Raw genomic sequence first — 56,416 nt, forward strand, 5'->3', positions numbered from 1 at the left:
GTATAGTATCTATACAAAATGGAGGAATAAAATGGAACCAGGCAATGAAACGATTATTACAAAATCAATTTGTCCTGCAAGAAAAGCTCTAAATGTTTTGAAAGGAAAATTTACCCTCGAAATTTTGTCTGAAATCATTGATGGCAATTTACATTACGGTTCGCTTTTGAGAAGCATTGATGGCATGAATCCACGCATATTGGCGCAACGTTTGCATGAGTTTGAGAAGATTGGTGTATTATCAAGAAAAGTTATACCAACTAATCCCCCTCAGGTAGAATACCGTATGACAGAAAAGGGAACGTCTTTACGAAAAATAGCTAAAGAAATGAAAAGCTGGGGTGAAAAGTTTGAAGAATAAGTAAATATGGTTGTGTTGCAAAGTTTGCAACACAACCGCTGAGACTAGTAACGAAAAAGCCAAACAATTGTTGAATTGGTATCCACGTTCAGCAGCAGAATCAATCATTGCGACTGCACAAGCAATGATTGATTTGGGAATTGTTCAGATACCTGAGTAACGGATTATAGAACATCGTAAACTGGTTTATTTATTAGAGTGTTATTTGATCGACATCTCTTAAGCCTTTTGGATATTTTAATCTAGCTCTTCAATACTTTTGATTGTGCGAAGCGATTATAAATGTTGTTACCAATTAGCGCAAGAATAGTGATTGAAACGCCAGCTAATTCAAAAGCAGATATTTTATAGCCGTTTACAATGCTAATGACAAATGAAGTAATGGGCACTAAGTTCATAAACAAAATACCATTAATGGGCCCAACAATACGATTACCAAGATTCCAAGCAAATACAGCAATGACACCAGCAAATGAAATCATGTAAATTAACGCGCCGCTCACGCCGGATATTTGTTCAAAACTTGGCACGGATAACCAGCCCATCAATGTAGCGACAAACAGAATAACAATGACTGAGAGAACGCCATAAATACTAGTTAATGTTGAATAGCGTAGAATAGACCACTGCTTAAAGTCCCCACCACCGGTCGTATAAATTACCCAGCATAGTGCACCAACTAAAATGAGTACAAGTGCAAATATCGTATTATCACCTTTATATAGAACGGATAGATCACCCTTAGTAACGACCATAAATACGCCAACGGCGGCAATAATCATCGAAATTAAAGATACAATTGTAGGTTTAACACCACGATAAACCCAGCCTACTAATACGCCAAGCAATGGTTGGGTTGCCATCATCACGGAAGCAATAATAGAACCAGAAGGGCCCGCAGTTTTTTGTCCAAGGAATACTAAAAAACTAAATCCAGCAAAAGCAGATGTTCCAAATAGCCATAGTTTTAAAAAATGCCCGTCAGATTTAAAAGCTGATTTACCTTCGACAAATAGCAGAATAATAGTAAAGATAATGGCAACAATGCCATAACGAAATAGTGTAATATAAAATGGATCCATAATTTTTAGTGCGGGAACCATTACAGGGAACATACCACCCCAAGAAAATACAGCAATTAAACATAGGATAATTCCTAATAAATATTTTTTAGTCATCTCAATTCCTCTTTCTAAAACTTATGATATTTAATTCTTCCAGATAAATTAATTTACCCGCTCTGGCTTGTTTAAAATATATCATCTATATTGCTATACTGGAATTAACAGTATAAACTAGGGGGGTATAGAAATATGTTATAGGGTCATGAATTTATATGTTTAGAGGGGATAGGGCATGATTGGAAATGAAAATATAAGCTTTGACATGTTGAACGTATTTATTAAAGTCAGTGAAACAAAGAGCATCAACCAAAGTAGTAAGGTGCTGCTTCTATCGCAACCGGCCATTAGTAAAAAAATTCATCAATTAGAAAATTACGTGGGAGCACAACTGTTTAATCGTAGTGCCAAAGGGGTAGATTTAACATATGACGGTCATATGTTTTATGTTTTTGCTACACGAATGCTAAACGAATTAACGAGAACAATCGATGAAATTAATCATAAAAATTTTTCATTTAGTAATCTAACCATAGGTGTTCTCGACAGTATCTCTTCTTTTATTTTTCCAAATTTTTTTATAAATAAAGTTTACGAATTACAAAAGTTAGAGGTAACGAACAAAGGCATTGACTTAATTATGCCTTTTAACGAAGGAAGATTGGATGCCATTATTATTGATTCTGCGTTTGGTGATGACATTGTAGGACCTTATGTGCAAAAAAAACTATTTGAAGAGCCTTACTATATTGTTTATTCACAATCAAATACTAAAATGTCACCCTTGATTAAAAGTGCGACTGTTAGAGCAATAGATCTTCAAAAATTTAATTTGATATTATTACCTACTCATTGCCCCATTCACCAACAAGTGGTTAAAACTTTTAATCGTTTAAACGTTGCCCTCCCTGAAATATTTGAGAATAACTATAGTGAACTAACTATTTCCTTAGTTAGAAATTCTGATTTTATTGCGGTACTTCCTGAATCTATAGCTGTTAATAAAGTGGCACAAGATACTAATGGTTTAGGGATGAACAAATTAGAGATAGCATTTAACCGCTCGGTATCTGTCTTCGGAAGATCTGCCGATATAGTTGAAGAAATTGAAAAAGAATTGGCTTGAAAAAACAGTTAAATCTCATATGTGAATGTCAGGTGGAGTTAGCTTCGGTATTGCTAGGAAGTAGCCAAAAAGTCTGTATTTACACCTGCTTTTAAACAACAAAAAGTAGATTATAATGAATCCAAAAATGATATACTATATAATGCTTATTAAAATAGTGGGGGAATAGTTATGATCATAACAGGGAAAAAAGTAATAGGGTTTAGTAGTGTGATAATAGTCATATCAATGACTATTATCACACTACTGATGTATATTGGATTATTGCATAGATTTGACAATTATTTATTGGTTTATTTAGTGACGTTAGTTGGTTGTAGTGCGTGGTTCTTGGATTAATCGATCCAAAAAATATTGTTTCAAAAAAATTCAATTAAGTTGATATAGTGTAGGTTAATCTAATTTAAAAGTATATCAGGAAGTATCACATTTGAACGATTTTATTAGTAAAATGATAGGTCATGGGTCATGATACTAATAAAGAATTGGCTAAGCTATATGGCGATTTATCATTACTATTTATGGCACTTCTGTTAACAATTTGGTAATTAAACGATAGAGCAATTCTTATTGTGATACTAGCAATTACGTCAATATTTAGTGTTTTGGTGATCAGCAACTCAAGTAAAAAGCACGTGTACACAGTAGTTTATAGTCAAATCAAAAGGCCGCTCTGGGAAGGAGACGGTCTTTTGATTTGAGAGAGAATACTGTATTGTGAAAAAATTTAGGGCGAGCAAGGAACAGTCAAGTTATTGATTATGTCATCATAATAAGCCTATTAGATTAATTAATAGCAAACTGTTAAAAATGCTTTTTCTATATAACAAATGCAGATAGGAAATAGTCACCGCCGTGCCGTTCCTATTTTATCCACATAAAATCTGTGTTATAGTTGATTTTTAATCATGTACTGACTTGTCAAAATATTTTGACAACGATAAAAGCTGCTAATATCAATATCTTTGACAGACAAATTAATTGAATAACTTTAAAGTAGATATAACAGAGGGGGAAGAAATTGAATGGAATTAGGTAAACAAATAAAGAATTATCGCACGACTTTTAATTATTCTCAAGAACAATTGGCAGAAAAAACTTTTGTTTCGAGACAAACAATTTCAAATTGGGAAACAAATAAAAGTTATCCAGATATTCAAAGTCTGTTGTTACTTAGTTCGGTATTCGGTACTTCCTTAGATGAATTAGTCAAGGGAGATTTACAAGTTATGAAAAATGAGTTACAGAACAACAAAAGTAATCGGAGAATGACGGTATATTCCTGGATTATGGTTATTTCTTTTCTAGTGACAGCAGTATCAATGGGGCCAATACTTTTAGCGGATAAGATAATTTTATTATTCATACCATTCTTATTACTTGTCCCAGCATGTTATTTTGGCATCAAAGTAGAATCATTAAAAAAATCAGCAGATATAAAAACATATTCAGAAATATTAGCCTTTAGTCAAGGCAAGTCAGTGGATGAATTAAGAAGATATAGAAATAAAGTATCTAATTTTTTTGAGAAATTTGCTATTGTATTTCTATTTATAATTGTGTTTGTTAGTATTTGCTCAGTTTCTACATGGGTGGCGCGTATATTGATGTCATAATTTTGATCTGCTGTTTTACGTATTGACCACAAATGTATTAGAAATAAAAGGAGATAACCATGAGTGTTACCGGTATGATAGCCGACTTAATTGAAGAGGCACGTCAAGATAATGAAGATTATGCTGACGCTATGAAAGTTATTAATTCTCAAAATCGTGAGTATGTTTCAGCAGAAGAAATCAGAGCAAAATTAGGTCTATGAAATCTAGTTGGGCATTTGATAGTAACGTAGGGAAAAAGTTAGTAAGTTAAATAAACTAATTCAGCGGCGAATATCTAATTGGTTAGGTTACATATTAGTGGTATAGAAAACCCTAAAATGCTTGGTAAAGCATTTTAGGGTGAATTGAAAACATTGTGGCATTATCGAGTAGGTAAATATCGAGTAGGTAAATATCGAGTTGCAGCTGATATTGTTGATGATGAATTTGTAGTAGTTGTTTTAAAAACAAGTAAACGTGACGATGTTTACCGAAATAAATGATTAAAGATGATAAACTAAATATTTTAATTTTGGTCGGTCGTTAATTATTGCTCAGATACTAAAAAATGGACTGTTTTTATTCAATCCGCAAAATAAAGTATAGGAGTGTGTTTTTAAAATCAACTGATTTTCATATGCCATAAAGATTTTATTGCAGAAGCAATAGTTAATATACCTACCAGTAGACCAATGACATTTATCCAAAAATCCACCTCATTTGATGATACTTGAAGTAGGGACAATAGCGCAGGGATAAATAACCATAGACCGATTAAAAATGTTACAACAATACCAATCACATGCCATATTTTATTAGAATTATTTTTTCTATCATTATCCATAACTTTGTGTTACTCCACTTAAGGCATTAGAGGCGTGAGGGTGCTTAAGATTCCAGTTTGTTTTTCTACCCAGTGTGTAACCAAAAGAGTGCCACATATTTCCTAACAAAGCACCACCAGAAATATTTTGCGATGCCACATTTGACATTATTTTGTATTTGTACATAATAATTCTCCTAATAGTCAGTTAAAATTAGCCTTAATCACATTGTAAGCGTTAACAATGCATAATTCAAGTATTATTAACGCTTACAATGTGATGTCAATGCTTGGCGTATGAATAGTACCTATTTGAAATTAAGTAATAGTCCGTAGGTCTAGTTCTATTAAGCCTCTGTGTTAGATTTACGCACTTATAATACTTTAACATACCAAATCAACGCCACGATGGACATTGCATTAGTGACTATAACACTTCAAAGGGCATTATTAGTTAATAAAAGATCAACTTATTTACACACTGAATGAGAAGTCAGCCCACTCGTTTTGTCTTTGAAGGCCTTTTTCAGCACCATAATATAGTTCATTCCTATGCTAAGTTAGAGCATCCATATGACAACGTAAAAATTGAAAGTGTCCATTCACTATTCAAGCACAAAATGATCTATCAATTCTGATTTTCGTCGATTGCCCACCTGATTTTGGATGTAGCCAAATATATTAATTGGTTCAACAACGAAAGGATCAGTATTGTTAATTGAAAAATGAAAGTAGCTTAACCAATTCAGCCCTAGATACAAGATAGTCCTAACTATTGACTTACGAGCACATTCAATTCATACTATTATGATGTTACTGCTGGACTTAAACCTCTACTAGAATGGCGTGAAGTTCCGGCACAATCAGCTTTTGATGCAACCTTCAGAAACTTGATTAATGCAGGTGTATCTAGATCAGATGCTACTAATGTTGCTGAGGCAATTAAAATAGCTATTAACTTATTCGTTTGAGGTATATAAATGTTTGGAGATGTTAGATTACAAGGTAAAATATTAATGGAAATGGCAACATTTTTAGGGGATTCGTATGTAAAACCAGTATCAATAGCGCTTGTCATACAAGACCTTGGGGGCACTGAGGAAACTTTTTCTAATGTACTGGCAAAAACAAGTCAGTTGGTGAATATGAATGATATTAGCCAGTATACTCTAGCTGATTTTAAAGCATTTTATCAGAAGTTAGAGCCAGAAGTATTTGATGGCGTTAATGATGTTATTATTGTTAAGATATTGAACGGGTTATCAATCATGTATATTGATGATTTATACCCAATTGCAAAGAATATCACACTGACATATCAACTTGATAACAAGATACCTGGCATTTAATTCATAAAAGATTGTAATGCCTCTACTTAATTGTAGGGGCTTTTTTAATGCATTTTAATACCTTAGTGGTTATTATAAAGTGTGACTTAGAGAGCGTTATATAGCCCTATATGGGCATACAGAGGGCAAAGAAAAATAATTATACTTTACACATGCTATTATAGTGTGCTCTAACAATATAATGTAGATAAGTAGATTTTGATAAATGATATCAAAATTTAAAAATACTTGGTATCACAGCAATAAGAGTACAATATAGTTGTGCAATTAGTACGTAGAATCCTGAAAGGAAAAGTAGCATAATGGTTAACTGGGGAATGTATAATTTTAAAGGGAAAATAGAGAATGCATACCAAGAGTTGCTGGGTATGGGAAAAACACTCAAATCACTTGATGAACCAAAAAAAATTGCGCAAAAAATGTCTAATTTAGAGCAGGATTTGAAACAATCGCAACAGGTTAATCCTGCTGATATAGATAGAATATCTTTTGATAATTACCAAAAGCTTGTTACCAGAATAGGGTGGCTGAATACCCAACCTAAGAAGTTTGAGGATGAGCAAGAGTTAAGTTTGCTTGTTAATGCTTTTGATAAATGGATTGATAATGCCTATGATATACTAAAAGTAACCCGAAGCAATAAGAAGATATAGTATTTTACGCTGTGAATGGGGTTTAATATGAAAAAATTGTACACTTGCATTAATTGTGGTTCAGATTATCCAAAGAGTCAGATGGAAGCAGAGACACTTGATGACCAGGAGGGGTATTTATGTACTTTTTGCGCGGATCAACTAGCTGAGGATGGAAGAGATGCAGTAGATCCAGACCATAACTTTGAGTCATACGAAGACTGGGACGAAAATGGTAGATAAGGCTCTTACTTAGCTGTAAGGCTTATGGTGGGTGCTTATTTAATTTTCGGAGACGGCAAGGAAAAGTAGTATACTGGACCTGAAAAGAGGAATAATAACATGGACAATGATAAGAAAGATATTCAAACAGTAATTACCTATGAATTGGAGGCAAATTATCCGGTAGAAATAACCCTTGTTGATGGAAGAAAAATAATAGCTATTAATCCTGACGCAGGTGAATTAGCAGACAAAGGGGTTAAAGAAATAGCTATAGATGAGGTAGCTGATTACCTTACAATATATACATCTAACTTTGCATTTCTTTATATTAACAAAGACGCTATTGTTTCAGTTTCAGAAATAAGGTAAATAGTATGGAACACCTGATAATAGGTGCTTTTTAAGTCCAATATTACCCAGTTATATTACAGTAATATTACAAGTATATTACAATTGTGGGTACACTACCCCCTTTGAAAGTGCTAATTTAGGCGGAATATGCTTAAACCATTGGTATGACTACGTTTAGGGTACTTTTGGGTAGAAAATAGGAGTTCGACCAAGAGGCATACATATATAGAGCCTTTAATAATTCCTACTAAGGACCTAAGAAAGAAAAAGTGTTTAGTAGTAGGTAGCAGGAAGAGCGTAAGCGATTGACTGTTAGCAGATGTCTTGAATCTATCCAAGTTAGGTGAATTGGCGTAGTCAAGAGGGCTAACAGCCCTATAGGTGTTAAGAAAAAGGGACCTGATTATTACCTAAGTATCAATTAATAAGACCTACTAAAGGTCATTAAAGATGAAGTGAACCCAATGACTTGGACAGAATAAAAAATCTGTTCAGAAAGTTATTGGGTTCACTTCACTTCCAAGGGGGGCTTTTTACTAGCTACGACAATAGATTATATATTTGCCACAGTTATTGCTAAAATGGTGGTGAAGGAATTCTACCAATTAAAAAATTAAACGCACAAAAACTAAAAAGCACATGAAAATTTGATTGTGCTAAAAAAATTCACAAACGGTAAAACTAATGACATCAAGGTCTTACGAGTTATACCTATTAATATCATGTTCTTTTTATTAAACAGTTTATTTGTAAAATCTACTGAGTTAAATTCATATATAACCGTGTTTTTTTTAGCGCTCACTAAATTTCATAATGAGTTCTTGCAAATTTATAAAATATAGTTTGAACATTAAAAAACACGACAAAGCAATAATTCGTTGGTTGTCGTGTTTTTTGATTAAGTTAAATATCTTTATGTTTATTTAGCATGTATAATATTTTTTCTAAATAAATTCAGTGATAATAAGGCTGATTATGTTAAAATAATCCTTCTTACGATTTATTAAAAATCGTCGTATGGGTTGTATTGATGAGGGGTAGGATTGCAATCACCATTATGGCAATTTATCCAGGACCAAACCTGGCCCCAGTTACCGCCAATAGGAACCGATTCCCCAGCGATAACTTTTTGAAGCTGCTCTGCACTTAGCTCTCTAAACATAGGCATGATTAATACACTTCTTAAATATTTATTTTGTTCATATATTACGATTACTTAAAGTTAAAAAATTAGTAGTTGACTCAAGAATTTTAAGACATTTGCATATTATTTCAAATTAGCGGGGGCATTACTTTAAATCCAGCCTTGTTAATTAACTGAGATAGTTCAAAATATAGCTGCATATTTTCTTTGGAAATCGAGAAGCCATGTTCGTACAGATACATAGTAAAGTCATTCTGTAACTTCGGAAATATGAAATTGTGCGAGGTCTTGTCTGCAACTAGATCCAACTCATACTTTGTTAAAAGGTCTTTTAATTCCTTCTCATTGACAGATAAATTAGCAATCATTTTTTTAATGAGAGACACAGCCTTTAGGTTATATTCTTCATATTTTTCAGTCATGATTCGAACACCCTTTCTCGTATATTAATTTTTCTTTAACTTTAAGTAAAACCTTTGAACACCTTTAGAATAATACTTTCACTATCTTTATGCAATAAAAGTTAACGAATTGTATACATTTTTCATAAGTCTTCAAGAATTTTATATCCGGCTGTCTTTTATCATTCTCATAATGAAATAACGTAGCTGTTGTCACATTGAGCTGAATTGCAAGATCTTTTTCAGTCAAACCAACATTTTCCCGCATAGATTTCAAAGTATTTCCTAAAGTACCACCTGTAATTTGCTGTAGTTGTCTTTCAGAAAAAATAATTTTGCTAGCAATATCAATCAAACCTATCTCCTAACTTCATACTTTATAGTGACTTAATTATTCTTGATGATTTTATGATATAGAGATAAAAACCTGAGAGGGTGAACAATCTTTTGTTTAGCGTAGTTTGCGATCCTTTTAAAATTGTTTACTCTATAACATAAGATATGTATTTGTTACTAACATTTCCACTAGTTAGACTGCCTATAATAATTGTTTGTAATGTTTGTCGAAGCGTATTTCTAATCGATTGTGCAACCATTTTTTTGGAGTTGACATTGTTACTATAATATATTTATGCGATAAAATGTGTGAGTTTATACTGAGTAATGGGTTCAATGTTCCCCCACATATTTAATGTTGATCATAGTAATAATGTTAGTTCTTTATCTTTTTTCACAATAACAATATCGCTAAACATTATATTTAGCAATAGATATTTAAAAATAAGGTAGATTGCAAGAATTAACCGAACACTGCGAACTGCTGAAAAACCTTTCGTGGTGATTACCAGTTGCGTGTTTTCATTGGTCTTGCATTGATCCAATGATTGATTTGATCTAATTCTTTGTTGCTTACGGTTTCAATTTTGCGTTCTTTTGGTATAAAACGCCGTACGTATCGATTTAATATCTCATTACTACCACGTTCTTCTGGTGAGTATGGGTGTGCAAAGTAGACCGGAATGCCTAGTTTTTGCTCGATGTCGTCATATTTTGCAAATTCTCGTCCACGATCAACAGTGATTGACTTGGCATTCTTATTCTTGATCCCTTTAAAGAAACGAATTAAGACTGGTGTCACTGCCTGACTATTGCGACCACTAACGTGCCTCACAATATGTTGCCGGCTTAGTCTTTCAGTAATTGTACGAACACTTCACCACGTTTCTTACCCGATTGCATGGTATCCACTTCAAAGTGACCAAAGTTTTGTCGTGTTTGCACGCTTTTAGGTCTCGTTTCAATCGAACGACCATGAACAAATACTTGACGTCTGCCATCAGCTTGACGTTTTTTCAATGCCAACGCATGAGCAATCTCATCTTTATAGGGCGTAACTTGATGAATTTCAATCGAAACGGTTGAAGGAGAGCGATTAATAAAACGCGCTGCGGCTTTTTTATTCAAGTGTTCGGTTTAATTTTACAATCTACCTTTTATAAAAACGACTTTCAAACTAAAAGATTTTATCAACTATTGAAACAATCGTCGTATCAAAGAAAAACTCAATGATTTGTCTCCCGTCAGGCATCGGAAACTTACCACTGAGTATGTTTGTCAATTAATGCTATCTTATCCAACTTCGTTGGTTCACTTTAGCCAACACTTAAGCTTCATCATACCAAGAACAATAAACCATTTCATCAGCCGACTTGTCCATGGCCCCAAACTAACCACTTAAATAAACTTGATACAAACTGGCATATCTAAATTATTTTTAGTTTTTATATACTCTAACTTTCCATCCAACACTTTAAACATTGAAATGGAGTTTGATTTTTGATTTGCGGAAAATAGATAGTCACCACTCTTGTCGCATGAAATATCCCGCGGGAACAAGCCAAAAGAACTAATATTCTGTATCATATTTAATTTTAAATTAGAGGCTATAAATTCTAATTTAAATACAGATATTGAATTATGGCCTCTATTTGAAACATATAGAAATTTTTGATCGAAGGACAATTTTATGCCACCGCATCCATTTTCTCCCATCCATTGGTCAGGAATTGTAGACACCAATTGTTCTAGAACTAAAGAGCCTTCAACATAGCTTAAAACAGCAACTTCACTTGACAGCTCTCCTAGCACAATAATATGATGATTATCATTAGTAACGCATAGGTGCCTCGGTCCAAAACCATTGGGGAATTTGAATACATTGACACGATTTAATAGTTTACCCGACTCCGATATATCAAAAATGATAGCCTCGTCCGTTCCTAAATCCAATACTATCAACCGTTTATCTGGCATTATACCAGCAAAGTGAATGTGTGAAGTGTTTTGCTGTGGCAGTGTGCCTGTTCCGGAATTAATAAATGTGTCAGATAATTCTAAATGATTATCTGATGACAACTTATAAATATTTAAGCTCCCGCCATTATAGTTACTAGCTAATAGCAACGCGCCTTGAATATTAATGTGAACTGGTGCAGGGGAGAACGATAGATGCTTCGTAATATTATGAAGTGTCTTATTTTCTAAATCAAATACCCCAACTCCTCCCATGCTTTTTTCTGCAATTGCTGTGTAAACAGTCCCAGTACTTGATATATCAAAATATGTTGCTGAATCCACATCTGTTAGGAGAAACGGTTCAGATAAATGGCCTGAATCCGTGTCAAACTTCAACATATAGATGCCTCGTTGGTAACTACCAAAAATTATATTTTCTTTCATAAGTTTATATCCTCGATTATCACTTAAACATATATAGAGCTAATATCACATTTAACGCTGCTGACAGCCATCCATATGGCACACCTGTTATTAAAAACTTTTTAACAGGAATTTTTGAGTCCTCAACTAACCATAAATTCCACGACTGCGTAATACACGTAGATATCGCGATTGAAACAGAGGGAATTAACATTAAAGCAAAAGCAAAATATTGATTAAAAATCCCAGTACCTGCTAACACTGCAACTGTTGCTGAACCAGATCCCCACACCATGAGAGGGCCTCTAAATAAAGCTAATGGGGCTAATATTATAATAGCTATAGCTAACACAGTAGGACTATTGGGAACAATAGAATTTAATACACCGCTGAATTTAGCAGCATTTTTAACGGCAGTTGCACTGAACATTGTTAAAAACAATAGCATTATTATTAGTCCTGAAATATCAGTGATGGCAATTTTTATTGAACTATTAATAATGTTCAATGCCTGGTTATATGTTTTCAAATTCCCTGTAATTAACAAAACGATAGCTATAGCAAGCATCAATGCAGGAATTGGTTCCCATCCAAATACCAAATTCATGAAAACAGGAAAGACAGGCATAACGTATGAAATTTTTGGTGCGTTGAATTTATTTTGTGATTGAGACGCATCTTGTGCCACTTCATTTTTGTGAATTGTTCGTGAATGCAATAAAATAAACAACGTTACGACAGCGAGTTGAATAAACATAGCTGAAAAACCAAACGCCAAATACTTTGCACCATAAACAACCTTTGGAAAAAATATCTGCAGTTGTTTAATGATTACGATATTAACATACATAGCTGACCCAATAGATAGTGAAAAAGCAACTATAGCAATGTGTTTTGGTAACCCTAAAGAGGTTAATACCGGTATTAAAATGACAGCAAGCGCTATTACAGCACCTACACCATATGAACTAGTAAAAATAAGTGAGGTCACTAAACAAATTAAAATGGATGCGATGACTGGGTGTTTGTAACTCACCTTTACGGTTTCATAACTAATCGATCCTGCAATTCCTGTGTCAACTAAAATACGGCCAAACCAGGACCCAAAAATAATGACCATAATTGTTGAGCCATAATCAAGGGCTGGCTTTGAAAAGACCTCAACTATTGCCGTTTTTAAAGGAATGCCACCAATTATAGTCCAGAGGATGGCCATAACCAAAAACCCCAGCATAATATTGCCACCCTTCATCACGAAGAACACGAAACCTAGAAACGTTAAAATCAATAATATTCCAATAATTGTATTAATCATTTTTATTCCTTTCTGTGGACGCGGTTAACCGAACCAAATAAAACTATATTACAATATTCACAAATAGTCAATACATTATTTAATAAACATTGTAACCGCTTACTCTTGTTTTTTTATTTAAGTAGTATTATACTTTATTTGTTGCATATGGTTAACCGCTACCACAAAATTACTAAGTGAAAGTAGGAATAAAAGATGAATAGAAAAAACATTGTTTTAAATACTTTGCTATTAAAGGATGAATTTGAAAAGGGGAGATCGCAGTCCCAACTTGTTAATGATTTAATTAATCAGCTATCAGTTTCTAACATTGAAATTCGAAGAGAATTTAATGCAGATACTTTCTCAGAATTAGTAGCAATTCGAAAAATTCATTTAGAACAAAACACAGAATTTTTTTATTCTGTACCAGATAATTTATTATTGAACCAACATATTAATCCAAAATTGTTTCAATATGTTGGTGAATCACAGTTCATGGGTGTTAAACATCTCAAAATGACATTGGGTGACTGGCACAATAGTATGTTCAAAGAATTGTCCTATCTGTCTAAAATATTGCCTGCCAATATAGAATTAAATATTGAAAATGATCAAACGCGTGCTAATAGTGATATTGAATTATTAAATGATTTTTTTGAAACAGCAAATCAAAATAATATCAACATCGGTTTTGTCAATGACATTGGAAACTGGATTTTTACAGATCAAGATGTTTATACCTGCTCAACTTCTCTAAGCAGGTACACTAGATTTGTTCACCTGAAAAATTATAAAAAAATTCAAGATTCAGTCAATACCACACCGTTTTACGATGGTGAAATTAATTGGGAAAAAATCATTAAACTGTTTTCTAATGATTTGCCTATCGCATTGGAATATCCGTCTAGTATGGAGAATATTCTAAATGACATCAATGCTTTCAAAACGTCAAAAGTATAAAACTACGAGGAATATACAATGGAAAAAGAAGAACAGTATTTTAGTCAAAAAGTATTTGATTTAACAGAAAAAGTAGCCATCGTAACCGGAGGTGCGAGTGGTCTTGGATCTTACTACACCAAAGCGCTACTGTCTTCTGGAGCAAGCGTATTAGTGGTCTCATATGACGATAAAGGCGTGAGAGAAATGGCATCATTTGCTTCTGAATTTACTGGTAAAATCGAATTTTTACAATTAGATATTACAAAAAAAGACGCCGCTATAACTGTGGCAAACGAAGTTATCAAACGGTTTGGTAAAGTCGATATTTTAATTAACAATGCTGGCATACAAATCAGAAATGATTGGCAAGTATTTAAGGATGCGGACTGGGAAAAGGTTATTAATTTAAATTTAAACGCGGTTTATTATTTGTCACACGAAATTGCTAAAGTTATGAGTAAAGAGAACGGCGGTAAAATTATAAACATCGGTTCCATGCAATCTTTCCGTGCTGGTAAGTATATTTTCCCATATACAGCCAGTAAGCACGGCGTTATTGGTTTAACGAAATCGTACGCTGATGCGCTCGCACCTCTTAATATTCAGGTAAATGCTATTGCTCCCGGATATATTGACACACCAATGACAAAATCGCTACAAGAAGATAAAGAAAGAAATACTGAAATTCTTTCTCATATTCCTGCAGGACATTGGGCTGATCCATCAGAACTCATGGGTGCTATTATTTTCTTGTCAAGTAGTGCTTCAAACTATATTACTGGGATTACGCTGCCAGTAGATGGTGGTTATTTACTTCGTTAAAGGTGAAAGGAAAAATTTTATGAATAAAACAGTCGCTATACCAAAAGGACTAGCAGAAATTGGTAAAAAATATTTGAAAGACAACGATATTAATATTGTTGAGTTAGCATCATTTTCTGATGATGAAATTTTGAAAAAGGCAAAAGATGTGGACGGTATCATATTAATGACAGATCCATTTAATAATGCTATTGTCCAACATTTGCCAAATTTAAAAATTGTTGCGCGACATGGAGTGGGCTACGATAACGTTGATTATTCTTTTCTGGAGACCAAAGGAATTTGGGTCACAATAACGCCAAACGCTAATGCAGACACTGTTGCTGAAGTAACAATAGCCGAAATTTTTGACATGTCGAAAAATATCACAGCTATTGCCGAAAAAATGAGGCTGGGTGATTTTAACTATAAAAATAATCATTTAGGCTTCGATTTAGCTGGAAAAACGCTTGGCGTTGCAGGATATGGCCGCATTGGTAAAAAAGTGGCACAAAAAGCTGATGCTTTAGGTATGAAGGTTATTATTTACGATCCATTTGTTACCCAGACAACCGTTGGCACGTTAGTTAGTAAAGACGAACTTTTATCCGATGCAGATATTATCACATTGCATATGGCAGTTACTGATGATACAAATAACTTTATTGATAGTGTTGCTTTAAAAAGCATGAAAACATCCAGCTACCTTGTCAATCTTGGTCGTGGTGCATTAGTAGATCAAGAAGCACTAATTAATTCACTAAAAAATCATGAGATTAGTGGTGCTGCTTTAGATGTTTTTGATCAAGAACCATTACCTTTAACTAATGATTTGTACACACTAGATAATGTGTTGTTAACACCACACATAGCTTCTAATACAGTTAATGCTATGAATAGAATGGCACTTGATTCAGCAAAAGAAGTCGTCAAAGTTCTTTCTAACGAAAATCCCACTTGGCCAGTTAATCGAATCAATTAAAATTTTATGGCATCATCCATGTAAAAGGTCAGCAGCGTTAATAACGTTACTGGTCTTTTTTAGTCAAATAATTAGGATGAAACATTTATGTGATAAAATGAATATAGAAGAATGTTCAATAATATATAATCAATTATAGGTATATTTAAGTGAAAAATAATAAAACCATGCGTGATGTTGCTGATCTTGCTCAGGTGTCAAAAACAACTGTATCCAGATATATAAATGGTCATACAGAAAGAATGTCTGCTAAGACACAGCAAAAAATAGAAGAGACTATTTTGGCGATCGGATACCGTGTTAATTCTCATGCACAATCTCTTGCACAAAAAAGAACTTTTTTAATTGGCATGGTTGTAGCAGATATGACCAATATGTTTTCTTCTTTATTATTTAATGGCGCTGATGAAATAGCGCATAATAAAAACTATCAGATTATCTTAATGACCTCAAGTAATTCTATTAATAGGGAAGAACAACAAATTAATAAATTACTAGATATGCGAGTTGATGGTATTATTTTACAACCAATTAACAAGGACGCCACGCAATATAATTATCTAAAATCTAATGGTACTCACACGATCATTGTTGATAGAAGCATTAAGCCCTCAATTTGGCCAGAAGTTCTAACTGACAACTATAAGTACTCCCATATTATGACGGAATACATTTATCGAAAAGGATATAAAAAAATACTGGTCATAAGTGAGCAAGTGGACGATAATAACTCCCGAATAACTAGAATTAAGGCTGCACAGGATGTGGCATTAAAACAAAATATAGATTTTGATATTATTGAAATGCATCATGATATGAAAGATTCAGATATTTACGACCTATTAATGGAGAAAACAAATCTTCTTCAGGACAAAGTTGCCATATATGTCATAAAGGGTGATTTACTATTGAAAATTGTAAAAATATTAATCTCCTTTGACATATCTTTCCCAGAACAGCTTGGCATAGCAGCTTTTGATGATTGGGTTATTTCGGAATTAATTAACCCACCAATCACAACTATACGACAAGATGCAACCACAATGGGAAAAGTTGCCGTGTCTAATTTAATTGAAATGATAGAACATGACATTTACCCGCAACAACAAACAAATATATCTAGTGAATTAATCATTAAACGATCACTGTAGAGATTTCTTGTTCATTACAAATTGTTTTTCTCAAAATCAATATTTTAGAGCAAATTACTTTTAAATCATTTGTTCTTTTTAATGCCATGATATTACTTGGGTTGGTATAATGTCACTTAATGAAGTAAAAAATGACAGTTTATGATTATGCGCGATTTTTGTCATCAGGATAATCGTTGAATGGCTAAAGAAAAACATTAAAAAAATAGGGTGCTGACATCATTTTGAGTAAAAACTATTCAGCCAAATGATACATTGAAAATTAAGGGGAAATATGTTTAAAACAGATAAACGAAAATATTTACTAAACTTTTTAGAAGAACATCCAAATTTAAATAGTGAGGAAAAAAAGATAATATCAGATACTGTTAATAAAATGAACGAACCAAATTCGTTATGGTACAAGGAGGTAAAAACAATTACAAACGCTCTCCAAAAGTTGTCAATGTATGATAAATTATCAGATGATGGGAAAATACTATTAAAGCAGTTAAACCGTAGTGATTGGTTCTACGGTTTGTATGACAATATCAGGTTTTTTGGATAAGCATATACTCTGGTTGCCCTAATAGTAGGTTAACTTGACACGCAGAAAACATAAGGATGTAAAAAGTTATCCACAAGCCTAACAAATTAAAGGATACATTTTTTAACATCAATTGAATTGTTGTCTGATATATTCTATCCTGAATATGAATCCTTATTGAACAGATGATAGTACGATAATCGTGATTGATACAAAGGATGTGATTCTGAATTATGTTCTGGTTTAGAATCTGAGGTTTCGGAAGACAGTGTTAAAAAGATGCAAAGTATTAAGTTGCCTGACAATATACCATCGTTATCATTTATCTCTACTTTGAATGTTAATGATTATTTAAATTTTGGAAATCCATATTTTAATATGAGTAAAAATTCTGTGGCAGTTAAAATGAATGGGCATCATTTTTTACATTGGATTCATCCGCAGATTATGAGTTCGATAATGATCAATTTTATTCGTTCGACACGCATTTCTAGTGAATAATAATCTACAAAAAGCGACATAACTTTTAAGCTATGTCGCTTTTTGTAGTGTTTTTAAGATACATTTTTTATCTTATCGCTATCAGGAGAAGTTAAAAATCCTAATATAATTAATTCTATAAAAGTTATTGTAATGCCAAGTAAAGGGTAAAAATAAATGCCAGTAACAATTATTCCAACAAATAACGGAAAAAATAAAGAGTTAAGAAATCGAAAAGTTAACATTTTTTCAATTTTTTGACTTACTGTCGTATTAAGATGATCTGATGTCTTTCTAAGTGCATTTGACAGCCAACGATATGTTAGGCTCCAAAAGGTAAATATAAACAGATAAAAATATTCAGGATTAGCATTTTGTGGGAATTTTCCTACCCAGCCAGTAGCAACTGGTAATAGTGACATACTAAAGAGCCATAAATTATTAACCCAATATACTTTTTTGGTTATTCTACTAGCGAGTGTGAACATGTAATGATGATTATACCAAGCTACTCCTATAAAAACAAAACTAACGATATATGCTAAAAAATAAGGTAATTGTTTTGTTATTCCCTCCCATTGTGCAGTTTCAGGGGTCTTAAATTCTAGAACCATAATAGTCAATATTATTGCTATCACGGCATCCGTATAAGCTTCAACGCGTCCCTTGTTCATCTTTTATATCTTCCTTTAGTTATTTTTCATTAGTCAAAACTTTAATTTTTTTATTAATTTGTTCAATATAACTTTGTTGTTCTAAGATTGTTAAGTTTATTTTTTTTACCTGATTTTTTAACAATTCGATTCGTTGTTCTAATGTTTTTGCGCCTTGATATGTTGAATCAACAAAATATTTGATTTGTTCCAAGGACATACCAGTGTTTTTTAAACATTTAATCATATCAAGCCACTGTAAATCTTCTCTTGTAAAGTGACGTGTGCCATTTTGGTCGCGCATAACTTTTGGCAATAGCCCCTTCTCATCATAATATCTTAATGTGTACGTACTAATCTTTTTTAAATTGGCAACCTGTCCAATAGTAAATGTCACTACTTCATCTGGATGTGTCATTTTTAATTTTCTTTCGTTATTTTGACGTTTAATTGGCCATTGCGAGCATCATGAACCACTTTAATATTGTTGTTTTCTGCAGTAACAACAGTGCCGTTTTTTATGGCACTTTTATAGGCGTTATAGAATTTAACAGACGAACAATTTAAACTTTTCTCTAACGCTATAAAAATTTCGTCATACAATGGTGTATTTAATAGTTTAGATTTAATAGTAATAGTTTCAATATTGTTGGTAGTCACTTCTACCTCAACTGTAATAGGATCGGTTTGAATAACTAAAAATTTCCCATTTTTAGAAAGAGAATCAACCATTTGTAATTGTGTTGAAACCTCTTGGTTAAAAGAATTTTTCAAAGTTTGGTAGTTCACTAATGTCTTCGTCATTATATGTCCTCTTTTCAAGTTTATCCATAGTATACACGTTAGAGTTAACTCTAGGTCAAATAAACTTTTGTTCGTCTACTGAAAATCTGAATTATTTTATTTCTAGGGCATAATCCGAGACAATTAAGTCCAGGCGTTTTTTTATGACAGTTAAAAAGTACTCATTTGAATTTAAACGGTAGGATTATCTAAAAATGAATTGGTATTTAAAGTAAAATTTTGAACATATTCATTTCCATTATTAAATTCAAAATTGTATAGTTCAGATCCTTCGGATTGACTTTATTAACAACAATATGAAAATAATTATTGGTTAAACAAATTCATTATTGATACAATTCTGACCATGCTTTCATTGATTTTAGGATAGGTGCAAGAGTTAAACCTTTATTGGTTAAATCGTAAGTTACGGTTGGTGGATTTGTATTGAATACGGTACGATTTAGAATGCCTTTACTTTCTAAAAATTTAAGTCTAACGGCTAAAGTTCTTGTACTAATACCAGGTAATTGTTTTTTAATACTACCATAATGATTATTTTTGTTATAAATTTCCCATAAAATATATGATGTCCATTTGCCACTAAGTATATCAACTACGGGTTGAATAGGGCATTCGTTAAGAATATGATTATCCATTTTGACCTCATTGGTTTATTTTTGGAAAGTAAGTTTAAAAAAACACCCTACTTTCTTTTTTAAAGCTATACATATATTATACCTATATACGCAAAGAAAAATGTATGAACATATTATACATGTAGATAAAGATGGGGGGACATATTAATGAATACCGGAGAAAATACAATGCTTAGTTTGAAACATATTAGTAAGACCTATAGAAATGGGTCAGAAATAACACACGCGCTAAATGATGTCAGTTTTGACATTGAAGCAAACCAATTAACTGTTATATTAGGTCCTAGTGGCTCTGGAAAGAGTACAGCTTTAAATATTTTAGGTGGCATGGATCGACCTACCACAGGCACTGTTTCCTACAATAATTATGATATTAATACTGAATCAGATGCGCAACTCACACAATACCGAAAAGATATTGTTGGATTTGTGTTTCAATTCTACAACCTAATCTCTAATTTAACCGTATTTGAAAACGTTGCAATTTCAGCTCAACTTAAAGACAAAAAATACCAAGATGTAAGTGAATACTACCTAAAAAAAGTAGATCTATTAAAGAGAAAAAATAATTTTCCGGATCAATTATCTGGTGGGGAAATGCAACGTGTTTCAATTGCACGAGCGCTAGCAAAACAGCCTAAAATTTTACTTTGCGATGAACCGACAGGAGCACTAGACACTGAAACCTCCCAAAAAGTATTTAAGATTTTAAAAGACAGCACAAGTAAAGACACCGCGGTAGTCATTGTGACTCATAATCCCTTAGTAGCAAAGATTGCTGATTGCGTGATTAAAATTAAAGATGGACAAGTTGAAAAGATTACTAACAATATAAATCCATTAGAAGTTGAAGAGGTGGATTGGGGATGAGATTTTTAACTAAAAAATTAATTAGAACTGTTTTTAAAAACTGGACACAATTTTTTTCTGTCTTTTTGATGGCTTTTCTAAGTATACTTTTCTATGCTGGATTAGAGGGTACTTGGAATGGTATGCAGCAAAATATTAATAGCTACACGATAAAAACTAATTTGGCTGATACTACTTTACAAACAAGTAGTTTAACTAGCAATGAAGTAACTAAAATTAAAAATCTAAATAATATTTCTCAGTCTTCAGTTCAGACTAATATTAGTACAACTACAAATTTACAAAGTCATAAGCGATACTTATCATTGTATACACCTGGTAATCAGAATGTTTCTCAAATACACCAATTAAATGGTCAAAAAATCAATTCAAACTCAAATGGTTTATATTTGAATGAAAAATTTGCAAAAAAGAATAATTTAAACAAAGGATCTTTTATTAGTATTAATTATAATGATCGTTTAGTTAAGTTAAAAATTGTTGGCTTAATCAATTCGCCCGATAAAATGTACTACACTGGTTCAAATGATTTTATTTCACCCCAAGAACAAAATTATGGTTATGGTTTTATCAGTGAAAACACATTAACAACACAATTCCACTTGCCATTACTAAACAATGTAATCAATCTTAAAAACAGAAATAATATTCAATTAGAAAACCAAATCAGAAAAATTGTTGGTAATAAGTATATAACATTACAAACAAGACAATCAGATGTAGGAATTTCAACAGCCGTTGATCGAGTCGGACAAATCCATAATCTTTCTGTTTTGTTCTCAGTTATTTTCATTTTATTAGCTGTATTGGCAATGTATACAACAATTCGCAAGATTATTGACCAACAACAACATGACATGTCCACGTTACAATCACTAGGATATTCTAATGTTATACTATCAGTTTACTATTCAATGTATGGATTATTTGTTGGTATCATTGGGGCTATAGCAGGCATATTAAGTGCGCCATTATTGTCTAATTTTGTCATGCAGTCACAAAAACCTATGTTCTCATTACCCGATTGGAAAATTGCTTATACAATGACACCAATTTACGTGGCCTTAGGTGTCATTCTGATTTGTATTGTGTCGGCGCTGTTAGCGGCACAAGTCAATAAAGGGCTCATGCCGGCACAAGCCTTTAGTAAAGGTAGTACTGCTAAAATAGGAAAACGCGTCTGGATGGAAAATTTGCCACATGTTTGGCATAAAATTCCCTTTGGTAACCGCTGGTCTATTAGAGATAATCTAGGTAATAAAGTACAAATGATAATGGGGTTAATTGGGGTTATTGGTGGACTAGCCTTGGTAATGACAGGATTTGGTACCAAAAATGCTATGCTTAATCAAGTTAATCAGACCTACGGTAATGAATATACCTATACTAAAAAAGTTAATCTTAGTCATATGGCCAGTCAATCCGAAATTAATCAAATTACAAATCAAATTAATGGATCGAAAATTGAAGTTGTTTATACTAGTTTATCACCAAATGCGCAGTTTGATCGTCCGTTGACAATACTGAGTCCAGGGTCACAAATTAATTTAAAAACACTCACGCATCAAAAAATCGATAACGGAGGTGTTTATGTTAGTGAAGGTATTGCGAAGGCAGCTAAAATTAAACTTAATGACACAATAAAATTACGTCCATCATTCAGTAATAGAACTTTAGAGTTAAAAGTGAAGGGTATTGTAAAGTCTCATGCGCCTCAAGGAATTTATTTAACACAACAAACTTGGGAAAATCAGGGGATGCCATTTAAAGCCACGGCAATTTTAACTAATCAAACTAATCTTAGTCAATCTATAGCAAATAGTTCTACTGTAACTCAAGTTGTTAGTTTAACAGAGCAAAAACAAAATGCAGAAGCTATGGTCAGTAATCTAAATAGCATTTTCCTTATGGTTCAAGTTTTTGGCATTCTTTTGACCATTGTTATTCTATACAATTTAGGTTCTCTAAGTTTCACAGAAAGATCTCGAAGTTATGCAACACTGGAAATATTAGGTTTCTCACGTAAAAAAATAAGAAACTTAACAATTATTGAGAACCTCACCATTACGACAATTGGTTGGCTCTTAGGCATGCCATTTGGATATTGGTTCCTGTCAAAATATGTGACAACATTTAATACTAGTCAGATTATTTATTATCCATACATTACTCATACTAGTATTATATTAGCTTCTGTTATTGTTATTGCTGCATCTCTGTCAACAATAGTCATGATAGGCAAAAGATTGCAACAATTAGATATGATTTCCTCAACAAAAGGCGTTGAATAATGGCCATTACGGGAAATAAACCGCGCAAAATACTTATAAGTATTTTGCGCGGTTTATTTTAATAGTTAACTAGGATAGAAGTTGAATAGCTGTTTTAATACACATCTTTTCCAGGAATTATGATGGCTAACGCAATACCTACCTGTCAAGATCAAACCAATCGTTGTAGCAAGATGAGCTTTATAATCGAATAAATTCAGATGCAAAACAGCATTTTTTTTGTGAAGTAAGTTCAGATTAAATAAGCGACAAATGAACTCAGAGATTAATTTTTTATTTTGTTATCTGTTGCCCTATTATTACGCATTGAGCTGATCAATATCGTTTATTTAATTGTATTAAATTGTCTACAAAACGCTCACTCTTTGTAGACAATTTTAATTTAAAGTGATATAGTAATATACATCGGGAACGATTTAATAGTGTAAGATTAATATGTTGTTAAACATTAGGAGTTAGCAAATGATTGAATTTAATAATAGCAATGCAGAGTTAGAGAGACATTTATGTTTTTCAATCTATGAACTATCTAGATCTATTCAAAGAATGTATCAGCCTTTTTTAAATGAACTTAATTTGACATATCCACAATATTTAGTTTTAGTAGCATTGTATGAGCATGATAATAGTAAAGTTAGTGCACTCGGAGAAATACTAGATTTAAATTATGGTACTTTATCGCCATTATTGTCTCGTATGGAAAAGCAAAAGTTAATTCAGCGTACGCGATCACTTGATGACACACGAGTCGTTTATATTGGACTATTACCACATGGTAAAGATATAAGAGAACAAGCTTTTACCTTACCCCAACAACTTGTATCAAAAAGCGGACTGAATGATGATGAGTGGCATGAATTTTCAATGTTATCAATGAAAGTTTTCCATAATCTTTCCAAATAAAATAAGTAACAGATTGTCATATAATGTTTTTTTTAAAAGGAGAAGTACAAATGGATTTTGATGTATTATTTATTGGTAGTGGACAGGCTGCATGGAATGGTGCAGTACCAATGTCTAACAATGGGCTAAAAGTAGCTGTTGTTGAGGAAGCGCAATACGGAGGTGTTTGTTCTAACAGAGGGTGCAATGCAAAAATAATATTAGATCATCCAATCGATTTATTAGAGCAAGTCAAATCATTACAAAATCGTGGTTTGGATGGTGTACCTGCACTTAACTGGCAAGACCTTATGGCGCACAAACATGAATTAATCACTAATCAGAATTATCATAACAAAGAAAGATTAGTCGCTAATAATATTACGACAATTGATGGTTCAGCAAAATTTATTGATCGGCATACTGTGCAAGTGAATGGTAAGCAATACACATCTGAAAAAATAGTCATTGCCACAGGTCTTAGACCAAATCGCGTCAACATACCTGGTGCTGATCTATTTAACGACAGCACAAATTTCTTATCTATTAATAAAATGCCTGATCACATCACCATTTTAGGCGCTGGTTTTGTTGCGTTAGAATTTGCGGCGATTGCAAGTGCGGCAGGTGCTAAGGTAGATGTTATTGCCCGTAGTAATCGTATTTTAAAAGATTTCCCAAATAAATATGTTAATAAAATTGTGTCCATTATGAAAAAACAGGGCATCAGATTTATACAATCAACGGTAGTCGAACAAGCGACAAAAGAGAATGAGTTAATCGTTTTAAAAGGGAATAATGGTTTTTCATTGTCTACTAATTATGTCTTAGATGCCACTGGCAGAGTACCAAACGTAGAAAAACTGAATTTAGAAAAAATTGGAATAACTTATACACCACAGGGTATTGTTGTCAATGATTTGTTACAAACAAGCATTGATAACGTGTACGCTGCCGGAGATATTATTGATAAAAAAATGCCAAAATTAACACCGGTAGCAGCTTTTGAATCACGTTATCTTGCTGATCAATTTATTAAAAACACCACAGTGTCTATTGATTATCCAACAGTTAGTACAATATTATTCACGTCTCCTCGCCTTGCTCAAGTAGGTGTGAATTTGGATGAGGCGCTAGCACACCCTGATTTATTCGATGTAGAAAATTTTGATTATAATAAGGATTGGTATCGCCAAAAAAGTAATGAAAGTAATGGCGAATTAACCCTGATATTTAACAAAGAAAGACAGCTTGTTGGGGCGATTGAATTATCAGTTAATGCAGAAAACACCATTAATACGCTAGTACCCTATATTGAATTAAAATTAAATACACAACAGTTAAATCGATTGATTTATCTTTTCCCATCAATAGAATATACGACACAAAGGCGACTATCGCTTGTTTAACAAAAATAAAGTGCAACATACTTAAAAAATATGTTGCACTTTATTTTGTTAAAACAATTTTACTTTAGAAAAATTGTTGTGATGAGAACTGTCTAATACATGGGAAAAATTTATTTAGTTATGTTTGACAAAACTAAATAAAAGTCGTATCATTTGTTTTGTTATAAAAATTAAAACTAACTAAATATCAAGGAGCAATACTATGGACGATAGAGAAATATTTGAAGAACTAACAACTTTAGTTCATCAACCAGCGATTTGGTTTGTGGCGCGCAGTCTGTACGGTCAGCGCGGGAATCAGCGCCCAGACAATAGTCGGCGCTTACTTCGTGTTTTAGCGGAAACAGACAATGATTTAACAGCCGGTGTCATTGCTGATATTTTGGCTATACGACCAGCGTCGGTGACGCAAATTATTAAAAAATTAGAAAACGATGGGTATATTCAGCGTGTGAAAGACACAAATGATGCGCGTGTCGTGCGTGTCAAAATCACTTCTGAAGGACAAAAACATTTACAGCTATTAGACAACAAGCAAATTGATTTTCAAGCAGAATTGTTCGAAATTTTTGATGATGATGAACGCGAACAGTTTGGCGAAAGTTTACGTAAATTAAATCAACATGTTATGTCGGATGCATACTTGACCAACATGCGTAGCAAAATGGACAAACATTTACAACATCATTTTGACCACTTTGTTGATACAACGCGTCTACAGAAGTTTCGTAAAGATCAAACGGCATACCGTAAACGAATAGAAGAACATCAACTAAGAAGTTTTTTTAATCGTGACAAGCATGAAGATTTTTAATAAAAAATGATCGTATTGGCAATAGATAACAATGAATTGAATTGAATTGAATTTACTTTACGATCAGTATGTCGTGGGTGAATCGATTTGGATGAGATTGAAGGAGAGAAGATAATGGCGAAACGGACATTTAGTACGGCCAAGGAGAAACAGAAGCCTAAAGCAAAGATTTCTGGTCTTTGGAAAATTATTAAAATAGCACATCCACAATTTAAACTCATGATACCAGGACTTTTACTTTCAGTCATTGGTGTAGCAGCCAATTTAATGACACCAAAATATTCTGGACAACTAATTAATACATTCAGTGGTAAAGATTTACAAAATGTGCATATTGACCAAACAATTGTGGTAATTGTTTTGGCACTGTTTATTGGCGGTGCGATTGTATCTGCTATCGGGAATTTTTTGACAGGTGTCGCTGGAGAGCAATTGGTGCGCAATCTGCGTGAAATTATTTGGCAAAAATTGGTTGTTTTTAAAACACCATATTTTGATAACGTAAAATCTGGTGAAACAACTTCTCGTTTAACAAATGATACATCACAAGTGAAAACACTAGTTGCAAACACACTACCTAACTTTTTAACAAGCATGATTTCAATGGTTGGGGCAGTCATCTTAATGTTTACAACGGATTGGCATATGGCAATTTGGATATTTATTGCTGTACCAATTACAGCGCTGTTAATCACGCCAGTGATGATTTTAGGATCAAAAGTAGGTCGAGGAACGCAAGATGCAATGGCTGATTTTAGTGGGGGATCACAAGAAACGCTTGCCGAAATGCGTTTAGTAAAGTCTTCAGGTGCTGAACAGTATGTTTTGAAAAACGGAATTGCGCAAATTGAAAAATTATTTAAATTTGGTCGTCGAGAAGCGATTGTTGATGGTGTGATGGGACCCATCATGACCATGGTGATGATGGGCTTATTTGCCTTGATTTTAGTTGTTGGCTCTTTGCGTGTTGCTAAAGGTGAATCAACAATGGGTACGCTGTTTAGTTTCATTATGTATTTGTTCCAAATTATGCCAGCTTTGGCTAATATTGGTACATTTGGTTCGACATTTGCCAAGACACAAGGAGCAACGTATCGCTTGATGACATTACTTGATGAACCAATTGAAGAACTCGATAAAGGTGAGACAGTTGACATTGAAGGTTTGACTTTAAAAGTTAAGCATATTGATTTTGAGTATGAAATAGGGAAATCAATTTTGCATGATGTTTCGTTTGAAACTAAGCCTAATACGATAGTAGCGTTCGCTGGGCCTTCCGGTGGGGGCAAATCAACAATTTTTCAGCTCCTTGAGCGTTTTTACGAACCGACTGGAGGAAATATGAGTATTGGTAGTTATAACATTGAAGATATTTCATTGAATTCTTGGCGTTCACAAATTGGTTTTGTATCACAAGATTCTTCAATTATGGCTGGTACAATTCGTGATAATTTGACCTATGGATTGCCACAACAGTTTTCAGACGAACGTTTGTGGGAAGTTTTACGATTAGCTTATGCGGATAATTTTGTGGATCAACTACCGGAAAAATTAAATACGCAAGTTGGTGAGCGTGGGGTAAAAGTTTCTGGAGGTCAACGTCAACGTTTGGCTATTGCACGTGCTTTCTTGCGAGATCCAAAGATTTTGATGTTAGACGAAGCAACAGCGAGCTTGGATTCGGAATCTGAAGCAATGGTACAACGTGCACTTGAGCAATTAATGCAAGGCCGAACAACACTAGTTATCGCACATCGTTTGTCAACAATTGTTGATGCGGATAAAATTTACTTTATTGAGCATGGCGAAGTGACAGGATCTGGTACTCACCAGGAGCTGTTAGATAATCATAAATTATATGCAGAATACGTGTCTGAACAATTTGTTACCAAATAGTTTAGATCAAAATAATTGGTTATCAAAAAATATTAATGAAATGTGATTATTAATAGAAGATTAAAAATGATATACTTTATACATATAGTAATATTAAATATGAGGGGATAAAAGTATGTATAACTTATGTGAAAAAGTTGGGGAAAGAATGACTAGTAGACAGGCATTCTTTGTAAAAAAATTTGTACAGGTCTTTAGTATAATTGGTGCGATTCAGGTATTAATGAATATTATATCGCATGACTATTTGATTGTTGATTTTGATAAGGTAGTTATTTTTTCAATTGCTGTTAGCATCGTACTCATGAAAAGGAAATACGTTAGCAATACAAAAATTTGTTAGAAGAATACGTTCTCTCCGATAAGAACAAACTGATTGAAATCCATTTGAATTTCAATCAATTACATACTACTAAATAGGGGGGCAGTCATTATGGCACAGATAAAATGGTATGCTGGCGGGCAAGAACGAGGGAAAGTTGCGTTAGAACTTATAATACAGCTACTCAAGGAACTAGACGGCACGGGCACGGCATATGATGATTTAAAACACGTTCTAGCTGTGTATTTTAATGAAATTAAAACCGAATCAGGATCTATACCCTTGATATTTAGCCGAATGAATCTTGATGTCTCAAATGTTATGATAAAAAATCATATCGTGTTACCAGAAAACGCGCAACAAACGATGAAAAAATTATCTCAACTCAATCAATTAAGATATGGGTATTGAAACGATACAGGTAGAAAATATCAAATTACCCCTAACAGATTTATGAAAAAAGTCAATAATATATATTGGCCGAAAAATCAAAGAAACTTGTGTAAATTTGGTTATTTGCTTTTGCTATAATGTGTGTTAGGGGCTGCAGAAAATGAAACAAAGCTCTCTAGGGGTTGCCTATACTTAAAATCTGATGACGGCGGTTGGTAGCGTCTGAGGTGTGAGGTATAGGTTTTTTATTGCGCTAGATATTAAGTAAGGGGGAAATTATGGAAAAAGAACAGTTATTAGCTGTGTTAATGGCATTTAAAGATGGCGAAATTAATGAACAACAAATAGTTGATCACGCATGCAATAGTATTAAGAAAAATGTTAATACAAATAAAGTTCAGAAAGAAGTTGTACGCGATTTGAGAGGATTATTGATCAAGCAAACTTTATCAGAAAATGGCTTGCTACTCTGGCGTCAACTTGAAAATCCTGACATCAATATACCAAGCCGATTCTTTTTTGGTTTGTAATGTGGCGTATATCAATCAAGTAAGAGGAGAATTATGAATAGTCAGAAACAACAATTATGGGACAATATGTCTGTATTAGTAACAGATAATACACTTAGCGAAATGGAAAAGGAAATTTTAGGTATAGCTAATAAGGCATTACGTGGCGGGTTAGATGAGGAAATGATTGCTATTGATTTAAAGCACGAATTATCTTTCTTATCATCCAATCAACCGCTTTCTAAAAATATGGGACCTTTTTTAACAGAGCTATCACGCTTATACTTGGACTATGACCGTCGTGACAATATGAGTATATGAGGTATCATATCAAGATGTACGATCGAGGCAGGTATAATAAATAAACTAGCAAGAGGTGAACGTTGTGATAAATCATATTGCTTTAAACAACTTTGTGAAAAAAAGTGGGACGAATAAACCACTATCCCTTGATCCTAATGAGTTATTATCTCATCATTTAATGATTGTTGGGGCGACAGGAAATGGTAAATCAACATCATTATTATCTTTGGTTGAATCGTTACAGCAATCGCAGCAAACGAGTATTATTTTTGATGCAACAGGTGAATATAGTCAAATACCACATGCTATTACCTATACTTTGGGAGAAGATGCTAATTTAGATTTTGCAGAATTAGAAGCTAAGGATGTTGGAAACATATTAGGCATCAAAAATGCTAATTTAGTCCCAAAATTAGCTATGGCAATTGAATCACTTAAGATACAGAACAATGTCATCAAAAATAATGGTACCTATATCAAAATCAATAAAAAATTGACGACATTTGATCAGGAGCAACAAAAATTATCAGTTTTTGGACGTGATTATGATGCGACATTGTTGATGACACAAGTTATTCAAGAGTTTGCTGTACCATTTGGTGATTCAAGGGCAAATTATGATTTATTAGGCCAAGAAATTGATCATGAAGCGGTAAGATCACAATGGGGGGATCTATTAAGTGGGCAATCTCGTGTGAGACAGCCCACTTTAAATCGTGTGTTTAATATGCACCACAATCATACTGTACCTCGGGTGACACAGACAGATATATTTTACATTTTAAAGTTATTTTCTGAACGCCGAAGCCAGCAACGCACACTTGTCATTGATGTTAGTCAGTTGAAAACAGGTAGTGATGTTAGCCGATTAGTATTATCACTCCTACTCAAAAAGCTACTGGCCATCAGAATGGCTAGCACGATTCGTTTTCCAATCACAATTTTTCTTGATGAAGCACATCGCTATATGCCAGAAAACGAGCAACAACTTAATGATACTGGTTTGTTTAAAATACTGCGTGAGGGACGTAAGTATGGTATTTATTCTGTGGTTTCAACACAATCACCTTTAGATATACCTGCACAGTTAAGCGGTCAATTTGGTAGTGTATTGATTCATCAATTAAATCATCCCGATGAGTTACAACAGATTGTCAGCTTAAAAAACATAGCTGATTATCATAATTTATCCGTTGGGCAAGCTATACTTAAAATGTACCGCAACCCAAACACCATGCTAGTTGACGTCACGAAGCCAACGACTAAACATGACACAGCCTCGCCGAAGTTTAGGTAAAAAGGATGTTTATTGCAGCCTATCAATATCGCTTAACCTAGTTAGCTTTGGTTAATCCCTTCATAAAGAGTCACATCTAGCATATAAGTAGATTGTGTTGGTACATTCATCATACGGTTTTCTAAAACAGTCACGGCAGTATCTGCTAAATCATTTATAGGTTGAACGATTGTTGGCATGTTTGGTAAAACAGTGCGTATTAAATTTGTGCCATCAAATCCAATCACCAATGGCTGATTATTGGCGTTTGCATACTTTCGTTGAATTAAGGATAAAATTTGTGCAGCTTCAACGTCATTACCAGCAAATATACCATCGACATTGGGATGTTCGTCTAATAATCTAGAAAAGATAATGTCTTTTTCGCCATGGGATAGTTCAAATTCTACTTCCCAATGATGCGGTGTAAAATGATGTTTTTTTATTGTATCGATATAACCTTGATGTCTAAGACTACTAGGCATATTTGGGTAAGTGTGACCACTGGTATGGACTATGTGTTTAGCACCTTGATCAATTAAATATTGTGTGGCTAAAACACCACCATGATAGTTATCTACGGAAATAGTCGGAATTTCATCGTTTAGAATACGTTCAACTGAAACGATGGGTAACCCGCTATATTTATTATAGGTTTGTATATTAAAATTGTGTGTTCCCACGATCAAACCATCAACTTGATGAGAGAGCAACTGTCTGAGATAGTGCTCTTCTTTTTTTTCATCATACATTGAATCGCCCACAATTACTGTATATCCTTTGAGATATAACTTTTTTTCCAATAATTCCACGAGCTCACCAAAAAAAGGATGCGCAATTGCAGGGAAAAGTAATCCGATAATATGTGTTTTTTTCTTTTGTAACTGTTGGGCGGCAGCGTTTGGTTGATAATTTAATTGGGACATTGCCTGATATACATTATCAATTGTTTTTTGGCTTAAATAGCCACGATTATTTAGAACGCGTGATACAGTTGTTTTTGATACACCCGCTAATTTTGCGACATCTTCAAGTTTATAGCTCATTATTTTACATTCCATTTATAATTAATTAAAAAAATGCTTATCAACATATTGATAAGCATGTCATTTCAATTAAAGTATACTACAAAAAGTGTGGATTAAAATATTAAATCGTCTGACTATCAAGGCGATATGTTGTGAATTGACCTGATATGGTACTATTAGCATCCGAGACCAACGATATGGCAGGCGTTCCGGCGATGTAAAATCTTTCTGTAAATACTGCTTCACCTTGTTGAACAAATATTTCGATTACACTATGATCCACAAATATATTAAAATCTAGTTGATCTAGTTCATTTACAAAGGCGTATCTTGGATCATTTGGGTGATCTATGTGGTTAAGGACAAAAGTATGTGTATCTTTGTCAAAATAAAGCGAGATAATGTCATTATTTAAGACATCTTTTACATATAGGGAGACATTGCTGGTAGCTAAGGTTGCTTTAATTTCAATAGCACTGTTATGCTGAGACAACATTGTTGTGGGTGATAAGGGACCTTGACATAGTATCTCCTGTCTTAAGCTACTCGTTTCCGCGACAGGTTGCATGGTAAGATGGTCATCATTTAAAATTAATTGTCTTGGCAATGTTAATAAGCCTGTCCAACCATCAGATTTTTCATTAAACTTGCTTTCCCACATGTCGGCCCAACCAATAACAATGCGTCGTCCGTCAGGTGAAAGCAATGTTTGTGAGGCATAAAAGTCATGTCCGTGATCTAGTTCTTGAAAGTGATTTCGCTCAAATTTTTGCGTCGTATAGTCAAACTGACCAATGAAATAACCAGTTTGGTATAAATTTTTAAATTGATATGCTTGTGGTTGAATATTCATAGGTGACATTAGGAGAATTTCTTTGCCATTCAATGTGAAAAAGTCAGGACATTCCCACATATCTCCCTCAGCTGCGATAGACTGTGATTGATCTAAAACACCTAAATACTGCCATTCAAAAAGATCTGCTGATTGGTACAAAATAGCGCGTCCCAAGCCATTGTTTGACTGATTACCTAATATAATGTAATAGAAACCATTATGCTCCCATATTTTTGGATCTCGAAAATGATGTGAACTGTCGTCTGGAGCCTGTGAAATAATAGGATTATTCGCATATTTAGTAAAGTGAATACCATCATCACTGTAAGCTAGGTTTTGATTTTGCCAGAAGTGTTCTGGATCATTATCGCCATAGTAGTGATGACCTGTATAAACAAGCCATAGACGGCCGTCCTTAACGATGGCACTACCAGAAAAAACACCACCAGTATCTTCAGAATCGCCGGGCGTGAGCGCGATTGGTAAACCTTCCCAGTGTATTAAATCGCGGCTACGCTTATGACCCCAATGCATTGGTCCCCATTGTGCAGCATAAGGATAGTGTTGATAAAAAATATGATAATAGCCCTGAAAATACACGAAGCCATTGGGGTCGTTCATCCAGCCATTTGTTGGAGCAACATGATAATTTGGCCTGTAACGTGTATTAGTTATAGGAATGAAGTTTTCTTCGGTTAGTTGTTTTGTCATTTTTGTTGACTCCTTTGTATGAAAATTAATATTGGTTTTGACTATGATTATATTTTGGCTAATGGCGTACCATTAACATCTTGAGAATCTTTTTTAAGAACGAAGAAAGCATAAATACCAGCTAATAAAACCATGACTGAAATCACATGAAATGTGTTTTGATAACCAACATGATCTCGTAGTATTCCTAATGGTGTGGATAAAATAACTTGACCTATCTGAGCAGCAATTTGAAACCCAATCATATATAATGAGGCAGATAATTTTGTGTTAAAGTGTAGTGTGAAATAGCGGAAAATTGATAACGTAAACATTGGCACCTCTAATGAATGCAACATTTTAATAGCAGAAACAGTGTAGGGATTCGTATTAAAACCACAGAGACCGATACGCATAAACATAATAACTACGCCAATCATCAATGTACGTTTGACACCAATTTTTCTCATTATAATTGGAACGACACCTAGCATAATTGCTTCAAAAAATACTTGTATGCTGTTAAGGGTGCCATACGCATGTTGACCCAGAGCTGGGCTTGAGAATAACTTTGTATAGAAATCAGGGAACATTTGCGAATCAAATATCGTATAAAAAGTCCAACTGAAGATAATAAAGATGATAACTTGCCATAGTTCTGGTAACTTGAGTAAATGTAACATATCTGACAATTTTGGAATTGAATCTTCGCGTGCTAAGTCTGAGATGGCTTGTTTAGCATCACGTTCTTCTTTAGGCACCCAAAAGATAAGGTTGGCAAGCAAAAGAATGCCAAAAATAGATCCGAACCAAAAGTTCAATTGGGGGTTAATGACAAATAGAAGCCCTGCTAGTAAAGCAACAATTGCATATCCAAAAGATCCCCATGCACGTGCTTGGCCATATTCAAAAGAAAAAACACGGCTGAATCTTTCTGTAACAGCTTCTAAAATACCAACTGCTGACAAGAATCCTGTAGATAAGACAATAGCGCCAACCCACATGCCAATCACAAAGTGGTTGGTTAAAAGTGGTGCGTATACCCAGATGAAAAAAGGACCGATTAGAGTTGAGATGATAGCATTAAAGATTAGTAAGTATCTTTTTATAAACAGCCTATCTTGAATTGCACCGTATACAAACATAAGTATCAAACTGAATAAAGAATTAGCTGAAAAAATTGTACCCACTTGTGCGCCAGATAAGCCTAAACCGCCGTTGCTTGTTGGGGATGTTAACCAGAGTTGATAAAAACTCCACCAAATGCCCCAAGAGGCAAAAAACAGTAACATACTTGTAGAACTTTGAAGATAAGATGCGTTTTTGAAAGAACGCAGTCTGCTTTTAGTAGAATTCATAATGAAACCTTTCTTTATTTAGTTTTATGTAAACGCTTACATAAAATATTATAAGATTTTATGTTCAATGTGTCAACCGATTGCTATACATTTTTACCAATTGCGTGATCATTCTTGTCAAATACGCATCGCAACCAACAGTTGCAACCTTAGCAAATAAAGGGTTACAGCAATATTAGTTATAAGATTTTTAAAAATACGATTTCATGTATAATCAAATTCATAAGTGATGCAATCTAAAGATGATAGGAGAAAATAGTATATGAAAAATGTTTTTAAATCACAATTATGCTTACTGCGGCAAAAAATGAGTTTGTCGCAGGATGCTTTAGCTCAGAAATTATATGTGTCTCGGCAATCCGTGTCTAAATGGGAGCATGGTGATGCTGAACCAGATATTGATAAGTTGATTTCATTGGCAGAGATTTTAGCAGTTGACTTGAATTTTCTATTATCAGGTCAGCAGAGCAATGAAGAACTGATTATTCGGTTACAGAATATCAGTAAGAAATTCAAAAAGACAGTGCTTAAAGACATTAATTTGTCAGTGTATGGTCGTGATCGCATTGCTTTGTTAGGTGCTAATGGGTCTGGAAAGACGACAATTATTAACACAATTGTTGGTTTGGTTAAGCCTGATGGTGGACGAGTGAGACGTTTTTTTAATTCAAGTGATGACCTGAGTGTGATGTCACAAGAGAATGTATTGATTGAATCCTTAAAAGTGCGAGAACACGTGATGCTATCAGCTCAAATTCAAAGACAATATTCACCAATATTTGTGACTGAAATGATTAAAAAATTTAATCTCAATGAGCAGGCACAAGTTATTATTAGCCAATTATCTGGTGGTCAGAGAAGAAGATTGGCATTGTTAATTAGTTTACTTAAACCATCAAAACTTTTAATTTTAGATGAACCAACAGTGGGGATGGATCTGGAATCAATTGATTTCTTTTGGCACTATCTAGATCATGTTGGTGGCAGTGTGATAACGATTACGCATGATTTTAATCAAATCGATAAATATTTTACGCGTGTTATTTTGTTAAAGAATGGTGTGATTGACAAAGATGTATCAGTTGCAGCAATACATGCCAACAACCAGACAATTGAGCAGTGGTATCGTATTAGTAATCAGGAAGTTGGGTAGCATAGGATGATTATCTGGTTGGATATTAAAGAAACATCTCGTAATAAGCGTTTCCTGTTGTTTACACTGATTTTCCCTCTGGTTTGATATAGTATGATGATTAGCATGGCCAAATCATCGGGATTCTTCACGATGTCAAACGCCTATTTTTGGGTGAGTGCTGCATGTGCAATTGGCATTGCTGGAAATGCAGTGGTAACTTTTTCAAAAAAAATTAGTCACACTAGAAAATTTTATCAGCTGCAGGCCCACACATCAAACTACAGTATGCGACGTTGGTTAATGGATCAAATGGCAGTACAAATTATTTTAAACTTTGCCATTTGTGTTGTGATTATAGTGGCTGGTTTATTGATGAAGTCGTTGGCGTTCAATTTAAATATTGTTATCATGCTTGTACTGTTTTCTTTAATGGGGATTTACTTGAGTACTATTGGCTTCTTGTTAGGTATTTTTGTGGATAGTCGAACACTTGATGCGCTCAGTATGCCATTGAGTATGGTATTTGGGATGCTCATGGTACGCCTTGATACATGGTTATCTGGAAACGTTATAGTAGCAATCACGACTGTTCAAAAATTTTTCCCGGGATATTATTTGTTTGGCATCGTACAGAAAATTATTTTGAAACAGAATTTTAGTAACGAATTTTTGAAGTTTTTACTGAGTTGTTCACTCATGGTGATACCATTTATGATTGTAGTTATTGTGCAACATAAAAAGCATGTTCCTAGCTTGTCAGCAGACGAGGTGACACAATGATTAATTTGCATGCGTATATTAAAAAGCAGTATGAGTCTGGTGCGTATAGCAATTTTGGAGAGCAAATAAAGCAACAAACAAACGATTATGATTTGGGCTGTCAACAAGCTCGTCAGGACTTTATCAATCATAGGCTACGTCATTATCCTAATGCTTTGTTACGATTTGGAAATGTTATATTACATGATAAGTTAACTGAAGTAACAACATTTGTCCAAGGCTATAATGACCAAATGTGGATATTGCGTCATTGACAAGTTGTTTTAGTATGTATGACACAAAAAAACCGAGAATTTCAATTGAAGTGAACCCAATAACTTGGACAGAATAAAAATCTGTTCAGAAAGTTATTGGGTTTTTCTATGTCAAAATATTCAAATGAATTTAAATTAATGGTCGTTAAGGAATGGTTGTCTGGTCAAAATAGTTTGCCTGAATTAGTCAAAAAATATGCCATCAATAATGATCACGCGATACGCGAATGGCGAGATGAATATCTTGTGACAGACTCGATCGGCTCTAAAAACCACAAATCCTATTCACCAGAATTTAAAATGACCGTGTTGAACTACCTTGAAACTCATTCCCACTCTGAGGCAGCCCGCCACTTTGCCGTCTTTCCCAGCACAACAATTGGTAATTGGTTGAGATCATATCGCATTTTCGGTTACCAAGTAGGCACGGCAATGGGTTAAAACCTAAACCGAAAGGCAGACAACCAACTATGGGACGCAAACGCATTCATCCACTCACACCAGAACAACAAGAACTCGCTGACTTGAAGCAAGAGAATTATCAGTTAAGCATGGAAAATGCTGTGTTACTGTGGTAGGCAACGCGTACAAAAAATTAAAAGCCTTAGTGGATCAACGAACCGAGAAAAACAAACGGCAGTAACGTCACTAAGGCGGACTAAATATTTTAAATTGGCTGATTTATTAGCGCTAATTGGCTTGAAACGGAGTACGTATTATTATTTAGAAGCTCATCCGCCCAACACGTCATTAGACAACAAAATAGCGGACGTAATACGTCAGATTAAGTCACCACAATTCCAAAACGAATATGGTTATCGTCGCGTGACAACGTTGTTGCACGACCAAGGTTATTTGGTTAACCATAAGCGCGTGCTCCGCATTATGCGTCAAAACGCACTCCTCAGCACAACGTATAACACACGTAAACGCCGCTATAATTCCTATCGCGGCACAGTAGGTCGGATTGCCGAACGTGTCATTAAACGCGACTTTCAAGCTGACGCACCTTACCAAAAGATCGTCACAGACGTCACTGAAATGCAATTAAACGATCATAATAAAGCTTATTTGACGGCGTTTGTCGATTTATATGCAGGCGAAGTCCTGTCGTATCATTTAGCCAAAACACCAACCATGACGCTTGTCATGCGACCATTAAAAGCATTGTCAAAGCATCGTGGAGCTATTATTCATAGTGATCAGGGATTCCATTATCAGACACCGATGTTCATTAACACGTTGAAGGATTTTGGCATGACGCAAAGCATGAGCCGTAAATCAACACCAGTCGACAATGCACCGATTGAGAGCTTTTTCCATATTTTGAAAGCCAATATCGTGCATCATAAACAGTACGAATCATTTCATGATTTCAAAGTGGTCGTTGACGACTTTATCAATTATTACAACAATCACCGTATCAAACAAAAACTCAATGGTCTGTCGCCGGTTCAATATCGGCAACTCACCACTGAGTCTGTTAGTTAATTAATTCTATGTTGTCCAACTATTGGGGTTCACATCACAATTCTCGGTTTTTATAATACGGTTGTTTTACTAGGTTGTTCACCACGTAATGCGATGTAAAATTCGGCTTGAATAGCCAGTGTATAAGGTAAAGTAAATAAATTGGCGAGACCAAAAGTGAAAAAACCTAAGAAGTACCAGCCGATAAGACTGAGATACATCATGAATAATTGGCCTTTATAGTCGGTCATTAATTTTTGAGATTGCGCGATATAGTATTTGGTTGACTGAATATCACGCCCAGCGCGTAGGTCATCACGATACAAATACAAAGCCTGTGAGTATGAAAAACTCTTGATGATCCCGGGTATGATGAACAGTAATGTCCACAATAAGGTATAAACGGCACGTAGAAAAGCAATTTGGAATGCAGTACTAGTTAACAAGTTAAAACCAGCTTTAATTGGTGACTCAGGTGTTTTATCAGTTTCGTGCCAATCAATAAAGCCACTAACTGAACTTTCAGTAAAGAAATCACTGATGGCTGTCATCAATATGCCAATAACTATAACAATAATCAAAACAATGAGACTCACAATTGTAATGGTAAGCCAATTGTCTTGGAAAAGGTGCCCCATATTGCTTGCTGTATCGGTTACTTTTTGTGTTGTTGGATTCAAATTTTGTGAAAAAGTGACATCACGAGAATTGTGATCCGACATCACACCGAATACAGTGAATATCATCGGTACTAATGATAGTAAAAATGCTGCCTTAAAGTGTGTTGTGACACGTGACCACGCGATTTTTTTAATTTGTCTGTTATTTAGCATATTGTTTGAATTACTCCCACTAATCGTAAAACCATGGTAACAAGAAAAAGTGACATTTGCAAGTTAAACCTGTTAATAGCAGGCAAAAATGAGTAACAACTAAAAGATCAGATTTAAGATCATATAGTGTTTAGTTGGTTTGAGTTTAGGAAACGGCGGTTATATTGATATAGAGGTGTGCCAAAGTTAAGATAGATATTACTGTGATTAGATGTTAGGTTGCTTAGGGTGAAACAATTTGTGCAATGGATGGGCAAGGTGGCATGATATCATCAACGTTAAAGCGCTCAACCGCTATTATCTTACTTGAACATCATCGCTTGCTAAGCATTAATTTTTCTGGCGTTGAACGTGGTAGTTATGTCGAATTAACACCTATGAAAGATTGAGATGTTGCGAGAGAGTTAATTTTGATAAAAACTAGAGAAATTAACTCTAATTGATATTATCTGGTATAATGAAAACATCATGAGTTGCTAAAAAGGCAGATGGGTGTGTCAAAGAAAGTTAGTGGTTGCTGTAAACTAACCCGCCGCTGTCTCGAGTTACACAACGAAAAAAATATGACGTATGCCGCGATAAGGCATTTTAAGTGGTAGGTCCGATGACTTACAATTTAGGTGGTACCACGGTTAAAACCGTCCTATATTAATTTATAGGGCGGTTTTTGCTATCTATTGACCAATAAGGAGAAAAACATGAATTTTATAGAAGATCTTAAGTGGCGTGGGGCATTAAATCAAATCACAGATGAAAAGGGTTTACTGGATGCAATGGCAAGTGGCAAAATTGGGGCCTATGTTGGAACAGATCCAACGGCCGATTCATTGCATTTAGGTCATCTAATTCCATTTATGGTATTGAAGCGCTTTCAAAATGCTGGTGGTAAGGCAGTGATTATCATAGGTGGCGCGACAGGTGCGATTGGTGATCCGCGACCAACAACAGAACGTCAACTACTCACGCAAGAACAACTGGTTGAAAACGAAAAGGGTATTACAGCACAGGTTACAAAACTTTTCGGTGATAATGATACACGCATTGTTAACAATAATGACTGGCTAGGAAAGCTAACGCTAACAGATTTTCTGCGTGATTATGGTAAGCTATTCTCGATTAATGTCATGTTAAAAAAAGATGTTGTGGCTTCACGATTGGAAACAGGAATTTCTTTTACAGAATTCACTTATCAAGTACTGCAGGGCATTGATTTTCATGAGTTGTGGCGTCGAGAAGATGTGAAATTACAGATTGGTGGCTCTGACCAGTGGGGGAATATCACATCGGGTATTGATTTGATTCACTCACTTGAAGGTAATGCGGCAAAAGCCTTTGGTTTGACCATTCCTCTGATGACTGATTCAACAGGTAAAAAATTCGGAAAATCCGAAGGAAACGCAATCTGGTTGGATCCTGAAAAGACATCGCCTTATACATTCTATCAATTCTGGTTAAATCAAAACGATGCTGATGTCGTCAAATATTTGAAATATTTTACATTTTTGAACAGTGAAGAAATTGATGCATTAGCTAAAGCAATTGATACTAACCCCGGCGCACGTGAAGCACAACGTCGTTTGGCACAAGAAGTCACCAAGTTTGTTCATGGTCAAGCAGCTGTTGATGACGCTGAACAATTATCAAAAGCACTGTTTAGTGGGGATGTTGCAACATTGTCAGCGGCACAAATTGCTGACGCTTTTGGTGGTGTTCCTAGTTTTGATATTACCGCTGAAAGCAAGAACATTATTGACTTTTTGGTTGATGGTGGTGTGGATCAGTCTAAGCGACAAGCACGTGAAGATGTCAATAATGGCGCAATTACAATTAATGGTGAAAAAGTAACAGATGTGGCTACTGAAATTTCGCCATCAGCGCATTATGATGGCAAATTTGTTTTGGTACGTCGTGGCAAGAAGAGATATTTCTTAGGAAAAGTACAATAATGAGAAGCAAGATTTTAATTTAAAGTGTATGATAACGTTAGTGGCAGGATAAATAAAAGGAGCATATGATGAAAATTTTAATGTACAATAGTGTGGATAAAGAAGTACCATACGTTAATGCCTGGGCTGCTAAGACAGGACATGAAGTCGTGACGTTATTTGAACCATTATCGGTGGCTAATGTTGATAGGGCACAAGAATTTGATGCTGTCACGACACAACAAACAACTGATATGCCGGATCCTATCTATCAAAAACTTGCTAGTTATGGTATTAAGCAAATAGCCTTACGCCAAGTTGGGTATGACGTGTTTGATTTACCAGCTGCTTTTAGTAACCACATTCGTCTGTCAAATGTCGCTGCATACTCCCCCCGAGCGATTGCCGAATATACACTAACACAATTATTTAATATCCTACGTAATAACAAAAAATTTGACCGCGCGATGGCAACGGGGGATTATACTTGGGCTGCAGGTGGTCAAGCAAGAGAAATTTATCAATTAACAGTTGCAGTGATTGGTGTTGGTCGTATTGGAACAGCATTTGCACAAATTTTGCATGCGTTGGGGGCCAAAGTGCTGGCTGTGGATCCTGTTTATCATGCCCAAAATGAAGCATTCGTCGAATATACAACTTTGGATGATGCTTTATCACGTGCCAATGTGATTAGTTTTCATACGCCGTTAAATGCTGAAACGCAAGGATTGGCAGATCAAGCCTTTTTTGCGAAGGTTCAACCGGGCACGATTATGCTTAATATGGCCCGTGGTGGCATTGTCGATATGGCTGCTTTGGAAGCAGCTTTGCTATCTGGGCAACTTTATGGTGCTGCATTTGATGTGACGCCAAATGAAAATGAATTTATGGATCAAAAACAGACAGTTACGGAATTACCGGAAAATATTCAGCGTCTGATTCAATTAGATAACTTTTACTTATCACCACATATTGCATTTTATACGAATACAGCTATCAAAAATATGGTTGAAATAGCGCTAGATGATGCTGTAATCATGGCAAATGGTGGGCACACTGAAAACGAAATTTTGAGGTGACAAAATGAATATTGGTTTTATTGGAACTGGTGTCATGGGAACAGGCATTGTCAATAATTTATTACATGCTGGTCATCAAGTGACTGTTTATAATCGTACACAATCCAAGGCCGCTAATGTTATTTCTCATGGTGCTGTTTGGGCTGATACGCCAGCAAATGTTGCGCGAGTTTCAGAGATTACATTTACGATGGTTGGTTATCCAAAAGATGTTGAAGATGTTTGGATGCGAGAAGATGGTATTTTTGCTGGTGCTAAAACTGGTGCTATTTTAGTTGATATGACAACGTCCACGCCAAAATTAGCCGAAAAATTGGCTAAAAAGGGTGAGGAACTTGGCGTTCAAGTGATAGATGCGCCCGTTTCTGGTGGCGATACAGGTGCTAAAAATGGCACTTTATCCATCATGGTTGGTGGATCATCAACAACTTTTGATCAAGTTTTACCAATATTCAAAGACATTGGGCAGCAAATTGTGTTAGCAGGGTCGGCTGGCAAAGGGCAACACATGAAAATGAGTAATAATATTGGGGTTGCCGCGACAGTCATTACAATGGCAGAATCAATGGTTTACGCAAAAGCAGCTGGGTTGAACATGACGGATGCTTATAATGTGTGGCGTAGTGGTGCAGCAGGTTCATGGTCAGTCACAAATTATATGCCACGTGTGATGTCAGGTGATTTTTCTGCCGGATTTTATGTTAAACATTTGTTAAAAGACCTTAGAATCGCGCTTGATTCAGCAGCTGATATGCAACTTGATTTGCCCAGCGCACAGTTGGCAGAGCAACTTTTTGCTAAGTTAAGTCAAACACATGGAGATGAAGGCGTGCAAGCCATTGTTAAGTTGTGGTCAGAATTTCAGTAGGACTTGATGGTGTTTCACGTGAAACAAACGTCATTGTCATTGAAAATATTGGTGAAAACTAATGAAACAATGGTTCGAAGATCGTATTGGATCGGCTATCAATGGTAGTAATCCAATGGTTATGGCAGAATTAGAGGGCGGTTACGCAGTTTTTGGCGATGTACAATTTTTACCTGGTTATTCTGTTCTACTACCAAAACGCCATGTGTCATCTTTAAATGAGTTAAATATAGATGAAAGACAGTCGTTTTTACGAGATATGAGTATCTTGGGTGATGCGATATTGGACGTGTGTCATGCTGACAGAATTAACTATGATATATTAGGGAATACAGATAATTTTCTTCACGCCCATGTCTTTCCAAGATATGCAACAGAAAAACGAGAAAGATTGGAAAAGCCGGTCTGGTTATACAGTTCTGATCATTGGACTGATGTACAATATCGCTATGATCCAATGAAACATGATACATTAAGAAAGAGAATAACCGAATATCTTACTAATGATTGTCAAAAAAATCATATTGAACATATAATTTTTTGACAATCGTTTTTTGTATAAAAATTAAGTATATGAAGTTAATAAAGGAAGTTTAAATGACAGAAATAAAGCAGCGAACAACGGCCGAATATCAGGTCAACCATTTTAAAGTGCGATTAGTTATTTATTTAAGCTATATCGTACAAGGTTTTGCGTTAATCATCTTAGCACAGACTGTCCAGCAATTGAGTACATTGTGGCAGAGTTCTATTGCCAGTACAACTGCTGTTGTGTCGTCAATTGGTATTGGAAAACTCATCGCTTATCCTATCTTAGGAGAACTATCAGATCATTTAGATCGAAAAAAACTGCTTAGTATCGCAGCGATCACGTATATTTTGTTTTTTACATTATTACCATTAACACATACTATTTTTTTGGCGGTTATTGTGACAACTTTGGCAGGATTAGCGAATGCAGCCTTAGATGCAGTTGCATATCCAACATTATTAGAGATTAATCACGGTAAATCGAGTGGTAATGTCTTAATAAAAGCTATGATTTCATTGGGTGAAGGTTTGCTGCCTATCATATTAGTGACACTCATTAATCAAAAGATTTGGTTTGGTTGGTTATACTGGTTAGCAACAGCTATTTTGATTGTGAATCTGAGTACCATGTTGTCTATTAAATCTGAAAAATTTTATACCTTAAAGAATCAGACAACGTCAAAAGTCATTAAAAATAAAGTTAAATGGCAGTGGGACATCACAAAAATACTTTTCTTAATTTATGGTTTTAGTTCGATGTGGTTGATGCTTCATTTTACGCAGTGGGTCACGCGATACTTTCATGTTGTGCAGTCTTTTACAACGGTTAATTCACATTTGCTAATGACTTTTTATAGTATTGGGTCGTTAGTTGGTGTGGGATTGTTATTTTTAATTACTAATCAAAAGTGGATACGCGAAGCCAGGTTACTTGTCCTAACGGCTATTGGAACAATAGTGGGATTGGCTGTGATCGTTTCAAGCCAAGAGATGCGTCTTGCTAGTTTGGGTTGTTTTATTTTTGGTATTTCTGCGGCTGGGGGGTCATTACAATTAGGATTGAGCCAATTAATTGCACACAATTCGAAATTTTCCGGTCGATTAACAGGCCTTTATTTTTTCTTTGGTAGTGTGGCATTTTTTTTAATGCCAATCGTGACTGGGTTATTTGCGACGAAACACTTAGCAAACATGATGACGAGTCTATTCATTATTGCTGGTTTGAATTTAATTATCGTCGTATTCAATGTGTTCCACGAACGTAACAGATGATTTAGTTTGTTTGATTCAATAAATAAAACCCGATAACTCTCACATAATATGAAAGTCATCGGGTTTTATAATGTTAGAACTGTGAATAGAAATCATAGAATAAATGGCTCTTATTGGTTACTAAACACCTGTTTTGCCACGATTAACCATTCGCCTCTGACATGAGAAGAATAACTGCCAATCGTTTTATAAAATAGACAAAATTTAATGTTGTCTAAACTAACATATCATGATTATCCGCGAGTAAATGGGCCCTTTGGTGCAATTAATTCAAGATTTGTGCCATCCGGATCAGTGAAATAAGCGACGCCGGTACCCAATCCATTTTTCAATCCATCTTGTTCTTCAAAAAAGATGGGTTTACCGTCGGGATGGATACCAATGGCTTTTAAGCGAGCAACCGCAGCATCGATATCATCAACTTCAAAACACATATGCATGGCACTGATTTGTTCATTTGAATAATGCGCTTGGCTTGGTTTTGGTTCAACGTATTCTAGAATATCAATGTTGACATTACCTAAATGAAGATTGGCAAATTTAATTAATGTATTTTCCAAGCCTTGTGTCTCTGCCATCCGTTTGCCGCTAATTTCATCTTTATTGGCTATCTTTCTCCCCGTTAATGCCTCATAAAATATGATTGAATTTTCTAAATTACTAACAGTGATACCAATGTGATTTATGATTGAAAAACCTGTATCTGGTTCTGTCATGTTGAATTCTCCTTTTATATACAAATCCTCTAAAGCGTGCCATGCATGTTCAAATGCGTCATTACCCGGCCACTGAATCAGGGATAGCTCTAAATAATCTAATTTTAAATTTTGAAGACTGTGGTTGAAAGCGAGGATTCTACCAAACTTTTGAAGTAATAAAAATATCATCGCGATTTAAGCCGACACCTGGTATTTTTTCCCGTTGTTAAGTAGCACAGTATCTGTTAATGAAATCATCTCATTCCTGTTTCCTATTCCTCGTGTATATAGTTTATAATGTAAAAGTACTTATGTATAGTACATACTTTTTTGTACCATACATACTTAAATGTTATTTTTAGATATAGCAAGAGAAAGGCGACAAAAATTGGCAGACAAAATTTATAATATCGGTGTAGAAGCGACCATGGCAGTGATTGGTGGTAAGTGGAAACCGATTATACTTTGTAATTTACGTCATTCTGCGTTACGACCAAGTGAATTGCGTAGAAAAATCCCACGCATAAGTCAAAAAATGCTGACACAACAACTTCGCGAATTGGAAGAGGCTGACATTGTAGATCGAAAGTCATATAATCAAGTACCTCCGAAAGTAGAATACGCATTAAGTGAATACGGAGAGACACTGGGAGAATTACTTGATGGCTTGTGTGCCTGGGGCGAAATGCATGTGAACACTTTAAAAGTTAAAGGCGAGCATGTTGTTTTGCTAAATGAGGCATGATAAATGTGAGACGAAAGAATAATCATAATGCTGACAAAATATAAGAAAATTTTTATACTAGCAGTACTTGTATTGCTCATTTTTTTAATAGGCTATGCTCATACTAACAAAAGGGTGACTCAATCAGTTGAAAATGTCACTAAAAGTACGATTGTCCCCACGTTTTTTTTGCATGGATATGGTAGCAGCTATAAAGCTGAGCAACATATGACTCACTATTTGGTTGAGCAAGGAGACTCGAATACTATTATTCGGGCCAATGTCTCGAAAAGTGGGGCAGTAAAATTAAGTGGTGTGATTGACAAAAAAGCAAAGCATCCTTTGGTTGAAGTTAACTATGAAAACAATAAAAACACGAATTATCATCAAGATGGGCAATGGCTTAAAAATGTGATTGTTGCTTTGCAAAAGCAGTATAAAATTAAGGAATTTAATGCTGTTGGTCATTCTATGGGCAATATGTCGATTGTCTTTTATTTATTAGATCATTCGAGTGATAGTAAATTACCTAAACTAGCGAAGCAAGTTGATATTGCCGGTCATTTCAATGGCATTTTAGGAATGGATGATCAAGCGAATCAAATGGTACTAAATAGTCAAGGCAAGCCACAAAAAATGAATGCGAATTATAAAGCATTACTGAAATTAAGAACTATTTATCCTAAAAATCAAGTGAAAGTTTTAAATATTTATGGCGATAGAGATGATGGTAGTCATTCTGATGGCTCAGTCAGTAATACGTCCTCACAATCATTACGCTACTTGATTTCTGATCGTACGAAGTCCTATAAAGAGTTAAAAATAACCGGAAAAGATGCACAACACAGCAAGTTACATGAGAACAAGGTAGTTGATCAGGCACTGAACACTTTCCTTTTTGAATAGTTAGAAATATAAAAAGACTGAATTTTGATGTTCATTAGGATAGGTTAGATGTGTATGAATACATGCAAAGGTTAGAGTCATTTTCAGAGGAATTATAACGCTCGGACGATTAGTGCTTTAGCTGATTACGCAAGAGATCATTTTAGAAACTATGATGATTGAAAGGATAGTTTAAAAATGATAAACACTAGAATTAAGATGTTAAGTGTTGTCGGGTTCTTCCTGATTGGCGCTTTTTTTAATACACAATTTCAAAAATCTCAAATAAAACAAGCGACTGCCTCAGTTGCTAAATTGTCAGCAACACAGTCTCTTACTACTATTAGTGGCACATTAACTAAAGTGATTGATAATGACAATAAAATGCCAGATGATAGCCTGCCAAAAGATACTGTTAATGCATTGTTTAATGCAGGCTATGTGTCAGACAAACAAGTATTATCAAAAGTGGCTAATGATAAAGTCAGAAAGTTTGTTAAACAGTTTTTAGGGCAATTAGAGAGTGATCCAGCACAAGCTAAAAAATGGCATGTATCGGATAATCAACTGCAAGTTAGCCAACAAAAAGACAGCCTATTATTCTTTGGTGCCTTAAAGGCAACTAATGGCAGTCGCACAGTTAATTATCAATTATTGGGACAATTAATGCAAAGGGTAATGAGTTGATCTCATTGACTTTAGGCAATCTCACAAAGGGGGATCAATAATGACACGTAAAACACAAACAAGCCACTGCAAAAAGGAGTCATCAAAAAGTGAAGCAAGTGGTTGCCAAAAGTACCATTACGAAAGCTAGTGATACGAGTCAACAATTTTTCAATCTTGCTTATAATTGGTCATCTGGATTTGATTATAAAAAACGTATCAAGAAAATCAAGCAAGCTAAATTAGTGACTAATCAGGTTTTAGCCAATGATTATTTATTTCCAGAGGTTGGTGGCACGGCTGATTATATTGATAATAATGGTTTGAAATCTAGTAGTGTTGTGTAAGTAGCCTATTATCCGAAAACAATTAATGATGAGCAAACCAGTGGTGTCGTTGGTGTTGCAGTGAATACGAAACATGACAGTGATGTTGGAAATGGTGAAATACGTTATTACTATTTTGATATTGACTATCAAGCCACTAGTCTTGATTATGTTTGGCGGTTGGCTGTTAATCAAAGCACTGATTTTAATACTTTTAATCCTTATGAGTAATCATTAAGGATTTTTTATTAGTCAAAATATAGAAAGGAGATCATGTGAAAAATCAAGTTAAACAAGCAGTTGTGATGAAAATTGTTTTGTATTGTGCGCCACTGCTTGTCATTTTAATACCAGTGCTTTTGATTATTGCGCTAACAATGAACAATCCTAGTATTGTTTGTCAGACTGATACGACAACGACAAGTTCAGATAGTGGTTCCAGTAATGGATCCTTAGCCGATAAAAATTCAGATGTTGGAAAACGAGTTAGTTATATCGCTAATCGCTTTAAGCAAGCTGGTTATTTTGGGGACAATATTTCAGCAATCATTGCCATTGGTTGGCGTGAAAGTAATCTAAACCCTAAAGCGGTTAATCCTGCGGGTTCATTTAAAGGGATTTGACAATGGGGTGCTGGTGGTATCAACGGTAATCGTTATCAAAATACCGCAGATACGGTTGAAGCCCAGGTCGATTTAGCATTTAAAGAATTGGCAAGTAGTCATCATTCAACAATGCTTGGGTTGGCAGTTGCTAAAGATATTGATAGTTCAACTTTAGCCTGGGATACAGGAGTTGAGGGTGTGGGAGCAAGTGACCCACAACGTAAAGTGCCGGAAGTTAAATCATGGGCGGAAACGCTCAAAAAAACTTATGATCTTAGTTTTGAGGGATCATTAAGTAGTGGTAATAATGCAGATAGTAACAGTAATAATCAAAGTTCTTATTGTAATACTGACGATAGAATGACACCGTATTTAGTACAGGATTTATATGAACAAATTAAGCAGGTAGAACGTTTAGTAGAACTATTAACAACGTGTGACCAGGCATTAGAAAATTTAGATCAGACGATTAGTTTAATTGAACATAAGCATGATGATGAAGCTGCGATTAATGGTGCTATGAAAACTATTCGTAAACAGTATCAGGCTTTGTTAGAAAAAGTTGGATTAGACGGTAGTGTCATGGATCGTGTTAATCAAGCAATAGACAATATTCATGGTCAATATCGTCAATTGCATGTTCAAAATAAAGCTTTATTTTTTGTACAACTAGAAAATATCCATGATCAGACAATCAAGTATATTAGAAATTATATTGAAATTGCCTTTATTCAGAAACGGATTGATTATGGCTTCAACCAGTTTAATACATTTTTGCGAGTAGTAGTTGATAATGCAGTATATCGTAAAAACATTAAAGTATAGCGATGGAATTTTAACAAAATATTGGTAACGAGGACTCTACGATTTTGCCGATGTATCACACAAATTGAAGAAGTAAGCGTTTACAATAATTGTGATAAATGTAAGTAGTTCAACTAGGAGAAGAATATGCCGAATAAAAAACAACTTTTGTCATATCGAATATTCGATGAACTAGGTGATTGGTTCTATTATTTTGTGATTGTATTAATTGTGTTTAAAACATCGAACGATAATGCAATTTATCTTGGTGTATTATCGGCGTCGTATACTGTTCCCGGACTTGTTTTTAGTAGATTATTGGCAAGAACGTTAAGAAAGCACAATATACGTTCGTCTCTGTTATCCATGGCGACGATTCGTGTATTTGTTTTGGTTGCAATGTTTATTTTCGTTACCAATACTTTGTTTGTGATTATTCTTGTGTTTTTAGAACAGATGTTATCGCTCGGTTCAAAATTGGCTTTTCAAAATATGATTGTTGACATTGAGGAAGATGAGGATGTTTTAAAGAGTTTTAATCGAGATGTTACGATATGGTCGACAGCTGCTCGGTTATGCGTAATTCCAATTTATTTTTTACTAACAAAGCAGTTTTCTGACGAAATATTCGTGTTATTAGATGCTATTTTTATGGTGTTTGCTTTGATATCTATTGGATTAATTTCTAATGATACAAGTTTTTCAAAATCCATTGTTAATGTTAAGTTGGAACGTTCTCAAACGGTATTTGAGAAAAATAGATTTGATGGACTAACCATTTGGTTGATTGTACTCCTGTCTTCGATTGGTGTAGCTAACGCCTTTACTGATGCGTATGGAATATCGGCTATCAATTTTATTTCTAATAACACACAAATTCAATATGCGATTGCTGTGTTTGTCATGACAATTGCTGAACTCATATCAGGCATGACATCTAAGTTAGTAGATAACCAATTATCAGGACATAAACGAAACTACTTAATTTCCATAATGGTTTTATTAAGCGGTGTACTTATGATTGGTGCCGGATTATTTAAAACGATGATTATCTTATTGACTTCTCTCGTAATATGCAGAATATTTTTTATTTGGATTCAATTGTATGCCTTAGCTTATTTTCAACAGAAATTTAAGAATCAAATCATGTCGGTTTTGGCAGTTCAGAATATGGCATTAGATGGGGTAGCACTTGGTAATTCAATTATTGGCGGCTTTCTAATCAATCAACTCGGAATAATTTCTTATATGTTAATGATTGGGGTGAATTGTATTATCTTTGGACTGGCATTCATTTTAATGAGAAAGGGAAATTAATATGTATTCGGTTGTTCTGGGATTAGCGACTAATAGAAGTGATAATAAAATATTAAAGTGGCTACAAGAAGTCAAACAAGAAATTGAAGAATTAGATGTTGGTCAATTCAAGATAGAAGTTGTGATATATCTTAATGGGCGAACGGCCGGGGAAGAACGATGCCATAAATAAAATACTGTCCTATGCTCGAGGAAATAAAAAGGATATTATTCATTTTTTTGATGATGATATTGAATTTCTGAAGGGTTCTATTGTTAAAAATTTAAATACATTAATAGAATACCCAAGAGGTGAACATGTCTTGATTGGTTCTGATTTCAAAGTGAGGGAAAACGTTTTAAATGTTATACAAAAAATATTAAATGCACCATTTGAAATACAAAGATGCAATGATTATTAAGCCTGAGGGATCAAAAGTTTATTTTGAGTCGGTGGAGGGAGTAAGAGATTGGTTTTGGCAACAATTGAGAGTTTTTGTTGGTGTAGAAAAATCGTTTATGTTTTTTCAAAATGAATATACAAGGCTGCAAAGTTATTTTTCTTGGAGATATGCCGAAAATCCAAAATATCGTAAACATATTCGTCGTATTACGATTAAAGCACATATTAAATTACTTTTATTTAGGGTTTTTCAAAAAGCAGTATTTATTGCTGGTAAGAAAGAATTAAAAAAAAATAGAGTTGTTATGTGGAATAAATATCGGAGGGAAAAGTGAATATAATGAAGTGTTTTATAGATTTTGATGGTACATTGGCAACAGATGATGGCTTTATAAATGATGAGAATATAAAAATAATTCAAGAAAGAGGAAACGAGTTTGTACTAGTAACAGGTAGAAATGTTTCTCAAATAACTAAAATATTTCGTGAATATAAAATTAGCATTCCCGCAATTGGCGGTAATGGAGCTTTTTTACTAAAAAAAATAGGGTAACTTTGAATCAGAAAATAGAGCCCAACTTACTGAATAAGTTATTAATGGCACTTCAATCGTATGGTTTGCCGACGATTATACATACAGTCCTTGATAATTGGCTTTTTTTTGACTTTGAGAACAATGATGACGTTTATTCAAATGCAAGAATTCAAAAAATTGCCGACGAATATGCCACAAAAATACTCAAGACTAAGCATGCTTCAAAAGATATTTATGATTTATATTGGACAACTTTTTTTGAAGAATGCAAAGGTAAAGTTGGCATAAAAGAGAGTGTTGAGCTTGAAAATGTTACAGGTGTAGAAGTTTTCTTTTCTGATATTCATGAGCAATATCGGTTGAAGAAAACTTTTTCCCGAAAAGAGGGACAGTGTACTGAGTCGTATTATACAAGTATTGAATTCAACACAAACTCATCAAAAGGTATTGCAATCAATGACTACATTGAGAAAAATAATATCAAGTTCAGTTATAGTATTGGAAATGGTTTAAACGATGAATCAATGTTTTTAGTTTCCGACATCAGTTATAAAATGATTCATTCAAATCCGACACTGTCAGCTAAAGAAATCCCCTTTTCTCCAAAAGACCCTTTTTTAAAATATCTATTCTGATAATAATACTTTAACCAAATGGATTTACATTGGGGTATTTTTGAGACTTATTGATGAATTCTGTTCCATATTCATCAATAAGTGCATGAAATTCTTGCAGCTCTGATAGAGTCATTTGGTTTATTATCGATGGCTCCAGGTCACGTTTTAAAGATTGGTAACTTAAGCTTTTAAATTCAACATTTTCTAGGAATGCTACTAATTTTCTGGTATAAGAATCTGGAATAAATACAGGTCTATTAAAAACATATAATAAGATATCATCGGCTGTTTCTGGACCAATTCCTGTGACGCTAAGTAAAATATTTCTTAATTCATTGGTTGTGTGGTTTTTATTTAGATAAATAAGATTAAATTTGTGCTTACTTAAAAGAGTAAACAGTTCTTTAATGGTCTTGCTTTTGGCATTATAAAAGCCACTGGGCTTAATTGCGTCTATTAGTTTCTTTTGTGGCGTATTTAAAATCAGCGCTGGATTAAAATCTGTAATTTCCTTAAGGTTAGTAATTGATTTCTGAACATTCGTCCAACTTGTGTTTTGTACAAGAACCGCACCTATCATCATTTCCCAATCCGATTCAGCAGGCCACCATCCTTGGTGACCGTGTTTACTTAATAATTCTTGAAATGTTTCATAGTAATTAGCTTTAAATATCATTGACTTACCTATCAATTAACAAACTTTTTAAATTAAATTTAGTAATAATAACTCTTTTTTCAATAGTAACATTAAAAATGATCAAAGCATAATGAAAGCGGTTATATCTATAAGCTGTGGTGTTATTCTTAGATTAATAGGTTGAATTATTTTTTAGGGGGTTAGTATGAGTATTTCAAATGTTGAAAAAGTAAAGAACATATATGATTCACTTGCTGATACGTGGGATAGCAAAAGCAAACTGATTAAACAAATTAGAGGTGGTGAATCTAACAGATCATTGGTTTTACTAAATTCATTAATAAAACCAGATATGAAAATTGCTGATATTGGTGCGGGAACAGGTCGTGCAACAAGAAACATATTGAAAAATAGTCAAGAAGTCCAAATTAGCGCGGTTGATTTATCACCGAAAATGCTTGCTATTTTGAGAAAACTAGTGGCTAATGAGTATCCGGATGATGATAGGTTCATCACTAAAGTTGGTGATGTTGAAACAATTGTTTTGCCCGATTCTGGAAATTTTGATCTTGTCGTAATGCTTTACTTACTTCATCATGTAGAAAATGCGAAAGAGACATTATTACATGCATCAATAATGATTAAAGATAACGGACGCTCGTATACTGAAAATCCGGACTGCTTTATTTCTAGGGCATAATCCGAGATAATCAAGTATAGGAGTTTTTTATATTATGAATGCTAAGCGATACGCAACAGAATTTAAATCATCGATTGTTGCCTTGTATAACGAGGGACGTTCTGCTAATACTCTAGCCAATGAATACAATACCACTTGACTGTGCAAACCGTCACGGGTTGGGTCAAAAAAGCCCAAATCGTTGGGACTGATGTTAAGGGTCAACCAGTGACTCGTGCTGAATTTAATGCGATGCAGAAAGAAGTTGCACGTCTCAAAGAAGAAAATGAAATTTTATCACGCTTAGCCTGACAAGCAATTGCGGCCGTTTTACTAGGCGAACATCGCAAGTAACACGTAAGACCCATTTTCTTATTGTCCAGTCATTGCTAAAACAGCATTTTAAACTCATTATGTATGGTGCTTCGACTGCTCAAAATACCTAAAAGTACTTACTTCGATTAGGTTCACTATGTCGAGCCCCGCGTTTGCGATTAGCATTAGCTGATCTGAATTTTCATCATGGGACCAACCGAGTTCGTCGTTTAATGCGAGAAGCCGGCATATACTCTGTTATGAGTCGTCAGTTTAACAAACCAACGACAACCGTTGATTATTGTCAACGTCCCAACTTAATCAGGCATTTACCAGAAGCCAATGCCTGAAGCATGGACATCACTTATTTAAAGTTGAGTAATGGTCAGTGGGTTTATTTAGCGTCGACTTTAGATTTACGAACGCATCAGATATTAGCCCATCAAATCAGTGCCACGATGGATACCAAATTAGTAGTTACAACACTGCAAAGAGCGCTGTCAACCCATAAAAAACCAAATTATTGACACACTGATATGGGCAGTCAGTTCACTAGTTTTGGCTTTGAAAATTTGTTAAATCGACACAAAATTGATCATTCGTATTCAACGCTAGGGCATCCATACGATAATGCAAAAATTGAAAGTTTCCACTCACTATTAAAGCGTGATAAGTACTGCAATTTAATTTTAAAATGCGTAGCACGGTCGCAATTTTTTCTCTCCTAGATAAATTTTGTTTAATAATGGACATGACAGGCTTACGTCCTAAAACGATTAATTTTTTGCCAACAAGACTGCTGTTACTTTTAAAATACGTAGTTCTTCACGCAGACGTTTATTTTCTTTTTCAAAGGCACTTAATCTGACGTTTTCGGGCGTATATTGATCTAAATAGTTAGCTTTTTTGAGCCAGGAACGAACAGATTCAGTCCAGACCCCATATTCTGTACGAATGTCCTTAAGTGACTTACCTGAGTGGGCCATCTCAACAATGTAATTTTTAAATTCTTGAGTGTATTTTTTTTACCATAATGAATTTCTGTTAGTGTAACAAAGAATAACTTTTGTCTACTTTTACATCATAGGACCATTTATATTGATGAAATTTTCATTAATTGTTGAAAAATAATTGACTTTTTATTAAAATAAGATTATATTAAACTCACTAAAAGTTTATTTAAAAATAATAATTGTGAGGATTAAGAATTATGGGTGGGATTAATTGTAAAATGACAACGTGTTATATTGCAGAAAACGAAATTGAAAATTTGCGTTTGGCATATGCATCAATTGTTAAAAATGTTTTTCAAATTAATGCGTATTTTAGTTTTGCTAATGTTCATGTTGAAGAAATTATGTCATTCGAAAAAACAACACAATATACTCTCGCATTTGCGAAGTATGAAGATGTAAAACAAAACTTACTTACAAGTTGGAACGCTTCAGTGGCACTAGATAATAATTTAGATGATTTCTTTAAAAATTTGAATGCGGTTCAATCTGATGTTGATTTGAGTAATGATGAGGTTCTTATTCTCAAGGAAATGAGTTTGACAAATACAAAAATGTCAGATTTAATCTATGATTTATACAATGCATATGAAGTGATGCCGTACGAAAAACTTCTTATGGAAAGTCAAGTCCATGAATATTTGCGACATGGTAGTATCACAAAACTGACAGAAGACATTGTTGGATTATTATCTCAAGAGCTTGTTTTCCTTAAAAAATATAGTGTAATGACCAAAGAAGTTGAACTAATTAATAGTTAATGCTTATATTTATACAAAGAGAAGTCGGACTAGTTGCTTCTCTTTTATTTTTTTAATTTAAAATGAGGTGTTAAATGTCAGAAATAAATTTAATGAGGGTTCCTAATTTCGGAATTGAAGGTTTTGTAACATTCAAAGAAAAAAATAATATGTCATTCAGACCTTCGGCCACTCATACAACAGATAACATTGCATACTCGAATGCTTTGTCTGAATTATTGGAAGAAAGAGATATGACCAATTACGTTCCAATAGAAATGAGAGGAGAAGCAAATTCAGATTTTTATAGAAATTTAGAAATTATTG

The 56,416-nt window shown here is 34.4% G+C and carries 69 protein-coding genes and 4 pseudogenes (1 of these 73 running past the window's edge); 54 read left to right on the forward strand and 19 right to left on the reverse strand.

Annotation, left to right across the window (positions count from 1 at the left end):
* The first annotated feature begins 31 nt into the window (after positions 1-31).
* Positions 32-361: a winged helix-turn-helix transcriptional regulator gene (locus tag LEGAS_RS00300; RefSeq protein WP_010388126.1), complete on the forward strand. Its 330-nt coding sequence runs from the start codon at positions 32-34 to the stop codon at positions 359-361.
* Between the two features lie 31 nt (positions 362-392).
* A pseudogene (locus LEGAS_RS10280) lies at positions 393-521 on the forward strand (aldehyde reductase); the annotation flags it as partial.
* 82 nt (positions 522-603) lie between these two features.
* On the opposite strand, the gene LEGAS_RS00305 reads toward LEGAS_RS10280, so the two are convergent.
* Positions 604-1,539 (reverse strand): DMT family transporter, encoded by a 936-nt coding sequence (locus LEGAS_RS00305; RefSeq protein WP_010388132.1) that lies wholly within the window; start codon positions 1,537-1,539, stop codon positions 604-606.
* Positions 1,540-1,717: 178 nt separating this feature from the next.
* On the opposite strand from LEGAS_RS00305, the gene LEGAS_RS00310 reads away from it, so the two are divergent.
* The 3 genes from LEGAS_RS00310 (at position 1,718) to LEGAS_RS09985 (ending at position 4,427) form a co-directional block, all read left to right on the forward strand.
* The gene (locus LEGAS_RS00310) at positions 1,718-2,608 is read left to right on the forward strand and encodes a LysR family transcriptional regulator (protein ID WP_010388133.1); all 891 of its coding nucleotides are present in this window, start codon (positions 1,718-1,720) and stop codon (positions 2,606-2,608) included.
* A gap of 1,025 nt (positions 2,609-3,633) precedes the next feature.
* Positions 3,634-4,224 carry a helix-turn-helix domain-containing protein gene (locus LEGAS_RS00315; RefSeq protein WP_010388136.1) on the forward strand — a complete coding sequence of 197 codons (591 nt, stop codon included), beginning with the start codon at positions 3,634-3,636 and terminating at the stop codon, positions 4,222-4,224.
* Positions 4,225-4,283: 59 nt separating this feature from the next.
* Entirely contained in the window at positions 4,284-4,427 is a 144-nt protein-coding gene (locus LEGAS_RS09985; RefSeq protein WP_010388138.1) for a hypothetical protein, read from the forward strand.
* Between the two features lie 401 nt (positions 4,428-4,828).
* Here LEGAS_RS09985 and LEGAS_RS00320 read toward each other — a convergent pair whose 3' ends face one another.
* Complete coding sequence (locus tag LEGAS_RS00320; RefSeq protein WP_010388141.1) at positions 4,829-5,050, reverse strand: hypothetical protein; 222 nt, start codon at positions 5,048-5,050, stop codon at positions 4,829-4,831.
* Positions 5,043-5,216 carry a hypothetical protein gene (locus tag LEGAS_RS09950; RefSeq protein WP_010388143.1) on the reverse strand — a complete coding sequence of 58 codons (174 nt, stop codon included), beginning with the start codon at positions 5,214-5,216 and terminating at the stop codon, positions 5,043-5,045. The genes LEGAS_RS00320 and LEGAS_RS09950 overlap by 8 nt, the downstream gene beginning before the upstream one ends.
* Positions 5,217-5,673: 457 nt before the next feature.
* On the opposite strand from LEGAS_RS09950, the pseudogene LEGAS_RS10340 reads away from it, so the two are divergent.
* The 4 genes and pseudogenes from LEGAS_RS10340 to LEGAS_RS00340 all read left to right on the forward strand — a co-directional run.
* Positions 5,674-5,751: pseudogene (locus tag LEGAS_RS10340) on the forward strand (hypothetical protein); the annotation flags it as partial.
* A 258-nt stretch (positions 5,752-6,009) separates the two neighbouring features.
* On the forward strand, positions 6,010-6,378 hold the full coding sequence (locus tag LEGAS_RS00325; protein ID WP_010388144.1) for a hypothetical protein: 369 nt from the start codon (positions 6,010-6,012) through the stop codon (positions 6,376-6,378).
* Positions 6,379-6,680: 302 nt separating this feature from the next.
* Positions 6,681-7,031 carry a hypothetical protein gene (locus tag LEGAS_RS00330; RefSeq protein ID WP_013231098.1) on the forward strand — a complete coding sequence of 117 codons (351 nt, stop codon included), beginning with the start codon at positions 6,681-6,683 and terminating at the stop codon, positions 7,029-7,031.
* A 321-nt stretch (positions 7,032-7,352) separates the two neighbouring features.
* On the forward strand, positions 7,353-7,604 hold the full coding sequence (locus LEGAS_RS00340) for a hypothetical protein (protein ID WP_010388152.1): 252 nt from the start codon (positions 7,353-7,355) through the stop codon (positions 7,602-7,604).
* 1,254 nt (positions 7,605-8,858) lie between these two features.
* Here LEGAS_RS00340 and LEGAS_RS00345 read toward each other — a convergent pair.
* The 5 genes and pseudogenes from LEGAS_RS00345 to LEGAS_RS00370 form a co-directional block, all read right to left on the reverse strand.
* Positions 8,859-9,152 carry a bacteriocin immunity protein gene (locus LEGAS_RS00345; protein ID WP_010388156.1) on the reverse strand — a complete coding sequence of 98 codons (294 nt, stop codon included), beginning with the start codon at positions 9,150-9,152 and terminating at the stop codon, positions 8,859-8,861.
* Between the two features lie 64 nt (positions 9,153-9,216).
* Positions 9,217-9,486: a helix-turn-helix domain-containing protein gene (locus LEGAS_RS00350; protein ID WP_010388158.1), complete on the reverse strand. Its 270-nt coding sequence runs from the start codon at positions 9,484-9,486 to the stop codon at positions 9,217-9,219.
* A 486-nt stretch (positions 9,487-9,972) separates the two neighbouring features.
* A pseudogene (locus tag LEGAS_RS09810) lies at positions 9,973-10,586 on the reverse strand (IS30 family transposase); the annotation flags it as partial.
* Positions 10,587-10,865: 279 nt separating this feature from the next.
* On the reverse strand, positions 10,866-11,870 hold the full coding sequence (locus LEGAS_RS00365; RefSeq protein WP_010388165.1) for a lactonase family protein: 1,005 nt from the start codon (positions 11,868-11,870) through the stop codon (positions 10,866-10,868).
* Between the two features lie 19 nt (positions 11,871-11,889).
* Positions 11,890-13,164 carry a gluconate:proton symporter gene (locus LEGAS_RS00370; RefSeq protein ID WP_010388168.1) on the reverse strand — a complete coding sequence of 425 codons (1,275 nt, stop codon included), beginning with the start codon at positions 13,162-13,164 and terminating at the stop codon, positions 11,890-11,892.
* A 195-nt stretch (positions 13,165-13,359) separates the two neighbouring features.
* Between LEGAS_RS00370 and LEGAS_RS00375 the strand changes: the two genes are divergently transcribed.
* The 6 genes from LEGAS_RS00375 (at position 13,360) to LEGAS_RS00400 (ending at position 18,049) form a co-directional block, all read left to right on the forward strand.
* Positions 13,360-14,106 carry an apurinic/apyrimidinic endonuclease family protein gene (locus LEGAS_RS00375; protein ID WP_013231100.1) on the forward strand — a complete coding sequence of 249 codons (747 nt, stop codon included), beginning with the start codon at positions 13,360-13,362 and terminating at the stop codon, positions 14,104-14,106.
* An 18-nt stretch (positions 14,107-14,124) separates the two neighbouring features.
* The gene (locus LEGAS_RS00380) at positions 14,125-14,910 is read left to right on the forward strand and encodes an SDR family NAD(P)-dependent oxidoreductase (protein WP_013231101.1); all 786 of its coding nucleotides are present in this window, start codon (positions 14,125-14,127) and stop codon (positions 14,908-14,910) included.
* A gap of 19 nt (positions 14,911-14,929) precedes the next feature.
* Positions 14,930-15,871, forward strand: coding sequence for a phosphoglycerate dehydrogenase (locus tag LEGAS_RS00385; RefSeq protein WP_010388175.1), 942 nt, complete (start codon positions 14,930-14,932; stop codon positions 15,869-15,871).
* A 149-nt stretch (positions 15,872-16,020) separates the two neighbouring features.
* Positions 16,021-17,022 (forward strand): LacI family DNA-binding transcriptional regulator, encoded by a 1,002-nt coding sequence (locus LEGAS_RS00390; protein ID WP_013231102.1) that lies wholly within the window; start codon positions 16,021-16,023, stop codon positions 17,020-17,022.
* Positions 17,023-17,296: 274 nt separating this feature from the next.
* Positions 17,297-17,569 carry a hypothetical protein gene (locus LEGAS_RS00395; RefSeq protein ID WP_010388177.1) on the forward strand — a complete coding sequence of 91 codons (273 nt, stop codon included), beginning with the start codon at positions 17,297-17,299 and terminating at the stop codon, positions 17,567-17,569.
* A gap of 258 nt (positions 17,570-17,827) precedes the next feature.
* Entirely contained in the window at positions 17,828-18,049 is a 222-nt protein-coding gene (locus LEGAS_RS00400) for a hypothetical protein (protein WP_010388179.1), read from the forward strand.
* A 53-nt stretch (positions 18,050-18,102) separates the two neighbouring features.
* Here the strand turns inward: LEGAS_RS00400 and LEGAS_RS00405 are convergent, their stop codons facing one another.
* From LEGAS_RS00405 to LEGAS_RS00420, 4 genes are all read right to left on the reverse strand, one after another.
* Positions 18,103-18,702 carry a TMEM175 family protein gene (locus LEGAS_RS00405; protein WP_010388181.1) on the reverse strand — a complete coding sequence of 200 codons (600 nt, stop codon included), beginning with the start codon at positions 18,700-18,702 and terminating at the stop codon, positions 18,103-18,105.
* A 19-nt stretch (positions 18,703-18,721) separates the two neighbouring features.
* Positions 18,722-19,099 (reverse strand): MerR family transcriptional regulator, encoded by a 378-nt coding sequence (locus tag LEGAS_RS00410; RefSeq protein ID WP_013231103.1) that lies wholly within the window; start codon positions 19,097-19,099, stop codon positions 18,722-18,724.
* Between the two features lie 2 nt (positions 19,100-19,101).
* Entirely contained in the window at positions 19,102-19,485 is a 384-nt protein-coding gene (locus LEGAS_RS00415) for a hypothetical protein (RefSeq protein WP_010388185.1), read from the reverse strand.
* A gap of 326 nt (positions 19,486-19,811) precedes the next feature.
* On the reverse strand, positions 19,812-20,123 hold the full coding sequence (locus LEGAS_RS00420; RefSeq protein ID WP_010388186.1) for a winged helix-turn-helix transcriptional regulator: 312 nt from the start codon (positions 20,121-20,123) through the stop codon (positions 19,812-19,814).
* A gap of 147 nt (positions 20,124-20,270) precedes the next feature.
* On the opposite strand from LEGAS_RS00420, the gene LEGAS_RS00425 reads away from it, so the two are divergent.
* The 10 genes from LEGAS_RS00425 to LEGAS_RS00475 all read left to right on the forward strand — a co-directional run bounded on the left by LEGAS_RS00425 (position 20,271) and on the right by LEGAS_RS00475 (position 31,109).
* On the forward strand, positions 20,271-20,993 hold the full coding sequence (locus LEGAS_RS00425; RefSeq protein WP_013231104.1) for an ABC transporter ATP-binding protein: 723 nt from the start codon (positions 20,271-20,273) through the stop codon (positions 20,991-20,993).
* The gene (locus LEGAS_RS00430) at positions 20,990-23,284 is read left to right on the forward strand and encodes an ABC transporter permease (RefSeq protein WP_013231105.1); all 2,295 of its coding nucleotides are present in this window, start codon (positions 20,990-20,992) and stop codon (positions 23,282-23,284) included. The genes LEGAS_RS00425 and LEGAS_RS00430 overlap by 4 nt, the downstream gene beginning before the upstream one ends.
* Positions 23,285-23,746: 462 nt before the next feature.
* Complete coding sequence (locus LEGAS_RS00435; RefSeq protein WP_010388200.1) at positions 23,747-24,187, forward strand: MarR family winged helix-turn-helix transcriptional regulator; 441 nt, start codon at positions 23,747-23,749, stop codon at positions 24,185-24,187.
* A gap of 50 nt (positions 24,188-24,237) precedes the next feature.
* A complete protein-coding gene (locus LEGAS_RS00440) occupies positions 24,238-25,575 on the forward strand; it encodes a dihydrolipoyl dehydrogenase family protein (protein WP_010388201.1) in 1,338 nt (445 codons plus the stop codon).
* Positions 25,576-25,777: 202 nt separating this feature from the next.
* Positions 25,778-26,389: a MarR family winged helix-turn-helix transcriptional regulator gene (locus LEGAS_RS00445; protein WP_010388204.1), complete on the forward strand. Its 612-nt coding sequence runs from the start codon at positions 25,778-25,780 to the stop codon at positions 26,387-26,389.
* A gap of 114 nt (positions 26,390-26,503) precedes the next feature.
* Positions 26,504-28,285 (forward strand): ABC transporter ATP-binding protein, encoded by a 1,782-nt coding sequence (locus tag LEGAS_RS00450; protein WP_010388206.1) that lies wholly within the window; start codon positions 26,504-26,506, stop codon positions 28,283-28,285.
* 433 nt (positions 28,286-28,718) lie between these two features.
* Complete coding sequence (locus tag LEGAS_RS00460; RefSeq protein ID WP_010388212.1) at positions 28,719-29,018, forward strand: bacteriocin immunity family protein; 300 nt, start codon at positions 28,719-28,721, stop codon at positions 29,016-29,018.
* 260 nt (positions 29,019-29,278) lie between these two features.
* A complete protein-coding gene (locus LEGAS_RS00465) occupies positions 29,279-29,530 on the forward strand; it encodes a hypothetical protein (RefSeq protein WP_010388215.1) in 252 nt (83 codons plus the stop codon).
* A 33-nt stretch (positions 29,531-29,563) separates the two neighbouring features.
* On the forward strand, positions 29,564-29,830 hold the full coding sequence (locus LEGAS_RS00470; RefSeq protein ID WP_010388218.1) for a hypothetical protein: 267 nt from the start codon (positions 29,564-29,566) through the stop codon (positions 29,828-29,830).
* A gap of 64 nt (positions 29,831-29,894) precedes the next feature.
* The gene (locus LEGAS_RS00475) at positions 29,895-31,109 is read left to right on the forward strand and encodes an ATP-binding protein (RefSeq protein ID WP_010388220.1); all 1,215 of its coding nucleotides are present in this window, start codon (positions 29,895-29,897) and stop codon (positions 31,107-31,109) included.
* A 41-nt stretch (positions 31,110-31,150) separates the two neighbouring features.
* Here the strand turns inward: LEGAS_RS00475 and LEGAS_RS00480 are convergent, their stop codons facing one another.
* From LEGAS_RS00480 to LEGAS_RS00490, 3 genes are all read right to left on the reverse strand, one after another.
* Positions 31,151-32,134, reverse strand: a complete 984-nt coding sequence (locus LEGAS_RS00480) for a LacI family DNA-binding transcriptional regulator (RefSeq protein ID WP_013231107.1) — start codon at positions 32,132-32,134, stop codon at positions 31,151-31,153.
* Positions 32,135-32,237: 103 nt separating this feature from the next.
* Entirely contained in the window at positions 32,238-33,662 is a 1,425-nt protein-coding gene (locus LEGAS_RS00485) for a glycoside hydrolase family 32 protein (RefSeq protein ID WP_013231108.1), read from the reverse strand.
* Positions 33,663-33,709: 47 nt separating this feature from the next.
* Positions 33,710-34,999 (reverse strand): MFS transporter, encoded by a 1,290-nt coding sequence (locus LEGAS_RS00490; RefSeq protein WP_010015582.1) that lies wholly within the window; start codon positions 34,997-34,999, stop codon positions 33,710-33,712.
* 262 nt (positions 35,000-35,261) lie between these two features.
* Between LEGAS_RS00490 and LEGAS_RS00495 the strand changes: the two genes are divergently transcribed.
* The 5 genes from LEGAS_RS00495 to LEGAS_RS00520 all read left to right on the forward strand — a co-directional run bounded on the left by LEGAS_RS00495 (position 35,262) and on the right by LEGAS_RS00520 (position 38,659).
* Positions 35,262-36,152, forward strand: coding sequence for an XRE family transcriptional regulator (locus LEGAS_RS00495; protein WP_013231109.1), 891 nt, complete (start codon positions 35,262-35,264; stop codon positions 36,150-36,152).
* A 105-nt stretch (positions 36,153-36,257) separates the two neighbouring features.
* Complete coding sequence (locus LEGAS_RS00500; RefSeq protein WP_224127310.1) at positions 36,258-36,914, forward strand: multidrug ABC transporter permease; 657 nt, start codon at positions 36,258-36,260, stop codon at positions 36,912-36,914.
* Positions 36,911-37,168, forward strand: coding sequence for a hypothetical protein (locus tag LEGAS_RS00505; RefSeq protein WP_010383329.1), 258 nt, complete (start codon positions 36,911-36,913; stop codon positions 37,166-37,168). The genes LEGAS_RS00500 and LEGAS_RS00505 overlap by 4 nt, the downstream gene beginning before the upstream one ends.
* Before the next feature lie 108 nt (positions 37,169-37,276).
* On the forward strand, positions 37,277-37,609 hold the full coding sequence (locus tag LEGAS_RS00510) for a transposase (protein ID WP_010383328.1): 333 nt from the start codon (positions 37,277-37,279) through the stop codon (positions 37,607-37,609).
* Between the two features lie 117 nt (positions 37,610-37,726).
* A complete protein-coding gene (locus LEGAS_RS00520; protein WP_013231111.1) occupies positions 37,727-38,659 on the forward strand; it encodes an IS3 family transposase in 933 nt (310 codons plus the stop codon).
* Between the two features lie 50 nt (positions 38,660-38,709).
* Here LEGAS_RS00520 and LEGAS_RS00525 read toward each other — a convergent pair whose 3' ends face one another.
* Positions 38,710-39,471 carry a DUF975 family protein gene (locus LEGAS_RS00525; protein WP_010381664.1) on the reverse strand — a complete coding sequence of 254 codons (762 nt, stop codon included), beginning with the start codon at positions 39,469-39,471 and terminating at the stop codon, positions 38,710-38,712.
* 245 nt (positions 39,472-39,716) lie between these two features.
* On the opposite strand from LEGAS_RS00525, the gene LEGAS_RS09990 reads away from it, so the two are divergent.
* The 6 genes from LEGAS_RS09990 to LEGAS_RS00550 all read left to right on the forward strand — a co-directional run bounded on the left by LEGAS_RS09990 (position 39,717) and on the right by LEGAS_RS00550 (position 45,146).
* Positions 39,717-39,860: a hypothetical protein gene (locus LEGAS_RS09990; protein WP_010381660.1), complete on the forward strand. Its 144-nt coding sequence runs from the start codon at positions 39,717-39,719 to the stop codon at positions 39,858-39,860.
* 309 nt (positions 39,861-40,169) lie between these two features.
* Entirely contained in the window at positions 40,170-41,417 is a 1,248-nt protein-coding gene (tyrS, locus tag LEGAS_RS00530) for a tyrosine--tRNA ligase (protein WP_013231112.1), read from the forward strand.
* 68 nt (positions 41,418-41,485) lie between these two features.
* The gene (locus LEGAS_RS00535; RefSeq protein WP_010381657.1) at positions 41,486-42,475 is read left to right on the forward strand and encodes a D-2-hydroxyacid dehydrogenase; all 990 of its coding nucleotides are present in this window, start codon (positions 41,486-41,488) and stop codon (positions 42,473-42,475) included.
* 4 nt (positions 42,476-42,479) lie between these two features.
* Positions 42,480-43,343, forward strand: a complete 864-nt coding sequence (locus tag LEGAS_RS00540) for an NAD(P)-dependent oxidoreductase (RefSeq protein WP_010381654.1) — start codon at positions 42,480-42,482, stop codon at positions 43,341-43,343.
* 61 nt (positions 43,344-43,404) lie between these two features.
* Positions 43,405-43,887 carry an HIT family protein gene (locus LEGAS_RS00545; RefSeq protein WP_010381653.1) on the forward strand — a complete coding sequence of 161 codons (483 nt, stop codon included), beginning with the start codon at positions 43,405-43,407 and terminating at the stop codon, positions 43,885-43,887.
* Positions 43,888-43,940: 53 nt separating this feature from the next.
* Complete coding sequence (locus tag LEGAS_RS00550) at positions 43,941-45,146, forward strand: MFS transporter (protein WP_013231113.1); 1,206 nt, start codon at positions 43,941-43,943, stop codon at positions 45,144-45,146.
* Positions 45,147-45,379: 233 nt separating this feature from the next.
* Here LEGAS_RS00550 and LEGAS_RS00555 read toward each other — a convergent pair whose 3' ends face one another.
* Positions 45,380-45,862, reverse strand: a complete 483-nt coding sequence (locus LEGAS_RS00555) for a VOC family protein (protein WP_010381650.1) — start codon at positions 45,860-45,862, stop codon at positions 45,380-45,382.
* 370 nt (positions 45,863-46,232) lie between these two features.
* On the opposite strand from LEGAS_RS00555, the gene LEGAS_RS00560 reads away from it, so the two are divergent.
* The 12 genes from LEGAS_RS00560 (at position 46,233) to LEGAS_RS00605 (ending at position 52,723) form a co-directional block, all read left to right on the forward strand.
* Positions 46,233-46,589, forward strand: a complete 357-nt coding sequence (locus tag LEGAS_RS00560; RefSeq protein WP_010015606.1) for a winged helix-turn-helix transcriptional regulator — start codon at positions 46,233-46,235, stop codon at positions 46,587-46,589.
* A 27-nt stretch (positions 46,590-46,616) separates the two neighbouring features.
* Complete coding sequence (locus LEGAS_RS00565; protein ID WP_010381635.1) at positions 46,617-47,474, forward strand: alpha/beta hydrolase; 858 nt, start codon at positions 46,617-46,619, stop codon at positions 47,472-47,474.
* Positions 47,475-47,651: 177 nt separating this feature from the next.
* Positions 47,652-48,140: a hypothetical protein gene (locus LEGAS_RS00570; RefSeq protein WP_010381632.1), complete on the forward strand. Its 489-nt coding sequence runs from the start codon at positions 47,652-47,654 to the stop codon at positions 48,138-48,140.
* 89 nt (positions 48,141-48,229) lie between these two features.
* The gene (locus LEGAS_RS00575) at positions 48,230-48,466 is read left to right on the forward strand and encodes a hypothetical protein (protein ID WP_010381629.1); all 237 of its coding nucleotides are present in this window, start codon (positions 48,230-48,232) and stop codon (positions 48,464-48,466) included.
* A 60-nt stretch (positions 48,467-48,526) separates the two neighbouring features.
* Positions 48,527-48,676 (forward strand): hypothetical protein, encoded by a 150-nt coding sequence (locus LEGAS_RS09995; RefSeq protein ID WP_010381626.1) that lies wholly within the window; start codon positions 48,527-48,529, stop codon positions 48,674-48,676.
* 44 nt (positions 48,677-48,720) lie between these two features.
* A complete protein-coding gene (locus LEGAS_RS10140; RefSeq protein WP_013231114.1) occupies positions 48,721-49,068 on the forward strand; it encodes a phage tail tip lysozyme in 348 nt (115 codons plus the stop codon).
* 87 nt (positions 49,069-49,155) lie between these two features.
* Positions 49,156-49,875 (forward strand): hypothetical protein, encoded by a 720-nt coding sequence (locus tag LEGAS_RS10145; RefSeq protein WP_224127563.1) that lies wholly within the window; start codon positions 49,156-49,158, stop codon positions 49,873-49,875.
* Positions 49,876-50,001: 126 nt separating this feature from the next.
* Positions 50,002-51,171: an MFS transporter gene (locus tag LEGAS_RS00590; protein ID WP_010381623.1), complete on the forward strand. Its 1,170-nt coding sequence runs from the start codon at positions 50,002-50,004 to the stop codon at positions 51,169-51,171.
* Position 51,172: 1 nt separating this feature from the next.
* Complete coding sequence (locus LEGAS_RS10000) at positions 51,173-51,343, forward strand: hypothetical protein (protein ID WP_013231116.1); 171 nt, start codon at positions 51,173-51,175, stop codon at positions 51,341-51,343.
* A gap of 218 nt (positions 51,344-51,561) precedes the next feature.
* Positions 51,562-51,888 carry a hypothetical protein gene (locus tag LEGAS_RS00595; protein WP_081457734.1) on the forward strand — a complete coding sequence of 109 codons (327 nt, stop codon included), beginning with the start codon at positions 51,562-51,564 and terminating at the stop codon, positions 51,886-51,888.
* Positions 51,889-51,893: 5 nt separating this feature from the next.
* Positions 51,894-52,106 (forward strand): HAD family hydrolase, encoded by a 213-nt coding sequence (locus LEGAS_RS10230; protein ID WP_013231118.1) that lies wholly within the window; start codon positions 51,894-51,896, stop codon positions 52,104-52,106.
* A 44-nt stretch (positions 52,107-52,150) separates the two neighbouring features.
* On the forward strand, positions 52,151-52,723 hold the full coding sequence (locus tag LEGAS_RS00605; RefSeq protein ID WP_013231119.1) for an HAD hydrolase family protein: 573 nt from the start codon (positions 52,151-52,153) through the stop codon (positions 52,721-52,723).
* A 10-nt stretch (positions 52,724-52,733) separates the two neighbouring features.
* On the opposite strand, the gene LEGAS_RS00610 is transcribed toward LEGAS_RS00605, so the two are convergent.
* Positions 52,734-53,381, reverse strand: coding sequence for an endonuclease III domain-containing protein (locus tag LEGAS_RS00610; protein ID WP_010381607.1), 648 nt, complete (start codon positions 53,379-53,381; stop codon positions 52,734-52,736).
* A gap of 166 nt (positions 53,382-53,547) precedes the next feature.
* On the opposite strand from LEGAS_RS00610, the gene LEGAS_RS00615 reads away from it, so the two are divergent.
* From LEGAS_RS00615 to LEGAS_RS10345, 4 genes are all read left to right on the forward strand, one after another.
* Positions 53,548-54,042, forward strand: a complete 495-nt coding sequence (locus LEGAS_RS00615; RefSeq protein ID WP_010381605.1) for a class I SAM-dependent methyltransferase — start codon at positions 53,548-53,550, stop codon at positions 54,040-54,042.
* A gap of 135 nt (positions 54,043-54,177) precedes the next feature.
* Positions 54,178-54,333 (forward strand): hypothetical protein, encoded by a 156-nt coding sequence (locus LEGAS_RS10150; protein ID WP_013231120.1) that lies wholly within the window; start codon positions 54,178-54,180, stop codon positions 54,331-54,333.
* A gap of 176 nt (positions 54,334-54,509) precedes the next feature.
* Positions 54,510-54,686, forward strand: coding sequence for a transposase (locus LEGAS_RS10005; RefSeq protein ID WP_013231121.1), 177 nt, complete (start codon positions 54,510-54,512; stop codon positions 54,684-54,686).
* Positions 54,687-54,689: 3 nt separating this feature from the next.
* Positions 54,690-54,863 carry an IS3 family transposase gene (locus LEGAS_RS10345; RefSeq protein WP_013231122.1) on the forward strand — a complete coding sequence of 58 codons (174 nt, stop codon included), beginning with the start codon at positions 54,690-54,692 and terminating at the stop codon, positions 54,861-54,863.
* 249 nt (positions 54,864-55,112) lie between these two features.
* On the opposite strand, the pseudogene LEGAS_RS00625 reads toward LEGAS_RS10345, so the two are convergent.
* Positions 55,113-55,349, reverse strand: a pseudogene (locus tag LEGAS_RS00625) (transposase); the annotation flags it as partial.
* 218 nt (positions 55,350-55,567) lie between these two features.
* Between LEGAS_RS00625 and LEGAS_RS00630 the strand changes: the two are divergent.
* The gene (locus LEGAS_RS00630) at positions 55,568-56,110 is read left to right on the forward strand and encodes a hypothetical protein (RefSeq protein WP_013231124.1); all 543 of its coding nucleotides are present in this window, start codon (positions 55,568-55,570) and stop codon (positions 56,108-56,110) included.
* A gap of 74 nt (positions 56,111-56,184) precedes the next feature.
* On the forward strand, positions 56,185-56,416 hold the start of the coding sequence (locus LEGAS_RS00635; protein ID WP_013231125.1) for a YcaO-like family protein. 800 nt of this gene lie beyond the right edge of the window; the window shows 232 of its 1,032 coding nt (coding positions 1-232); its start codon is at positions 56,185-56,187; the stop codon falls past the right edge of the window.

Origin of the sequence: Leuconostoc gasicomitatum LMG 18811 (assembly GCF_000196855.1) — a bacterium.
Classification (GTDB): Bacteria; Bacillota; Bacilli; order Lactobacillales; family Lactobacillaceae; genus Leuconostoc; species Leuconostoc gasicomitatum.

Excerpts from the sequence above, each read along its gene's own strand:
- LEGAS_RS00300 (WP_010388126.1), top strand. The coding sequence starts at position 32 with ATGGAACCAGGCAATGAAACGATTATTACAAAATCAATTTGTCCTGCA.
- LEGAS_RS00305 (WP_010388132.1), bottom strand. The coding sequence starts at position 1,539 with ATGACTAAAAAATATTTATTAGGAATTATCCTATGTTTAATTGCTGTA.
- LEGAS_RS00310 (WP_010388133.1), top strand. The coding sequence starts at position 1,718 with ATGATTGGAAATGAAAATATAAGCTTTGACATGTTGAACGTATTTATT.
- LEGAS_RS00315 (WP_010388136.1), top strand. The coding sequence starts at position 3,634 with ATGGAATTAGGTAAACAAATAAAGAATTATCGCACGACTTTTAATTAT.
- LEGAS_RS09985 (WP_010388138.1), top strand. The coding sequence starts at position 4,284 with ATGAGTGTTACCGGTATGATAGCCGACTTAATTGAAGAGGCACGTCAA.
- LEGAS_RS00320 (WP_010388141.1), bottom strand. The coding sequence starts at position 5,050 with ATGGATAATGATAGAAAAAATAATTCTAATAAAATATGGCATGTGATT.
- LEGAS_RS09950 (WP_010388143.1), bottom strand. The coding sequence starts at position 5,216 with ATGTACAAATACAAAATAATGTCAAATGTGGCATCGCAAAATATTTCT.
- LEGAS_RS00325 (WP_010388144.1), top strand. The coding sequence starts at position 6,010 with ATGTTTGGAGATGTTAGATTACAAGGTAAAATATTAATGGAAATGGCA.
- LEGAS_RS00330 (WP_013231098.1), top strand. The coding sequence starts at position 6,681 with ATGGTTAACTGGGGAATGTATAATTTTAAAGGGAAAATAGAGAATGCA.
- LEGAS_RS00340 (WP_010388152.1), top strand. The coding sequence starts at position 7,353 with ATGGACAATGATAAGAAAGATATTCAAACAGTAATTACCTATGAATTG.
- LEGAS_RS00345 (WP_010388156.1), bottom strand. The coding sequence starts at position 9,152 with ATGACTGAAAAATATGAAGAATATAACCTAAAGGCTGTGTCTCTCATT.
- LEGAS_RS00365 (WP_010388165.1), bottom strand. The coding sequence starts at position 11,870 with ATGAAAGAAAATATAATTTTTGGTAGTTACCAACGAGGCATCTATATG.
- LEGAS_RS00370 (WP_010388168.1), bottom strand. The coding sequence starts at position 13,164 with ATGATTAATACAATTATTGGAATATTATTGATTTTAACGTTTCTAGGT.
- LEGAS_RS00375 (WP_013231100.1), top strand. The coding sequence starts at position 13,360 with ATGAATAGAAAAAACATTGTTTTAAATACTTTGCTATTAAAGGATGAA.
- LEGAS_RS00380 (WP_013231101.1), top strand. The coding sequence starts at position 14,125 with ATGGAAAAAGAAGAACAGTATTTTAGTCAAAAAGTATTTGATTTAACA.
- LEGAS_RS00385 (WP_010388175.1), top strand. The coding sequence starts at position 14,930 with ATGAATAAAACAGTCGCTATACCAAAAGGACTAGCAGAAATTGGTAAA.
- LEGAS_RS00395 (WP_010388177.1), top strand. The coding sequence starts at position 17,297 with ATGTTTAAAACAGATAAACGAAAATATTTACTAAACTTTTTAGAAGAA.
- LEGAS_RS00400 (WP_010388179.1), top strand. The coding sequence starts at position 17,828 with ATGCAAAGTATTAAGTTGCCTGACAATATACCATCGTTATCATTTATC.
- LEGAS_RS00405 (WP_010388181.1), bottom strand. The coding sequence starts at position 18,702 with ATGAACAAGGGACGCGTTGAAGCTTATACGGATGCCGTGATAGCAATA.
- LEGAS_RS00410 (WP_013231103.1), bottom strand. The coding sequence starts at position 19,099 with ATGACACATCCAGATGAAGTAGTGACATTTACTATTGGACAGGTTGCC.
- LEGAS_RS00415 (WP_010388185.1), bottom strand. The coding sequence starts at position 19,485 with ATGACGAAGACATTAGTGAACTACCAAACTTTGAAAAATTCTTTTAAC.
- LEGAS_RS00420 (WP_010388186.1), bottom strand. The coding sequence starts at position 20,123 with ATGGATAATCATATTCTTAACGAATGCCCTATTCAACCCGTAGTTGAT.
- LEGAS_RS00425 (WP_013231104.1), top strand. The coding sequence starts at position 20,271 with ATGAATACCGGAGAAAATACAATGCTTAGTTTGAAACATATTAGTAAG.
- LEGAS_RS00430 (WP_013231105.1), top strand. The coding sequence starts at position 20,990 with ATGAGATTTTTAACTAAAAAATTAATTAGAACTGTTTTTAAAAACTGG.
- LEGAS_RS00435 (WP_010388200.1), top strand. The coding sequence starts at position 23,747 with ATGATTGAATTTAATAATAGCAATGCAGAGTTAGAGAGACATTTATGT.
- LEGAS_RS00440 (WP_010388201.1), top strand. The coding sequence starts at position 24,238 with ATGGATTTTGATGTATTATTTATTGGTAGTGGACAGGCTGCATGGAAT.
- LEGAS_RS00445 (WP_010388204.1), top strand. The coding sequence starts at position 25,778 with ATGGACGATAGAGAAATATTTGAAGAACTAACAACTTTAGTTCATCAA.
- LEGAS_RS00450 (WP_010388206.1), top strand. The coding sequence starts at position 26,504 with ATGGCGAAACGGACATTTAGTACGGCCAAGGAGAAACAGAAGCCTAAA.
- LEGAS_RS00460 (WP_010388212.1), top strand. The coding sequence starts at position 28,719 with ATGGCACAGATAAAATGGTATGCTGGCGGGCAAGAACGAGGGAAAGTT.
- LEGAS_RS00465 (WP_010388215.1), top strand. The coding sequence starts at position 29,279 with ATGGAAAAAGAACAGTTATTAGCTGTGTTAATGGCATTTAAAGATGGC.
- LEGAS_RS00470 (WP_010388218.1), top strand. The coding sequence starts at position 29,564 with ATGAATAGTCAGAAACAACAATTATGGGACAATATGTCTGTATTAGTA.
- LEGAS_RS00480 (WP_013231107.1), bottom strand. The coding sequence starts at position 32,134 with ATGAGCTATAAACTTGAAGATGTCGCAAAATTAGCGGGTGTATCAAAA.
- LEGAS_RS00485 (WP_013231108.1), bottom strand. The coding sequence starts at position 33,662 with ATGACAAAACAACTAACCGAAGAAAACTTCATTCCTATAACTAATACA.
- LEGAS_RS00490 (WP_010015582.1), bottom strand. The coding sequence starts at position 34,999 with ATGAATTCTACTAAAAGCAGACTGCGTTCTTTCAAAAACGCATCTTAT.
- LEGAS_RS00495 (WP_013231109.1), top strand. The coding sequence starts at position 35,262 with ATGAAAAATGTTTTTAAATCACAATTATGCTTACTGCGGCAAAAAATG.
- LEGAS_RS00500 (WP_224127310.1), top strand. The coding sequence starts at position 36,258 with ATGGCCAAATCATCGGGATTCTTCACGATGTCAAACGCCTATTTTTGG.
- LEGAS_RS00505 (WP_010383329.1), top strand. The coding sequence starts at position 36,911 with ATGATTAATTTGCATGCGTATATTAAAAAGCAGTATGAGTCTGGTGCG.
- LEGAS_RS00510 (WP_010383328.1), top strand. The coding sequence starts at position 37,277 with ATGTCAAAATATTCAAATGAATTTAAATTAATGGTCGTTAAGGAATGG.
- LEGAS_RS00520 (WP_013231111.1), top strand. The coding sequence starts at position 37,727 with ATGCTGTGTTACTGTGGTAGGCAACGCGTACAAAAAATTAAAAGCCTT.
- LEGAS_RS00525 (WP_010381664.1), bottom strand. The coding sequence starts at position 39,471 with ATGCTAAATAACAGACAAATTAAAAAAATCGCGTGGTCACGTGTCACA.
- LEGAS_RS09990 (WP_010381660.1), top strand. The coding sequence starts at position 39,717 with ATGGATGGGCAAGGTGGCATGATATCATCAACGTTAAAGCGCTCAACC.
- tyrS (WP_013231112.1), top strand. The coding sequence starts at position 40,170 with ATGAATTTTATAGAAGATCTTAAGTGGCGTGGGGCATTAAATCAAATC.
- LEGAS_RS00535 (WP_010381657.1), top strand. The coding sequence starts at position 41,486 with ATGAAAATTTTAATGTACAATAGTGTGGATAAAGAAGTACCATACGTT.
- LEGAS_RS00540 (WP_010381654.1), top strand. The coding sequence starts at position 42,480 with ATGAATATTGGTTTTATTGGAACTGGTGTCATGGGAACAGGCATTGTC.
- LEGAS_RS00545 (WP_010381653.1), top strand. The coding sequence starts at position 43,405 with ATGAAACAATGGTTCGAAGATCGTATTGGATCGGCTATCAATGGTAGT.
- LEGAS_RS00550 (WP_013231113.1), top strand. The coding sequence starts at position 43,941 with ATGACAGAAATAAAGCAGCGAACAACGGCCGAATATCAGGTCAACCAT.
- LEGAS_RS00555 (WP_010381650.1), bottom strand. The coding sequence starts at position 45,862 with ATGACAGAACCAGATACAGGTTTTTCAATCATAAATCACATTGGTATC.
- LEGAS_RS00565 (WP_010381635.1), top strand. The coding sequence starts at position 46,617 with ATGCTGACAAAATATAAGAAAATTTTTATACTAGCAGTACTTGTATTG.
- LEGAS_RS00570 (WP_010381632.1), top strand. The coding sequence starts at position 47,652 with ATGATAAACACTAGAATTAAGATGTTAAGTGTTGTCGGGTTCTTCCTG.
- LEGAS_RS00590 (WP_010381623.1), top strand. The coding sequence starts at position 50,002 with ATGCCGAATAAAAAACAACTTTTGTCATATCGAATATTCGATGAACTA.
- LEGAS_RS10000 (WP_013231116.1), top strand. The coding sequence starts at position 51,173 with ATGTATTCGGTTGTTCTGGGATTAGCGACTAATAGAAGTGATAATAAA.
- LEGAS_RS00595 (WP_081457734.1), top strand. The coding sequence starts at position 51,562 with ATGATTATTAAGCCTGAGGGATCAAAAGTTTATTTTGAGTCGGTGGAG.
- LEGAS_RS10230 (WP_013231118.1), top strand. The coding sequence starts at position 51,894 with ATGAAGTGTTTTATAGATTTTGATGGTACATTGGCAACAGATGATGGC.
- LEGAS_RS00605 (WP_013231119.1), top strand. The coding sequence starts at position 52,151 with ATGGCACTTCAATCGTATGGTTTGCCGACGATTATACATACAGTCCTT.
- LEGAS_RS00610 (WP_010381607.1), bottom strand. The coding sequence starts at position 53,381 with ATGATATTTAAAGCTAATTACTATGAAACATTTCAAGAATTATTAAGT.
- LEGAS_RS00615 (WP_010381605.1), top strand. The coding sequence starts at position 53,548 with ATGAGTATTTCAAATGTTGAAAAAGTAAAGAACATATATGATTCACTT.
- LEGAS_RS10345 (WP_013231122.1), top strand. The coding sequence starts at position 54,690 with ATGGACATCACTTATTTAAAGTTGAGTAATGGTCAGTGGGTTTATTTA.
- LEGAS_RS00630 (WP_013231124.1), top strand. The coding sequence starts at position 55,568 with ATGACAACGTGTTATATTGCAGAAAACGAAATTGAAAATTTGCGTTTG.